The following is a 57,671-nucleotide window of genomic DNA, read 5'->3' as shown; positions in this document are numbered from 1 at the left end:
TTACAACTCATGTAGATTATTAGTAATAATTCACTTTTATTTAATCCCTAAATTATAGAATATCACTACAATATCGTCAATAACAACAATTCCCTGTTTAGGGCCCCAAAAGATAATTCATGGTTATCTAAATCTTGGTTTTTGATACAAACATTAAATAAATCGGAAAATTTTTGTCTGATAATGGTTCTCATTCTCGCAAAAAATCACACGAGAGAATCAGTGCTTGACAGGGATAGATGTTAATGATAGAGTGGAATCTATAGGTTATGCTCCTATTGGTGTGGGTTATATCAGCTACGAGAGAGATTATAAGAACCCAAAGCCAGTAAAGCCGTACTGACACTGACCAATTTCGGGCATAGAGACTCTGGAAGATTTCGCCGCGATGCACGAGTATTTTTTGGGCCAAAATTAGGGGGGTTGACAAAATTCCACATTTATGCTACTCCCCGTCAGGATTGAAGTTGTTAGTAAGTAGATGTTTTGTAATTAATTCCGCCGCCAATGCGTTTCCAGCGATATTCCAATGGCTGTCATTAGGTCGGTAGAGTCGGGTGGTTTGGGAAACCTGCCTAAAATCATCTAATAAGTCGATATATTGGATATTGTATTGAGAAAGGCGATCGCGTAGGAGGCGATTAGGGTAATCAAAATCCAAGCCTTGGGGGTCATCAGGCTTGAGGATATCAATAACTTGGGATTGTAATTGTTGATTGACTTGTACCTCGGTAGGAATAATCACAATGGTTAGGTCAATATTTCGAGAATCACAAATCTCCTTAATGCGGCGAATATCAGCCATAGCGTCTTCAAAAAACCCTAAAAAAATGCCATCGTTTGTCCTGATATTAAACATACGACTTAGGTTAGAAACATGGTCAAGATAGGACTCATCAGTTAAGGTAGGGTGATCGTCTTGATATTCGAGGTTATTGGGGTTATAGACAGTCCCTTCAAACTGGGTCTGGAGTTTAATCAAAGATTGTAAAAAGGCGACGGTATAGAAGGTTTGCTTTTTTCTGTCTAGGGAAGTTAGGTAATTATCGATAAAATCATTCCCAATATAAAAGGATAGGAGGACTTTATCAGGATTAAGGACTAAACCTTCATTAATCAATAAGGCTAAATAGGCGGCTGGTCCTAAGCCAGGAATTCCCATATTGATCACTTCGATATTTTGACCTTGGCTGTTTAGCTGTTTCTCAATCAAGGTTAAATAATTATAGTGATAGGGAACTATTCCAAAGGCGAAGGAATCACCAATTCCCAACATTCGATAAATCCCTTCTGGTTTGGCTTGGGTAAATTCCACATCTTTAAAGCCATGGGAGTTGAGTTGAAAGTCAAAATCTTGGGCGTGGGGTCTTCCTCGCCAACGATTATATGAACGGTTATAAAAAACAAATGTTGGATTGATTCTGTGGTAAATTCTGAAGGTAGCCTCGGTTAACAAAAAGGTAATTACGGCGATGATTAAGGCTTGGCTAAAACATTTAAAAGCTGGGTTATTAACAATGGCTTTTATGGGTAATTTCCGGGAATTTTTTAACTTGTCTTGGTTCATTGATCCGGGGTGGTGAATACGGAGTCGGTAATTTTAACTAAATGTTCAAACAAGATATCTTTAGCTAGTTGGTTTCCGTGGGAGTTCCAATGGGGTTCTTGGAAGAGATAGAGATGGCGGTTTTGTTGTTCTACTCTAAATCTAGGAGTGAGGTCAATATAGGGAATGTTGTTTGACTCCAAATATTCGATGAGGATATTTTGCTGACAGGTAATGTCATAATCATCTAAATTTAGGTAAAAGGTGGACTGGAGTTGATGTAACAAGTCATCGTTAACCTGGTACTCATCGGGGTAGATAGCCACGATAAACTTAATGTTCCGGGCTTTTAAAATGGCATTCATTTCTGAGATGCTATCCAAGATATAGTTAATGTTAGCATCACGATCGCCATTTTGTAGCTTCTCGATATTGCAGAAACTCATCCGACCACGTTCTACATCCAGAAATTTCTCAAGGGACAGAATACCTGGGGATTTTTCGGGTTCATCTAATGCGATCGCCTCAGTAGTCGCGACTAACTGATTCTGGGGGAGTTGATAGGACTGTTGAAACTTCCTGGCTTCTCGAAAGATTTTATATTTTTGTTGAATAAACAGTAAAAGTCGTGATTTGGGAATAATCGGATAACCAAATATGATTAGCTCTTGACGGGGGTCAATATCAATGTAAAGGTCATTGACAATAATTCGTTTTCGATAGGGGTCAGCATCAACAAAATCATTCCCGACAAAAAAACCTAAGACGACTAAATGGGGATTATACTGCAATCCATATTTTTTCAATAATGCTAGTTGTTCGGCGGTATGGGTTCCTGGATATCCTGCATTAATGACATCGACTTGATGCTGTCCGTAATGTTCCCGAAATTGGTTTTCTAATAAGGCGGTATAGTTGCCTTGTTGACCGCCAGCCCAATTAAAAGAGTCGCTGATAATGAGCATCCTAAAAATATCGGGATCTGGTTGGAGGGGATAATCTCGGTCATTGAAGCCAAATTGATTATTACCATTAGCATGACCTCGAATTTTAAACCCCATATCAGGATCGTATTGATAGAGTCCGCGAAATAAGTAGGGTTCCCAGACAATCATGATTACTTCTACTAAGAAGAAGGGTAGAATTGTCCAGCAACAGAGTAGGAGTAAAATTTGCCGCCAGGGGGGTAATTTTACAGATGGTAATAATTTTTTCATGAAGTATTATCGATTTACTTCCTCGGATGATTGATTAGGATAGCAGTCCCCAGAGATATTGTCCATACCTGGAGAGTTGCTGAAACGGTGATCAGGGTAAGCTAGGGGAAATCAGAGAAGTTGCCGTCAAAATAGCCCAAAGGTTATAGAATATAAAAATATTTCGTTGTCAGCCGACTAATTATGACCTTTTCTGCTGTAGTTCGGGCCTTGGGGCGATCGCCTCTAATGGCTGAACTGATCACCAAACTGAACCAACAGCAAGCCCTTCACCTTAACGGTCTTCCCCGTGTCCCCAAGGGACTGGTGGCTTCAGCTTTAGCCCAGGAAGCGGGGTTAAATCTATTGGTGGTGACAGCTACCTTGGAAGAGGCTGGTAGGTGGTCAGCCCAGCTAGAAGTGATGGGGTGGCAGACAGTACACTTTTACCCCACCTCGGAAGCATCCCCCTATGAACCCAGCTATAGCGAAGAGATGGTCTGGGGACAGATGCAGGTATTAGCGGACTTAGTGACAAGAAACGGAGGGAAAGCCGACCGGGTGGCGGTGGTAGCCACAGAGAGGTCTTTACAACCCCATCTACCCCCGGTGAGTGACTTCCAGAGTTATTGTCTCCCCCTGAAGTTGGGGATGACCTGCGCCGGAAAAACTATAGACCAAAAACTAGCCCAGTTGGGATATCAACGGGTGACAGTGGTGGAAACAGAGGGGCAGTGGAGTCGCCGGGGGGATATTGTAGATGTGTTTCCGGTGGCTTCAGAACTTCCGGTGCGTCTGGAATGGTTTGGGGATGAATTAGAAAGGATGCGGGAACTTGACCCGGTGACACAGCGATCGCTTGATCGGGTTGATCAGCTAATTCTCACGCCGACCCATTTTAGTCCGATTATCGAAGGGAATTTGTCCCTATCTACGGAGACCCTGGAAACTCTCAAATCTGAGGATATATCCGACAGCAAAACCGGACTATCTCACCTATTAGGATTAGCCTATCAAAAACCGGCTTCTTTAATTGATTACCTACCGGAATTAACTTTAGCGGTAATTGATGAACCTGACCAATGTGCAGGTCATGGCGATCGCTGGTTTGAACATATTGATGAACAGTGGCAAAATGAACAAGGTAAGCTAGTAACAGCAGAAGGGATATCCCTAGAAATTCCGGCAATTCATCAATGCTTCCAGGAGTCCCTAGCGGCGGTTGAACATCGTTTTGATAGGCTGTATCTGAGTGAACTGAGTGATTATAAATCGTCTCTGATTTCCCCTTCCACAGCATCGATAAACTTAGCGAGTCGTCCCGTCCCAGTGACTCCCCACCAATTCGGAAAAATTGCCGAGGTGATTCGCGAACAACGCGATCGCCAATTTAACGTATTTCTAATTTCCGCCCAACCTAGCCGGTCAGTGGCTTTGTTATCGGAACATGATTGCCCATCTAAATTTATACCCAACCCCCGCGACTATCCAGCCATAGACTCATTAATCCGTAATACCCCCATTGCTTTAAAATATACCGGACTAGCCGAATTAGAAGGGTTTATTCTCCCCACCTTCCGTTTAGTAATTGTCACCGACCGAGAATTTTATGGTCAACACGCTTTAGCGACTTCTGGTTATATCCGCAAACGCCGCCGCGCCGCCTCGAAACAGGTAGACCCGAATCGACTGCAACCAGGAGATTATGTGGTTCACCGCCAACATGGAATCGGTAAATTTGTGAAGTTGGAAAGCCTGACCATTAGTCAAGAAATCCGGGATTATTTAGTGTTACAATATGCGGATGGAACCCTAAGAGTGGCGGCGGATCAGGTGGGGACTTTATCCCGTCTAAGGCGGTCAGAGTCGAAGGTTCCCCAACTCAATAAGTTGACGGGTAAAACCTGGGAAAAAAATCGGGAAAAAGTCCGTAAGTCTGTTAAAAAATTGGCGGTTGATTTGCTGAAACTTTACGCCGAACGTTCCCAAAAAACGGGGTTTAGCTATCCCCATGATACACCTTGGCAGCAGGAAATGGAAGATTCTTTCCCCTATAAACCGACTCCCGACCAACTGAAATGTAGCCAAGATGTGAAACGGGATATGGAAAGCGATCGCCCTATGGATCGCCTGGTTTGTGGAGATGTCGGTTTTGGTAAAACGGAAGTGGCAATTAGGGCGATTTTTAAAGCAGTGACGGGGGGTAAACAGGTGGCATTTCTCGCACCGACAACGATTCTCACCCAACAACATTATCATACCCTAAAGGAACGTTTTGCGCCTTATCCTATTGAAATTGGATTACTTAATCGCTTCCGTAGCGCTAGTGAAAAAAAGTTAATTCAACAGAAGTTGATAACCGGAGAAATTGATATTATTGTGGGTACGCATTCGGTGTTATCGAAACATATTAAATTTCGGGATTTTGGTCTGTTGGTAGTGGATGAAGAACAGCGTTTTGGGGTGAATCAAAAGGAGAAAATTAAAGCCCTAAAAACTCATGTGGATGTTTTGACTCTGACGGCTACTCCGATTCCGAGGACGCTGTATATGGCGTTGTCAGGTATTCGAGAAATGAGTTTAATTACGACTCCACCTCCCTCTCGTCGCCCAATTAAAACCCATTTAGGACCCTTAAACCAGGAAACTATTAGGGCGGCGATTTGTCAGGAATTAGACCGGGGAGGACAGGTGTTTTATGTGGTTCCCCGCATTGAGGGTATTGAGGAGAAGTCGGCGGCGATTCGAGAAATGGTCCCCAGTGCTAGATTGGCGATCGCTCATGGTCAAATGGAAGCTGGGGAGTTGGAGTCGATCATGCTCACTTTTAGCGCCGGAGAGGCTGATATTCTCGTCTGTACGACGATTATTGAGTCGGGCTTAGATATCCCCCGTGTTAATACTATTCTGGTCGAGGATGCCCATAAATTCGGGCTAGGACAATTGTATCAGTTGCGCGGTCGTGTGGGGAGGGCGGGAGTTCAAGCCCACGCTTGGCTATTTTATCCGATTAAAGGTGACGGACAGGCGGCTTTAACAGAAGATGCGGTTAAGCGACTGAGGGCGATTAAGGAGTTCACCCAGTTGGGGTCTGGCTATCAATTGGCGATGCGAGATTTGGAAATTCGCGGCGCTGGGGATATTTTGGGGGCGCAACAGTCGGGTCAAATGAATGCGATCGGTTTTGATTTATATACCGAAATGCTACAGGAAGCTATCCAAGAGGTGCGCGGACAGGAAATTCCCCAGGTTGATGATACTCAGGTGGATCTGATTTTGACGGCATTCATCCCGTCGGATTATATCACAGATTTAGACCAGAAAATGAGTGCTTATCGGGCGGTGGCATCTTGTCACGATTCGGAAGAATTAAGTAGAATTGAGGAAGATTGGAGCGATCGCTATGGTACAATTCCCGCACCAGCCCAACAGTTACTCCGGGTAATGGAGTTAAAACAAATTGCTAAAAAGTTGGGTTTTGCTCGCATTAAACCCGATAATTCTAAGCAGAATATTATTTTAGAAACACCGATGGAAGAACCCGCATGGAATTTATTAAAGCAGAATTTACCTGAACATTTACAACCTCGCTTTATCTACGGTCGCAAACAGGTAAAAATTCGTGGTTTGGGGGCCTTACATCCTAGTAAGCAGCTTGATTGTCTGATTCAATGGTTGCAAATTATGCAGGAGGGGCTTCAATCATAATTAATAATTAGGTAGGGGCGGGTTCGGCTGTGAATTATGAATGTCTGACGACCATCTTAATAAACCCGCCCCACCGACTATAATTGATAACCGACTATAATTGATAACCGACTATAATTAATAATTAGGTAGGGGCGGGTTCGGCTGTGAATTATGAATGTCTGACGACCATCTTAATAAACCCGCCCCACCGACTATAATTGATAACCGACTATAATTGATAACCGACTATAATTGATAACCGACTATAATTGATAACCGACTATAATTGATAACCGACTTATAATTAATAATTAGGTAGGGGCGGGTTCGGCTGTGAATTATGAATTTCTGACGACCATCTTAATAAACCCGCCCCACCGACTATAATTGATAACCGACTATAATTGATAACCGACTATAATTGATAACCGACTATAATTAATAATTAGGTAGGGGCGGGTTCGGCTGTGAATTATGAATGTCTGACGACCATCTTAATAAACCCGCCCCACCGAMTATAATTGATAACCGACTATAATTGATAACCGACTATAATTGATAACCGACTATAATTGATAACCGACTATAATTGATAACCGACTATAATTGATAGTTGATAATTGATAATTGATAATTGATAATTGATGACTATTGACCAATTGGAAGATAGACGGCGTTTTGATGAAGCGATCGCATGAGTGAATCTAATTGCAGTATAAGAGTTGAGAACCTGACGTTTAGTTATTCTGGGGAAAAACCAATTTGGCGAGAAATTTCCTTTAGTGTGAACCCAGGAGAACGTCTAGGGCTTTTGGGACCAACGGGGACGGGTAAAAGTACACTCATGGAAACCCTAATTGGCTTAAAAACCCCCGACAGTGGCAAGATTTGGATTCAGGGAACCCTGGTAGAACCGTCAACCCTGCGACAGATACGCCGCCAGATAGGTTTTGGTTTCCAAGACCCTAACGACCAGCTATTTATGCCGACCATTTTTGAGGATGTCATCTTCGGCCCGTGTAATTATGGGGTTAGTAATGACCAAGCCTCAGAAATCGCCCATCAATTACTAGCCCAATTTGGTTTAGCTAAATTGGCTCATCGGTCTGTCCATGAACTATCAGGGGGTCAGAAACGTTTAGCCACCTTAGCGGCCATTCTAGCCCTAAATCCTAGCATTTTGATTTTAGATGAGCCGACCAATGGACTGGACCCTTGGTGGCGGCGTAATTTAGCGGAAATTTTAGTTAATTTACCTATCGAAGTCCTATTGATTGCTTCCCACGATCTACAATGGGTAAGCCGAGTAACAGAGCGATCGCTAATTTTGGGATTGGGCAAAATTAAAGTAGATCGACCCACTCAAGAACTATTACAGGATAGAGACACCCTGGAAAAATGCGGTTTACCGGATAATTGGGCTTAATGCCTAGCCCGGCGCAAAGCTGATCTAAAAGTGATTCAATTGTAGGAATACATCCGCAATACCAGGCGGAATTTCTTCTGGAAACTAGCTGACCGTCTCTGTGATAGGGTAGGGGTGATATTCGTGCCAAAACTCAACTTCAAGGCGTGGACTTGCAGCCGTGGGGCACACGGTGAAGATGCTTGGCGAGGGGTTAAGTGCCGACTCCCCGATGACCCAAGAATCCCCGTCCTTTTAGGGCTGGGAGTGTCAATAGCGATAATTGTGTATTAAGTCGAAGGAGATTTAACATGGTAGAACCTACCAAAAGTGCCAACCCTACCACCACTTCCCTACCAGGAGGAAGTATGACACCCACCACAGACGAGGGACCCAGTAAAGAACAATTTGAAGAAATCAAAGAGAAAGTCGTTGTCTTTTTGTCGGAATTACCGGGTTATGTTTCCAAGTTTTTCGGGGAGTATCAAAAACCTATTGTTACTATCCTGTTAATTGTGGTGGCATTGGTGACAATTAAGGTGTTATTTGCGGTAGTTGATGCCCTCAATGATATTCCCTTTGTGGCTCCCACTTTTGAGTTAATTGGCATGGGATATGCGGCTTGGTTTGTTTACCGTTACCTGCTGAAAGCATCCACCCGCCAGGAATTAGTACAGGAAGTTAACTCCTTCCGCCAACAGATTTTTGGCAATAAATCCTAACTAGAAAACCGCAGATTTGCATTGGGCGCAATAGCGCCCTATTTTTTAACTCAAGGTTTGATGGCAATAATAGTTCGATGACGGGGGTCAGTTTCCACAGTGGTTTGATAGTCAAAGCCGGATTCTGATAAGGTGGTTTCTACGTCAAAGGTATAGTAATCATCCGTCCAGGGTTCTGTACTTTTCATTAAAGTAAATAGCACCGGCGGCAGATTTTGAATGACGGCAGATTTGGGGTTATTATCAACTATGGCTAAAACACCATGCGATCGCAAAATTCGTAAGGCTTCTTTAAATATGTTCCGCGTCGCTGTTCGTGGTAATTCATGAATCAAAAATTGTAAAGTTACCACATCAAAAGAATCATCAGCAAAACCCGTATTCTCAGCGTTAGCGTGTTTCCACTCACTAATTTTTCCTTCAGTATCCCGCATTTTCGCCACCGATAACATATAGGGAGATAAATCTAAGCCTACTGTTCGGATTGAGGTTTCTTGTCTGTGTTGATAATAGTTATGTAAGGCTTGGGTAGAGATTCCCACCGAACAACCTATATCTAAAATATCACGAACTGGGTTAGGGCTATAATTTTCTAAAACCTGATGAAAACTGTGGCGCAACCTTTCCTGGGCTGTTAGCCATGATAAATCCTCTTTTGGCCATACTCGCAAAGCCATGGAATAGGTAGCAGACTCCGCCTCAAAAGCAGCTTTCCAGCAAAGATTTCCGTCATCATAAGCATGAAAGGGAACTTGATAATAGTCGGGGTAAACTACTGTGGTATCAGTGATTTCTGGGAGTAAGGCTTTCACGTCAGACCCTTCGAGTTGCTGATAAGTTTCTCGCCAGGGAATACCTTTCTTTTCGGCGGTTTTAATTAACACCCGTCTAGCCTGATATTTCATGACGCTGAAAATCGGCTTAGTTTGGATAAGAAGATTGACAAATTGGGAGAGGAAATCACCACCAGCCCAGTCGGGTTTGATTTTATCACTTGTATTCATCAGACGGACATTATAATCATCAACAGTTGATTATCTCATAGTCTCAGCCTCTGTGTTACAGTTAAGCCATAAGTATATCCCAGGGGAAAAAATCATGAGTCTTTGTTTTAATCCCGTCTGTCGCCACGAAAACCCCAAGGATATTGTATCCTGTGAACGCTGCGGTCAGTCATTAAAGTTAGGCGATCGCTATCGAGCATTGAGAGAAATTGGGTCTGGGGGGTTTGGAAGAACCTATTTAGGGATAATAGATGAAAGCGAAACTAATCACCCCCCCTGTGCGATTAAACAATTTTCCCCCCTTCTGACTAATGATGCTCAGGCCTCCTCTCGCCTCTTCCGTCGAGAAGCTCAAAGTTTGCAGGTAGTTAATCATCCCCAAATCCCCAAATTTTTGGCATATTTTGCTATAGATGAACAACAGTATATTATCCAGGAATTTATCCCCGGAGAGACCTGAGCACAAGAACTCGCAGAAACGGGGATATTTGGGGAAAGCCAAATCCGAGATATCCTCAATCAAATTTTACCGATTTTACAATATCTACACGCCAGAAACCTAATTCATCGGGATGTTAAACCCGCTAATATTATCCGTAGACAAAGCGATAAACGTCTCTTTTTAGTAGACTTTGGGGCGAGTAAACTCCACACGGGAACTAACCTGGCTAAAACGGGAACTAGCATCGGAACTGCTGAATTTGTAGCCCCGGAACAATTGCGAGGAAAAGCCGTTTTTGCTAGTGACCTGTATAGTTTAGGTGTTACCTGTATTCATTTATTAACGAATACATCACCGTTTAATTTAGTTGATGGTGATAATAATTGGGTATGGCGATACTGGCTTGGCAAAAATCCTGTTAGTCCTCAATTAGCGGAAGTTTTATATGGTCTAATTTCGCCACGTCTAAGTAACCGTTATACATCAGCTTCAGCCGCCTTAACAGACCTAAATCAGCCCCGGAAAGCGAAAAATATATATCGCAATTATTTGTGGTTTGGGAGTGCGATCGCCGCTTCTATTGCCTTTTTCTCTGTGTTGAAAACCACCCAACAATCAGCAAAGATTGAAGAAACCCCCACCTCACGAGATGAGCCGATTATTCGCCCCAGCAATTTAGAGGTAATTAAATCCATATCTACTTATATTAATATCCAAAATAAAGCCTATTTAGATACTGGGAAATTTCGTCAACAACTATCACAATTAATTGCTCTACCCACCCATTATTTTGAGGTGCAAGTTATTAATAATCATGGAGTCCAAATAGCCGCCATTCCTCGCCAAAGTGATAGTTATGGTTATGTGGCGGTTTTATGGGGGGGTAAAATGTCAGATGCCGATACCAAACGCCAACAAAATTGGCAACCCAAAGACCCCACAGACTGGGGAACTTTTAGCCTGCCTAGTTTTCGGAAAACCCCCTCTGATTATATCACCAGAGTTAACTATTGTGAAAGCATCCAAACTACCACAGAGCCCCCATTATTATCAACGGTAGGGGAATCACTACCTCTTTCCACAGATGAATTACCCTGTCCCCCAGGTTATGCTTTTTCCCTGGGAATAATTGATGCGATGGGTCGATTATCCGCCGAAAGTTCACCAACCCATCTTCCGTAGAAATTAGCGCCAAAATTATGATCAAATCTCTTGGCGCTATAACCTGGTAAATATAGCCGTGATTTCAACTATTGACTAATCAGGTAGTAAAACAATCCGATAGCGGGCTTGATTAGCGGCTACCTTATCCATGGCTTCATTGATTTGACTTAATGGCATAGTTTCAATCATCGGTTTAATCTGATTCACCGCCGCAAACTCCAGCATTTCCGCCATAAACCGCCGACCGCCGACAACGCTACCCACCACAGCTTTTTGACCAAAAATCAAAGGAATTAGGGGTATATTTAAAGTCGAAACTGGGATACCCACAAAACACAAAACCCCGTTATTAGCTAACAAGCTAAAAGCCGCATCCCAATCAGTTTCTGAAGAGATAGTAGAAAGCACTAGATCAAAACTTCCGGCGATCGCCTTCATTTGTTCAGCCGTCCCCCATTGTTGGAAGTGATGAGCGCCAAATTCTGTAGCTTGTTCTTGTTTATTTAGGGAAGTAGAAAACGCCGTAACTTCAGCCCCCATAGCCCTAGCAAACTTAATCGCTAAGTGTCCGAGTCCGCCAATTCCCATCACCCCAACTTTCATCCCAGSAYGTTTTATATAKGTCCGCAAGGGCGTATAAACAGTAATTCCGGCACATAATAGGGGGGCGGCGCTGGCGGAGTCTAAAGCATCGGGTATTTTATAGGTAAAATCTGCGGGAACCCGTAGGCGGTCAGCAAACCCCCCATAATGACCGACAATCAGACCTGTGTAGCCCTCACGACAGATATTTTCTTCTCCTTGTAAGCAATGGTCACAAGACCTACAGGAATTTCTAATCCAGCCAACTCCTACGCGATCGCCTTTATGCAGAAAAGTCACTTTTTCCCCAACTTCCGTAACTTCTCCAACCACTTCATGACCGGGAACCAGGGGATATTGACTGACATTCCAATCATTATCTCTCATGTGAAGATCCGTATGACACAAGCCATTGTGAGTGACTCTAATTTCTACTTCATCAACCTGTAGAGGTTCTGGTTCATATTCCCAAGGTTGCAATTTTTCACCAGGATTTAAAGCCGCATAAGCCTTAACTTTAGTGGCTGTAGTCATATTAATATTTTCCTGATTATTAGCATTGCCTTGTATTGTACAATCCCCTTTAATAACCCCAGTCAAAATTAACATTTTTTTAACTTTTGGGCGGGTGGCATTTTCAGCAATAGCCAGATAGTTGGGGAGAATTTGGTCAAGTGATGATTACTCAAAACAGGTCAACCAAATGGCGATCGCTATGGCGATCGCCAAAAACCCAAAGTTAAGTAAGTTTGATGGAAATATCTGCCATTAAATCGGATTACATAACCCCAGTTTTCCACCAAGCATCATTTAACCCGATTAACGTATCCTTATCCAGGTCGCCAACAGCCATAGCCGAGTCACCACCTTGACAATACTTTTCAATCATGTTTAGATATTCTGTTTGTTGAGTTTTCCGGCTTTCTTCTGGCTGACATTCTGGGTGAATTGGTGCTTTTTTAACAGCCGGTTCATGATAAGCAGTAGCGTACAAATTCTGCAAATCACCAATTAACGGATAACGGGGGTTAGCAGCAGTACATTGGTCATCAAAAGCCTGGTTAGCCAAATTAGGTAAGTTACTCATAAATTCCTTTTCTTCGATGTCTATTGATTGTTTAATCGTCGGTGGAATCTCAATTTGTTGCTTGAGGTATTCCACAGCTTCTATCAATTTTTCTACCTTCTCATCAAGGGTATTTCCGCCTAATTTTAGGTAGTCAGATATTTCTGCATAACGCTGTTTAGCTTGGGGGTATTCATACTGCGGAAAAATCGCCTGTTTAAAAGGAGCATCCGTAGAATTATACCGAATCACATGGGAAATCATTAAAGCATTTGCCAAGCCGTGAGGTAAATGGAAAGTCGAACCTAATTTGTGTGCTAGGGAATGACAAATACCTAAAAAAGCATTCGCAAAAGCCATGCCAGCAATAGTGGCAGCATAATGCACCTGTTCACGCGCCTTCGGGTCTTTTGCGCCATTTTGATAAGCAGAAGGCAAGTATTTAAACAGTAACCCTAATGCCTCTAATGCCAGTCCATTAGTAAACTGTGACCCACAAATTGAGACATAGGCTTCTAAGGCGTGAGTCACCGCATCAATACCACCATAAGCCGTTAGTTTTTTCGGCATATTTAAGGTTAATTCCGGATCAACGATCGCCATATTTGGGGTCAGGGCATAATCAGCGAGAGGATATTTAATCCCCGTGCGATCGTCCGTAACCACAGCAAAAGGTGTCACCTCAGAACCCGTCCCAGAAGTAGTAGGAATTGCCACCATAATAGCTTTATTTCCTAGTTCTGGTAAAGCATAAACCCGCTTCCGAATATCCATAAATCGCGTCGCCAAACCGTCAAACTCAATTTCCGGATGTTCGTACATCAGCCACATAATTTTAGCCGCATCCATGGGGGAACCGCCACCAAAAGCGATGATAATATCGGGCTGATAACTATTCATAAGTTCCACCCCTTTATTAATATTAGAAAGTTTCGGGTCTGGTTCCACATCATAGAACACATAATGGGGTACTCCTATCCGGTCTAACACCTCCGTAACTTGCGTAACTAATCCCATATCAAACAGAGGTTTATCCGTCACAATAAAAGCCCGTTTTTTACCCTGTAACTCTCCCAGGGCTACTGGTAAACATCCCCCCTTAAAGTAAATTTTGGGCGGCACTCGGAACCACAACATATTTTCCCGACGTTGCGCGACATTTTTAATGTTTAATAAATGGTGAGGTTCCACATTTTCGCTAATCGAATTACCCCCCCAACTACCGCATCCTAAAGTCAGAGAAGGAGACAGTCGGAAATTGTAAACGTCGCCAATAGCCCCCTGAGAAGAAGGAGTATTAATTAAGACCCGCCCAGTTTGCAAGCGACTTTCAAAATATTTGATATGTTCGCTATTCCCAGGATGAGTATACAAAACAGATGTATGTCCTTTACCACCAAAAATAATTAACTTTTGGGCGGTCTCAACTGCTGCGGGGAAACTACTAGCCCGATACATTGCCAAAATTGGCGATAGCTTTTCATAAGATAGAGGTTCATTAACCCCAACTTTCGTCACCTCCCCTATCAGAACTTTAGTATTTTCTTGTACTTGAATACCTGCCATTTCTGCCAATTTTTGCACCGACTGACCCACAATTTCTGGATTTAATCGCCCATCTTTGAGAATCAGTTGTCGGATGGCTTCTTTTTCCTGCTGTTTCAGAAAATAACCGCCCCTAGCTATCAACTCCTGCTTAACACTGGTATACACCTCATCTTGAACAATTACTGCTTGTTCAGAAGCGCAAATCATACCATTGTCAAAAGTTTTGCTAATTAAGATAGAAGAAACAGCCATTTTTAGGTCTGCAGTTGCATCAATAATCGCCGGAGTATTCCCAGAACCTACCCCCATGCTAGGATGTCCAGATGAATAAGCAGCCTGCACCATTCCCGGTCCGCCTGTTGCTAAAATTAGGCTGATATCAGGATGCTGCATCAACTCTTGAGACCATTGGAGAGTTGGGTTATCTATCCATCCAATAATTCCCTTTGGTGCGCCAGCAGCTACCGCAGCATCTAGGATAATTTTGGCAGCTTTAATCGTGCATTCTGTGGCTCTGGGGTGAGGAGAAAAGATAATACCATTGCGGGTTTTGAGGGCTAATAAGGCTTTAAAAATAGCCGTAGATGTCGGATTAGTTGTCGGGATAATTCCCGCCACAATTCCTAGGGGTTCAGCGATTTTTTGCCAGCCATAATGGGGGTCAGATTCGATAACATCACAGGTTTTTTCGCCTTTGTATTTGTTGTAAATGTATTCAGAAGCAAAGTGATTTTTGATTACCTTGTCTTCTACTACTCCCATTCCCGTTTCTTCTACGGCCATTTGAGCCAGATTAATCCGGGATGCGTTGGCGGCTAAAGCAGCGACTTGGAAAATTTTGTCTACCTGTTTTTGGCTGTAAGTGGCGTATTGGGCTTGAGCATCTTTGACTTGTTGGATTAAATCATTTAGGTGAGTTTCTTGGCTAATTCTCATGGTTTAAACTATCCATAGTTTATACGATTTGCTAGGCTACATTTTGCCAAGAATATGCTATCAAATATGGTAATTGCCATACTCAGCCCCGACGATGATATTTAATCATTGCCAGCAATTATAGCCTATTCAGGCGATGTGAAAATAGATGCCATTTAGTTCAAAAAGGTAGGTATGGTTAGCTGTTACACATTGGTTTTAACACATACCTACATATAGACGAACTCTGATTACAAAAGGATTTCAGTATGTAATCTGGACTGATTAGTTATTGGTAGCTAACCTTTAACTCTGCCCACCTTCATTTATAACAAACTAAATTCTCTCTGTCAGCAGCAAAAAGTAGGATTGTGTATCTACTTTTTTCGGAAAATCTCGGCTTGCGGGCCGCGAAATGGTAGGCAAAAGTTTCCCAAGTCGGATAAAGTTAAATAAAGTTCGATTAAGTAGCATGGAGTAATAGCAAGTGGGATAACGTAGTTTAAAGTAGTATTCAGTTGTCAAAAGTTGTCAAAAGTTGTCAAAAGTGGTATAAAATTCTCATAGGTAAGGGACCACTACTAGACATTTTCCAAATATATAACATATATATAGGACAGCCTCAAGGATTCTATGCCGTCTGTTACCTGTCCCTGGTCTCCTCCTCAACTCAGATAGTTGTTTTCAGTCACAGGTTGGGAGTTATGAGATCACAGATATATGGGCTCTTTTTATCTGTGATGCGGTGTTATTAGTCAAGAGTCCCTTATCCCCCGATCACGGATCGCTACTGGTGAAGATGAGACAATTTGAATAAGTAATAACACTTATTAGTATTATGGAAGTTCAACAAATTATCGAATGGGCTGACGGTCTAGTGTTGATCCAAACTGGAAAACACCTAGATGACCTGGAAGCGGCTATTTTGCTGGGGACTTACCAAAATCAAAAATACTCGGAAATTGCTGCTGGCTACAACTGTAGCGAACCCCATGTCAAAAAGGTGGCTTATCTGCTATGGAAAACCCTTTCCCAAGCGTCGGGAGAGGACATCAATAAATCTAATCTGCGATCGACTTGTCAGAGGCTACAACTTCCGACTTTGTCCAATAGTGAGGAATTTGTGGCCATTGATGCTGTCACTCAAACCAATTCCCCACCTCCCCAGGGTGACACTACCCCCAAACTATATAGCACTGAGTCTTTCAGGCGCATCGATCGCACTGATATACCTGATGGGGATTATTTTTGCGATCGCCAAGAAGAAGTGGCTACTCTCAAAAATTGGATACTAGAAGATCGCAGTAATTTAGTCTCAATTTTGGGCATTAGTGGTATAGGTAAAACCGCACTCGCCCTGCGTCTTTTGCCAGAAATTCAAGATAATTTTGATTGTGTGATTTGGCGGAGTTTACGCACCCTACCTTCCCTATCTTCAATCCTAACTTATTTAACCCAATTTTTGCCTCCCCCAAACCCAGATATCCGACCCCTTACCATCACTTACTATTCCACAGTTGCAGAAGCTCAAAACCCATCCCACCAATTAGCAGAACAATTATCATTAGTCATGGAATGTTTCCGACAACATCGCTGCTTGCTAATATTAGACGATGTGCAGGCGATTTTAAATCCTCATAACCTAGTGGGAGGCTATAAACCCGGTTACGAAAGTTATCGATTACTCTTTAAAACAATTGGCGAACTATCCCATAATAGTTGTTTGATTATGAATAGTTCAATTATGCCTCAAGAATTAATCGAATTAACTAATAATAATCATCGGGTTAAATGCTTAACATTACCTGGTTTGATTTCTGAATCCGCCCAGGATATTTTGAGTTCTGCGAGTTTATTAGACGCTGATAATTGGCAAGAATTGATGGAAATATATGGTGGTAATCCGGGATTTTTAAAAATTGTATCCCGGACAATAAAGGATTTTTTTGGTGGTAGCGTCCAGCAATATTTAGCCAATAAATCAATCTTGGTATTGCCAGAAATTAAGCATATATTAGATAATTTTTGGCAGCAATTATCGGATTTAGAAAAACAGGTAATGGGTCGGTTGTCGGAATCAGAATCTGGTTTGTCTATGACGGATTTGCTAGAGAATATAAACCATAACAGTTCGGAGTTATTGTTAGCGGTTCAATGCTTACAAAAGCGGTTTTTAGTGGATAATATCCAACAGGAACAGCAAACATTATTTACCCTGATTCCGGTAATTAGAGAGTATACCAGACAATGTAGATGATTGGTAAACCCGTGCTGATAGACAGTTGCAGCTAGTCAATAATATTGGATATTCTCGCCTATATAATAAGGTTTAATCTCCCCTAATTCCTGTTAAGAATTAAGGAAGATTTAGGGATTATCAAGATGCAAGTTTATCGTTGGGGGAATAGTTGATAATGACTAACTATCACTAATCAATAATGAATCATCAATTAGTCCCCCCGTCACCATTCCCCTAGAGGAGTAGCGATTAGTTACCAATCCCAAATACACGGATATAGAATTGAAACTCATCTTCTAAGGCTTTCTGAATATTCTCAGCTTTACGGAAGCCATGTTGTTCATCAGCAAAGGTGACATATTCGACGGTTAAGCCTTTAGCTTGGAGGACTTGCACCATTTTCTCAGCTTGGTTAGGGGGAACGACTTTATCCTCAAGTCCTTGGAAAAAGATGATTGGACAGTTGAGGCGATCGCTATGATGAATGGGCGACCTGGCTATATACAAATCGCGACCTTCTGGGTAAGGTGCAATCAAGCCATCAAGATAGCGAGACTCAAATTTATGGGTATCGGTAGCTAAAGCCTCCAAATCACTAACGCCATAGTAACTAGCGCCAGCTTTAAACACATCATGAAAAGTCAAGGCGCACAGAGTAGTATAACCCCCAGCACTACCGCCCGCGATCGCCATGCGATCGCCATCAACCAACCCTTGGGCGGCGAGAAACTTAGCACCATTAACACAGTCAGCCACATCAACAATTCCCCAGTTACCCTGAAGACGTTGGCGATAGTCTCGACCATAGCCAGTGCTACCACCATAGTTAACATCCAATACGGCAAAACCGCGACTGGTCCAATACTGAATTTTCAAATTGAGACTGCTAGAAGTGGCCGCCGTGGGTCCGCCGTGGCTTTTCACTAGCAGAGGCGGTTTTTCGGTCTCAGAAGCCACATAGTCTTTATTTTGGGGGGGATAAAAGAAGCCGTAGGCGGTTTGGTCATTTTCGGTAGGAAACTCAATAGGTTCTGGGACTGATAAATAACCAGGGTCTAGGTCGATTTCCGTCGAAGATCGCAGAACATTCATTTCCCCAGCATTAAGATCCAATTCCACCAAGGCGGTGGGTTCAGTAGCGGAAGATGCCAACATCAAAATACTATTGTTTTGAACTGTGACGGAGGAAATGTAGGTATAGGAAACATCAAAGGAACGTAATTGTTGAGTTTCTGGGTCTAAAGTGGCTAAGGACCAAATACCATTTTGAGTATAGGCACAACAAAGCCGCCGTTGGGAGATGAAACCGAATGTAGACATCCCAAAGACCCATTGAGGTAGTCCAAATTCGGCCGGGAGGGGAAATAATGGCTCAATTTTCTGATCACGAACCCGGTAGAGGTTCCACCAGTTAGCGCGATCGCTTACAAAATAAAGAGTTCCATCAGGAGACCATTGAGGCTGAAAAATTGACTCTTCGACTCCCCCCGCGACCCGTTTTTGTTGGTCTAAGGTTCCATCTTCGGTAACTTCAGCCACCCATAATTCTGTGCCATCCCAAGGCATATTGGGATGATACCAGCAAATCCAACAGAGACGGGAGCCATCTTTACTGAGGTTAGGGGAGGCGTAAAAATCGGCCCCTGTGGCTAATATTTGGATATCTTCAGGGTTGTTGAGGTTAAGGCTAATGAGGGTATTAACGGGTTCTCCTGACTGGCTGTGGTCTTCGCGCACACAAATCAAGCGTCMCCGGCGGGTATCTATGAGCAAATCAGCATAGCGGAAATTTCCTWCCGGGGTGATAGGTTCGGGTAAAATTTCGGTGGGTTGAGCAACTGAGGCGATCGCCTGACGGTAAATGCGTCCATCAGCAAAATTAGAAAAATATACCGTCCCCTCACTGACGGTATAAGCTCCCCCCCCATACTCATGTACACGGGTACGAGTATTAAAAGCGGCAGGAGTGCAATCAATGCGATCGCCTTTGGGGGTTAGGCGCACAATCACATTGCGTCCCCCTTCAGAGGGTCGTCCCTCAATCCAATATATATCATCTCCATCCCAGGCAGGACTTGCCAACCCGACTGCCCCTTTAATAATTAAGTCGGTAGTGATGGCCGATTGCCAGGAGCCATAGGGCGCAACGCTTAAACTCATAGTTTCTATCTCTATAACTCCAGTGGATTCCCGTACAGGGAGATTCTAGCTAAAATATCAATAAAATACCTCTATTATCCACTGGGATGCAATAGATAGGGCAACTCATACTCTGGTCGCCCTGAAAATTAACAACCGACTTCAATCCCTGACCAAGGTGGGAGAACATTGCATAAAAGCAGATTGAAAATCCCGATTTGCCATAATTTCCTGTTGAGTTGTCAGATTACTTAGCGCCAAGAATTTGTCATCTGGCAGTTTACTTAAACGCTCTAAGGTACAATTACAAAAGGCTTCTCCTCTTTGGGGGGAAATCTTCTCAGCCGCCATTCCGGCTCGGCATCCTTGCAGATAATTGGTCTGAAATTCCTGGCGCTGTTGTGGGGTCAACGCTTGCGCCGGAAACATGGCAGTTATGGTGCCGCTAATTAGTGGGAACACCACCAGAAATTTAGACACAGTTTTGGGGGGGGAAATTCTCATAATATTGTAACTTGCTAACCAGATGATTACTTCCCAATCATACGACTAATTCAACTGCGATCAGCAAAATTTGAGCCAAAGATGATGAGCGCCATTATACGTCAAGAGTTATCAATTATGAATTAGATGGTAATTGATTTCTCATGGTCAGGACTGGTCAGGTGGGCAATAAGTTCCACAAATTTGGATCCGGGTACTGATTGGGGTAAAATATATTGGAAGTCATTGGGCGATCCAGGTCATCTTAGAAAATTGATGTTTTAGACGAGAGGCTATTATTGTATGGCATACGATTATGATTTGTTTGTGATTGGTGCAGGTTCAGGGGGGTTGGCTTCGTCGAAACGGGCGGCTTCATTAGGGGCGAAAGTAGCGATCGCAGAAAATTCCGTGGTTGGGGGAACCTGTGTGATCAGGGGTTGTGTCCCCAAAAAACTGATGGTCTATGCTTCCCAGTTTTCCCACCTATACAAGGACGCGGTAGGCTATGGCTGGAGTGAGGTGGAGAGTAGCTTTGATTGGCAAAAACTCACCCAAGCGGTTGATACGGAAGTTAAACGGTTAAGCCAACTGCATATCAGCTTTTTGGAAAAAGCCGGAGTGGAACTTATTGATGGATACGCTAAATTTATTGATGCCCATACACTAGAAGTAGGCGATCGCAAAATTACGGCCGATAAAATTCTGGTGTCAGTGGGAGCGAAAGCGGTGCGCCCAGAGATTCCCGGCATTGAACATAGTATAGTTTCTGATGATATGTTTTTGCTGCCGGAACAGCCCAAACGGTTCGCAGTTTGGGGTGGTGGCTATATTGCGGTAGAATTCGCGGGTATCCTCAATGGTTTAGGTTCCCAAGTGACAGAAATTATCCGGCGCGACCTGATCCTGCGGGGATTTGATCAAGACCTGCGGAATCATATTCAAGAGGGTATGACTAAACATGGGGTGAATTTCCGCACTAATACCACCATTGAAAAAATCGAAAAAGTGGAGGAAGGTCTGAAACTAACCCTAACAGGTGATGATACAGAACCGTTGATTGTAGATGCTCTGTTGTGTGCGACAGGTCGCCAGCCTAAACTGGATGGATTAAACCTGGAAAACGCGGGGGTAGAAACGATTAAAGGGGCGATCGCCGTAACTCAAGACAGCCGGACGACTCAATCTAATATTTTTGCGGTGGGAGACTGCACAGACCGGGTCAACCTCACCCCAGTAGCGATCGCGGAAGGTCGGGCTTTTGCAGATACGGAATTTGGTCATCTACCCCGCTCCATCAGCCATGATAACATCGCTACAGCGGTGTTCTCCCAACCGGAGGCGGCGACAGTAGGCATGACAGAAGCCCAAGCCCAAGAAAAATTCGGTGATTCGATTAAATGCTATCGGGCTGTGTTCCGACCCATGTTCCACAGTCTGACGGGGGCTGATGAAAAGGTATTAATGAAGTTAATTGTTGAAACCAATACCGATCGCGTTTTGGGGGCTCACATGGTGGGTAAAGACTCAGCCGAACTGATCCAAGGAATTGCGATCGCTGTTAACATGGGAGCTACCAAAAAAGATTTCGACAACACAATGGGTATTCATCCCAGCAGCGGTGAAGAATTTGTTACCATGCGCTAGTTTCTGATTCCTGATTGATACCTAGAAGGGTAGGTAGGGGCGGGTTGATTAAAATTGTCGTCGGGGACTTTAATTAATTGGGGAACCCGCCCCCACGAATTGATTACCCTCTCTTTCGGCTTTACCTATATCTTGGCATCAAAATATGAAACGGAATTATATAACCCGTAAAATTAAACTCTGGAAGCCTCTAACTCGTTGGCTTTCCCTCGTGATAGCGATCGCCTTGTCAGTGGTTGCTGTTTCTATCATCTTCACCCCCATTGATACCAATGCCACATCCCTGAGCGAAGCCATTTTAGGCATGGATCATCGTTTTCAAGCAGTATTTGAGGATCATTTTGGTCGAGAACTACCCGGCACCAGTGACCCCCCAGAAGTGATGGCAGAAACCCTGTCCTTGCTGGCTGAAAAAACCGGAACCAAACCCGCAATTTTATGGGTGAGTCCCCGCATTGACCATTTACACCTAGTCCTAATTAATCCCGGAGGAGAACCCGTAGTTGAGGATCTCTATGAAGTTCCCCAAGAATTACTGAATCAAACCGCTCGCGAGTTCCGCCAAAATATTACCCGTCTGCGTCCTCCCTTACAACTAGGAGCCGCCCAACAGTTATATGAGTGGATTATTAAGCCATTAGAGCCACAATTACAAGCTGATGATATTGATACCCTGCTTTTTTGCGTAGGAGAAGGACTCCGAGGCATCCCTTTCGGTGCTTTATACGACGGCGAACAGTTTTTAATCGAAAAATATAGTTTGTCTCATATTCCCGCCTTTAATCTGATTGACAGAGACTATAAGCCTATTCAAGCTGATCGGATTTTAGCCATGGGAGCCTCAGAATTCCAAACACTGGAACCTCTCCCGGCTGTACCTGTGGAATTATCGGCTATCACTTATAAAATTCCCAACCTGTTAATTCCCCAATCGGCTATCGAGGGACAATTTTTGCTCAATCAGGATTTTACCACGGAAAATCTACTAGCCAAACTAGCTAATCAAGATTTTGATATTATCCATTGGGCTACCCATGCTGAGTTCAATCCCGGAAATCCAGATAATTCCTATATTCAGTTTTGGGATAGTCAACTTACCCTCAGCCAGTTATCACAAATTCCCTGGAATTCACCGCCGGAATTATTAGTCCTCAGTGCTTGTCAGACGGCTTTGGGAAACGAAGAAGCAGAGTTAGGATTTGCGGGTTTAGCACTACAGGCTGGAGTCAAATCGGCTGTGGCTAGTCTTGGGAATATTAGCGATTTGGGGACTTTAGCCCTAATGTCGGAGTTTTATCTGCAACTAGCCAAAAACCCCACGAAAGCAGAGGCACTCCAACAGGCTCAAATTAATCTGTTGCGTGGTGATGTATACTTTGATGGCGATCGCCTGTTCTTATCTAACGGTGTGATGCCTTTACCGCAAGGTTTAAACGATTTAGGCGGTTCTGGTCTCCGCCATCCATTTTACTGGGCTGGTTTTACTATGATTAGTAGTCCCTGGTAAACAGCTCACACCAATAGGCGATCGTCTGCCAGAAGTGTAATTAATAATTAATAATTGATAATTAATAATTGTACGGGCGAGTTCGGTTGTCAACTCAACTCCCGACGACTATATTATAAACCCGCCCCAGTCCACAAGGTAATTAGTAAACAGGGAGGAGAGGCACTTTTAAAGCCTGTTGTATGATTACTGAAATGACTGTATCAATATTAACTGAAAATTGACCAATGATTAAACAATTAGCTATTTCTCGCCGAAGTGTCAGAATTAAATGGCTTTCGGTATTATTGGCAATAGCAGGAGCATTGCTATTTGTTGGGGTGAGCATAATTCCGGCGATCGCGATAACTCAAGGGGATTTGACCATTGATTTTGCCACCTCTCAACCTGGTGTTAAATCTATGAGTGGTTTTCTCTATGGAGTGGAGGAAGATGAACCGCCAGACCATCTAATTCAACCCCTGCAACCGAGACTGTGGCGGACATCTCGCCTAAACCTTTATCCTCGCTTAACTGGATTTGGGGCAACATTTCAGTTGTTACTGAGTGATACTTGGGGATATGGAAGACCACGGGGGTGGCCCTATGATGACTATACCCGCTGGGAAAACCATGTTCGGAATTTGGCTAGAGAACATAAGGGAAAAAAGATGCTCTGGGATATCTGGAATGAACCAGATTTGCGCGATCCGTTTTGGCATGGCACTAGAGAACAGTTTTTTGAAACCTATAAAAGGGCTTATCGGGTTTTACGGGAAGAGTTAGGCCCTGATGTGATCATTGGTGGGCCGAGTATTACTAAGTATGATAAGGGTTTCTTGACGGCTTTTTTAAACTATTGCCGAGACAATAATCTTGAGGTGAACTCGTTATCTTGGCATGAACTTAATGATCAGACTATTAATGCGATCGCATCCCATATCCGAGATGCTAACCAGAGTTTTCGACAGAACCCAGCTTATCGCAGTCTGAAAATTCAGCGATTGGATGTTAACGAAATCATTGGACCCACTGCCCAATATCGACCTGCTGAAAATTTAGCCTATTTGTATTATACAGAACAGGGAGGCGTTTCCGCCGCCGCCAAAGCCTGTTGGGAACCAAAAGCGGGCGGTAGAAATAACTGTTTTAACAAAAGTCTTGATGGTTTGGTACAGCCGGGACCTTTTGCACCTAGGGCGGTTTGGTGGGTTTATAAAGCCTATGCCGATGGCTTTGAAACTAGGGTGAGGACTCAGGGAAATAACCCCAGAGTGATTGGTTTGGCGAGTCGGTCTAATGGTGGAAATCAAGCCCAAGTCCTGTTTGGTTATTTTGAGCAAGGTCGAGCGCCCCGTCAAGCTACTGTTACCCTGACTCTCAGAAATCTTCAGCTGCTTGACTTGGTAAGGCCTGGACAGCCTTTAAATTTGACTATCTCCCGAATTCCAGACACTGGCGAAGCGGTGGTTAAGGATTTAGCGATCGTCAAACGGGAGCAAATTACGGTCACTAATCAAATAGTCCGATTGACTGTTCCCAATATTCGCATCCATGAGGCTTATATTTTGACTATCGGCTAGGTAGCGCACCTTGATATCTTGGTGAGGTTAAGGGCGATCGCCTTGGTAAATTTACTCTAGGGGGGTACCGTCTAAACAAGCGCCATCAAGACAAGCGCCGCCCCATTGTGTATTTTCCACAATGGCACAAAGTAGGTTAGCCTGTTGCAAATTCGCCCCTCGCAAGACTGCGCCACTCAGGTTAGCCTCTTCCAAATCAGCTTGGAAAAAGTCCACTCCCGAGAGGTTAGCATTTCTCAGGTCGCAGCCCTGCAAAATTGCCTGAGATAGACTCACACCCCGCAAATCAGCCGAATGTAGACTAACACCACTCAAATCCAGATTACCAAATACCGCCCCAGTGAGAAAAGCCCCTGCAAAAGTAGCCTCTCGCGGGTCTGTATCTAATAAGATAGCACCCCGCAGGTCAGCATTCCGAAAATCTGCCTGTATGAGGTTAGCCCCGGTCAGATTAGCGCCTCGGAGGTTAGCCCTAACGATCGCCCTAGCCAAATTCGCCCCCGACAAATTCGCCCCCATTAGCTTGGCTTGGGACAGGTCTGCGTCAGCCAGATCAGCCCCCGACAGGTCAAGACCCGATAAATCAGCATTAACTAGGTCTTTGATTTTACCATTTCTAATGTCTTCGATATTTAGGGATGCAGTTTGATTATTCATAATAGTTTATTAATGTGTAATTTATGGAGATTATTGATTAGCGGGATTAGTGCTTTCTTCTAGCCAAATATTCGGCAGTTGGGTGGGCTGAGTTGGTAACTGCATTAAACCCACTTCAGTTAACCTAATTACTGTGGCTAAGGAGTTGACTAAATCCGGATCAAATCTAGTGCCGCTGTATTTTTGACATTCATTTAGGGCATCTGTTAAAGTCAAAGCTGGGCGACTTACCCGGGGCTGAGTTAGTTCTTGAAAATAGCTAACTAGCCCTAATATTCTGGCTTTGATGTTGATTTGTTCTCCTTTTTGACCATCAGGGACTCCGCTACCATCCCAATTTTCCAAGTGGTGATTAACGACTTTTTGCACTACGGTTAATTCTGGCATAGATTCCAATAATCTACCACTAATAGAAGCGCGATCGCGCCAAAATTTTTGGGTGGCTTCATCCATTTCTTCAGGAGTTTTTAAAAACACTTCTGGGGGTGCAGATGCGAGACCGATACGATGCAGTAAACCCGCTAATTTCAGCCGTCGCAGTTTCAGGGTGGGTAGGTCTAAAATCTGACCTATGGTTTCGCATAAGGCGGCGACTTGTAGGGAAGCGCAAGGGTTAAAGGGGTCACGTTTATCTACTTGTTGCGCCATGCGTAATAAGGCTTGCAGTTTGTTAGCGCTCAAATTGCGGCTAACTCGTTTGGCTTGTCCTTCCCATTGCCAGAGTTGTCTATTTTGGCGATTAACGGAGATTAATTCTTGTTGTGATGATTGTAAATATGTAACAATCCGAGAAACTACCGTGCTGAGGTCGGGAAATGTGGGGTTAGGGGTAGCAGTAATATTTTGATAATATTCCCAGAGGCGATCGCCTAATTCCAGGTTATACTTACGGAAGCGATTAATTAATATTTCGGCAGTTTGGTCTACTATAGTTTGCTCAAAAGTCCAGAGTCCATAAAATTTGCGTTCGGTGTCAATGGTAGGTTTCGCATTAACCAAGTATTCAGACTCTGATAATTCCTGACAGAGCACCATCGCCCTATATCCAGGTGCTATAATTAAGAGGTTCCACTCTTCCACTAGGCCATCAGATGGTTCCAGATTAATTAAGGAAACATTATCTAATTGACCTGTGGGATGTTCGGAAAAGCCACTATCAGGCACAGCGCTAATGGCAATATGGTGGCAAAGTTTGGCGATTTCAAAATAGCGATCGGCTTCTTGAAGATACCATTTTCCTTCTTGAAAAGTCACTAAAACCAGAGGTTTTTCTCCGGTAAGTTCACCTATTTGTAAAAGATGGTCTTCTAAAGCGTGACAAAGTGCGACTAGGGTATTTTTAAAGTAAACGCCAAAACTAGAGGGCAGTTTGCCATCAGGTAAAGATGCTTTAAGTAAGTTTAGTGTCGATTCAGGATTCATATTATTTATAGGAATTTTAACAGGGGACAGACCAAGGTAGCCTCGACAATTAATTAATAATGATTAATTATGAGCTATTTACTGCCCCCTGTCTAGTATCTACTGTTAATTTTGGGCAAGTTGGTTGGGTGGGTCAATGCGGTTAGCGATCGCCGCCACGATAATCATAGGTAAACCTACCAGGAAACAGGTTAACCATTGTTGCAGGTCTAGGGGCGCGGTGCTGAATAAGGTATTCATGAAGCCTACCTGACTAAAGAGTACCTGTAAAACCATGGTAACAGCAATACCAATCCAAATTACTGGTACTTCCGCGATTTCGGTATCTTTCCCCCGTAGTTTGGAGGAGAGAGTTTCGCCAATTTGACTGAGACTAATTAGGTAGAATACGCGCCCAAATACGAGGGCTTGAATTGCCATGGTCCGGGCGATCGCATCTTCTTCGGTAGTCATCCTCGCCCATTCAAACATTCCAAAAATCAGCACCCAGTTAAAGACAGAAATCAACAGAATTCGCAGGAGTAGTGACTTATTTAACAGGGGTCGATTAGGGGAGAGGGGGGGTTGTTCCATCACCTGTTTAGACTTAGGTTCAAAAGCCAGAGGAACCGTCATAGCGATGGAGTTAATCATATTTAACCACAAAACTTGTAGGGAGAGAATAGGTAATAATCGGTTGAGGAGGACACTAATAACGATGGTCATGGACTCGCCGCCATTGACAGGTAAGATAAAGGCGATCGCCTTAATCAAATTACGGTAAACCGTGCGCCCTTCTTCCACCGCCGCCTCAATAGAAGCGAAATTATCATCGGTCAAAACCATATCGGAGGCTTCTTTAGCCACCTCGGTCCCCGTTTGTCCCATAGCCACACCAATATCAGCCTGTTTAAGGGCGGGTGCATCATTGACCCCATCCCCCGTCATGGCGACAATATCTCCCCGAGACTGTAAGGCTTCCACCAGGCGCAATTTTTGTTCCGGGGCGACCCGCGCAAATACCACGCCATCTTCAGCGGCCTGAATAAACTCTTGCTGATCCATCTGGCTAAGGTCTTCTCCGGTGAAAGCAATAACTCTCCCCGACCGTTTAAGGCGCATTTGGGAGGCGATCGCACTAGCGGTGATGATATGGTCTCCAGTAATCATTTTGACCCGAATACCGGCGTTTTTACAGGCGGCTACAGCCCTAATTGCTTCTTGGCGTGGGGGGTCAATCATTCCTTGTAAGCCGAGAAACTCTAACCCCTGTGCAATATCTTCATGGTCTAGGGTGGTTTGCTGGGTGGTTTTTTTGGCGATCGCTAATACCCGTAACCCAGAAGCTGCCATAGTTTCAGCCTGTTGATGAATTTCCGCAGCATCTACCGGAATAACTTGCCCGTCAGAGTCTAACATTTCATCGCAGCGGGAAACAATAGCTTCAACGGAACCCTTCACATAAATTACCAACTGTTGGCGATCGCTAGATTCATGCAAAGTCGCCATATATTGATATTCTGACTCAAAGGGAATCACATCTTGACGCGGCATTTCTGCCTCTAATTCAGCCAGAGTAAATCCGGCTTTGCGGGCGCTAACAATTAAAGCCCCTTCCGTCGGGTCTCCCACAATTTTCCAGATGTTTTCTTCCTGAATTAAATGGGAGTCATTACACAACATCCCCCCTTGCAAACATTCTATAAGCATCGGGTGATCGGCTAGGTTAATAGCTTGATCTGCTGAGGATATCTCCCCCTCTGGTGTATAACCACTACCGGAAACCTGGTAATTTTCACCCCCAACATAAATCTGCTGGACGGTCATTTGATTTTCAGTTAAAGTTCCCGTTTTATCAGAACAAATAACCGTCGCACTTCCCAGAGTTTCCACAGCCGGGAGTTTCCGAATAATAGCATGGCGGTTAGCCATCCGAGAAACCCCAATAGCTAGGGCGACTGTTACCACTGCTGGTAAACCTTCGGGAATGGCACTAACTGCTAGGGCGATCGTCGCCTCAAAGACTTCGTTTAAACTCTGACCATATCCTAACCCTACCGCCAACGTCAAGGCTGCCACTCCCAGGATAATATAAAGCAGTTGGCGACTGAATTTACTAAATTTCCGAGTTAGGGGAGTAATCAGATTATTTTGGTTTTCCATTAACTGGGAAATGCGCCCAGTTTCCGTGTTTTTTGCCGTAGCGATAACTATGCCTCGCCCTTGTCCTGCAGTCACAAAACTGCCAGCATAACCCATGCTTTTACGGTCTCCCAGAGAGGCATTTTCCTCTACCGAATCTGGTCGTTTCTCCACGGCCGTTGATTCTCCCGTTAGGGCGGATTCATTAACTTGTAAATTCTTGGTTTCTACTAGGCGTAAATCAGCAGGAATTTTATCACCAGAAGCTATAAAGACGATATCCCCAGGCACTATTTCCGATGAGGGAACCTTGTTTTTTTCTCCGTTTCTATATACGGTGGCTTCGGTTTCTATGGACGATGACAGGGCGGCGATCGCATTTTCCGCTTTAGTCTCTTGGATAAAGCTAACTATAGCATTAATCAGAACTACCGCCCAAATTACCCAACCATTAGCACTTTGCCATCCTTCTAAGATAAACTTAATCCCCCCAGCAATAATTAGAATATAAAGTAGGGGTTGATTAAACTGTTCTAAAAATCGGATAATCGGATGTGTTCCCCCTTTACTTTCCAGGCGATTTAAGCCAAATTGTTCCTGTCTTTTCGCCACTTCTTCCGAGTTTAAGCCTGCTTCTAGGTTAGCCCCAACTTCAGCAGCAGTGTCGGCGATCGCTAAACAATGCCAGGGTTTGGGTGGTAGAGATTTAGGGTCATTCATAATGTCAATTTTGTGATGGTCAAAGGGTTAACCATAGCCCCAGAAAATATAGCTATAGGGGAGGGGGTAGCCATGGTTAAGGTTATCGAAACATTAAGATGTCGGCACAGAGAAAGTTAGTCATCCTCACCAACCAGGATAAGTGCTTACATCCCCATTAGGATAATATGTATCATATCTAACAATCGTGTATTTTCCAAGTGTTTAGCTGGTGGATGTAGTTAAATGTCAATTCTACTTACTTCGCGAGACTGTAGGGATAGGTGATGATTGATGAGAAAATTGCGGGGATTGTGTGTAAAAATTGCCAATATATGATATAATACACCCTGCAAATATCGCTAATCCGATAGCAGGGAGATGGGATTTTAATGGTTAATACTCAACCGATTGTTTCCCCCGAATGGTTACGCGAAAATCTGAATAATCCCCAGGTGAAAATTGTGGACTGTCGTTTTGCCTTGGCTGATCCAGCTTGGGGACAACAACAGTATCAACAGAGCCACATTTTGGGGGCTTTTCATCTCGATCTAAACCGGGATCTGTCTTCACCAGTGACTAAACATGGTGGCCGTCATCCCTTGCCGAATATTGATGAACTAGCTGATAAATTAGGCACAATGGGGATTGAATTTGGGGAAACCCATGTGGTAGCCTATGACCATGCCCGGTTTGGCTTTGCGGGGAGGCTGTGGTGGCTGTTACGATATATGGGTCACGATCGCATTAGTTTACTCGATGGTGGCTTTAACAGTTGGCAGGCGGCGGGTTATCCCGTCTCTGAAGAGTTGCCAAGTTCACAACCGGCTAAATTTACCCCGAAATTGCGATCGGATTGGGTGGTAAATTATGAACAGGTGAAAACCCGCAAGGATCAGCCCGGCGTGGTTTTAGTTGATTCTCGTGACTATGACCGCTATCTAGGCAAACATGAACCCATAGACCCCATAGCCGGACATATTCCCGGCGCGGTAAATTTACCCTGGCAACAAGTCACCGATGATCAAGGTTTTGTTAAATCTACACAACAACAGCGGTGGGCGGACTATCAGGACGCTGAAGAAATTATCGTTTACTGTGGGTCAGGAGTCACAGCCTGTACTAATTTGCTATCCCTGGAATTGGCAGGCTTATCCCAGGGAAAATTGTATGCCGGAAGTTGGAGTGATTGGTGTTCCTATCAACTAGACCCGGAAGCCTGAAGCCTAACGACACCCCAGGGAGTAGCGGGTATCAACTCCCGTCGTCGAGTTGACTCCTTCTGCCCTCAGACAGAGTTGGCGCAACTGTTCCCGATCAAAAATAGCATCGGTAAAGTCTGCGCCAGTGATTTTGGTATCAGCAAAGGTAGAACCTAAAAACAGGGCTTCCGTAAAAATCGAATCGCTCAGGTCTGCTTGGGAAAAGTCCACCTGATCGAGCATAGCATAGGTGAGGTCGGCTTTTCTCATGGTCACCCCCAGCATAATTGCCCGACTGAACACAGAACCCCGCAATTCGGCTTCGTCAAAGTTAGCATATTCCAGATTGGAGTTGGCAAATTCGGCGGCGGGTAGTTTTTGGTTGGAAAAATCCCGGTTTTGCAGCAAGCTGTGGTTAAAAAACAGGTGGGAGGGGTTCTCAGCTAGGGCTAACCCAGGCCCAATAATTAATATTAGTCCTACCCATAAGGCGATCGCTAATGATTTAATCATCCTCTTCATTGCTAAAAGTCCCATACAAATATCTCTAATAACCACAATCTATCTCCAGGATAGCGAACTACAGCAGCCTTTTCACTACAATAGGAAACCAAAGACCACGTTAAACTGTATTGATGATTAATTTTTTCTTGACTTGGCTGTTAGCAGCCATTGCGCTGTCCATTACCGCTTATTTAGTGCCTGGTTTAATTCTGGAGAGTTGGCAGGCTGCCGCTGTAGGGGCGATCGTTATGGGGTTGGTAAATGCCATCATTAAACCAATTTTAACTATCCTCACCCTACCCTTAACCCTATTAACCCTAGGTTTGTTCCTGTTTGTCGTTAACGCCATTTCCCTATCCCTCGTCGCCAAATTTACCCCCGGTTTTACCATTAATGGATTTTGGTCAGCCCTATGGGGTTCTATTGTCCTTTCCTTAGTTTCCTGGGGTATGAGTCAAATTGCCAACAAAACTGATGTAGATGTTTAGATTGTTCAGATTTTCCCGACTCTAGGTTAAGGCGGTGGGTTATTCCTGGCAATATCAACCCCCGCCTTTTTTATCCCAAACTTCCATTACAGCCTGTTCAGAAATCATCTGATCACCTCTCAAAGTCCCTCTCCCTCTCTGGGATCCAGATTTAGGGTGAGGGCAATGTATTAAGCGACTGGTGAACAAGCTGTATAAACCATTGACCTACATTCAACATCAAAAAGTCATCATTCTTAACTATTAATAGATATCGTGAATCTTCAGATCCGTCATCTCTAAATGTTTGGAGGACATCCACCCTATTTGTGCATCATTAAACCAATTTTGTTTGTCTGCAGTACATAAAGCGCGACCACACCACCATATCCCTAGATTTTGATTAACATAAGTCCCATCAAATATCTCAACAAAGGCTCCTAATGGTAGCTTGTCGAGAATGTTGTTACTATCGTTAGGGTTAGGGGATCTTCTCAAATTTAACCCCTCAGTTTTCACCTTAGCAATACATTCAAATACATCAACATGAACCCTGGGAATATACCAGGAAGTAGAACGATTTTGTTCTCCTGAACCCAAATCGGAATCTATAATCATCTGATAATGTCCGTCTTCCAAATAACGACTATTATTCCAAGCGATAAAACTAGCGCCCGCCGGAACTTCGATTTTTTCATGACTAGGTAATTGATTAGCCGGGAGAGGTTTCGCTTTAAAAATAGTGGGGGTATGCACAAAAACTTTCATGATTAGTTCCCTCAGTAATAGAGATAGTTGATTTGAGACATATTAGGCACTAAAATACTTAGCCGCCGGGTGATAAGTGATAATCGCAGTAGTAGACTGTTCTGGGTAAAGCTGTTCACTTTCATCCATATATAAACCAATTACCTCTGCTTTCAACAGATCTAACTGTTTATATTGGTCTTGCATATTCGGACAAGCCGGATAGCCGAAACTGTAACGGGAACCTCGATAACGCTGCTTCAGGATATCGCGAATATTATCAGCATCCTCCCCACCAAAACCTAACTCGCGGCGAATGCGGGCGTGTAACCATTCTGCCATGGCTTCAGCCGTTTGTACTGCCATACCATGGAAATACAAGTAATTCGTATAATCATCAGCAGCAAATAGCTTCTGGGCGTAATCTGTCGCGATTTGTCCCACGGTGACGGCGTGCATCGGAAAAACGTCGATTTTACCGCTATCTGTAGGGGCGAAAAAGTCAGCAATACAGAGGCGACGACCAGACCGCTGGCGGGGAAATTCAAAACTGGTAATTGGTTCGGAAATTTCTCCGGCCTTAATTTTTTCGGGGTCATAAATTAACAGCGTGTTCCCTTCCGACTGACAGGGAAAATAGCCATAGACGGCGCGGGGTTGGAGTAAGTTTTCGGCAATAATTCGCTGTTTCCACTCTGCCAAAATTGGATAAACTTTAGCTTCTAAAAACTGGTTATATTCCTCCCTGGGTTGTCCTTGGGGTTTACGGAACTGCCATTGTCCGGCGGTTAAGGCTTGTAAATCTAAATACCAGAATAACTCATCAAAGGGCATATCCACAGGTTCGAGAACCTTCACCCCCCAGAATGGCGGCGTAGGACGTTCTATATCTACTGCTACGGCTTCGGAACGTCGGGTATCTACTACTTTTGGGGTGTCAGTTTCTGGCTGGTCTGTTTGGGGTGGTGACTGTTGACTCTGACCATTAGCGGTGATGGTTTCATCTTGGACAAATTCATCTAAAAAGCCTTTGAAATCTTCCCATTTTCCGGCTTTCTTGGCGGGCATTAATTTATCCATAAAGGTGAGGTCAGAAAAGGCATCTTTCCCATAAATTACCCGACCTTTATAGGTGTTCTGACAGTCTTCATAGACAAACTTGGAGGTTAAAGCAGCACCGCCTAAAATGACGGGAACGGTAATTCCCTCTTGATTGAATACCTCTAAGTTATCTTTCATAAAGGCGGTGGATTTAACCAGTAAACCACTCATGGCGATGCAGTCGGCGTTATGTTCTCGGTAGGCGGAAATAATATTATCAACGGGTTGTTTAATGCCTAAATTAACGACTTTATAACCGTTATTAGATAGGATGATATCAACTAGGTTTTTACCGATATCGTGAACATCTCCTTTGACTGTGGCAATTACAAAGGTTCCTTTGGCATTATTTCCCGATTCGGATTTTTCCATAAACGGCTCTAGGTAAGCAACCGCCGCCTTCATGGTTTGGGCGGACTGGAGAACAAAGGGTAGTTGCATTTGACCAGACCCAAATAGTTCGCCGACAACTTTCATCCCGTCTAATAGGAAAATGTTAATAATATCTAGGGGGGGATATTTTTTGATGGCTTCGGCGAGAGCATCTTCTAAGCCTATGCGTTCCCCATCAATGATATGCTGTTTGAGGCGTTCTTCAATTGGTAAATTAGCATCACCACTGCGATCGCGTTTAGTAGTTTTCCCTTCAAATAGGGTAGTTAATTTAGTTAAGGGGTCGTAGGTACAAACATCCCCATCAAACTGTCGTTGGTCATAAATCAAATGGTGGCAGACTTCTTGATGTTCGGGTTCAATTTTAGCCAGAGGTAGGATTTTATTAGCAGTCACAATAGCGGCATCCAAACCCACGGCCATGGTTTCGTGCAAAAACACTGAATTTAACACCTGTCGCGCCGCCGGGTTCAAACCAAAGGAAATATTAGATATCCCTAATAAAATATGGCATCCGGGGAGTTGTTGGCGCATTTGATGAATGGCTTCAATAGTGGCTTTCCCATTTTCGCGGTCTTCTTCAATTCCGGTAGAAATAGGTAAAGCTAGGGGGTCAAAAAATATTTCTGTGGCGGGGATACCAAAGGCGATCGCATCATTATAAGCCCTTTGAGCGATCGCAAACTTTTTGGCGGCTGTCCGCGCCATTCCCTCCTCGTCAATAGTTCCCACCACCACACCAGCGCCGTATTTTTTCGCCAATTCCAACACCTTATAAAACCGAGGTTCCCCGTCTTCATAGTTAGTAGAATTAAGTAAACATTTCCCCCCAGCGACCTTTAAGCCCGCCTCCATTTTTTCCCATTCCGTAGAATCCAACATCAAAGGAAGATTAACATTAGTCACCAGCCGAGATACCAACTCGTGCATATCTCGGACTCCGTTACGCCCCACATAATCAACGTTCACATCAAGAATTTGCGCCCCTTCTTTCACCTGTGCTTTAGCGAGGGCGACCAAACCATCCCAGTCTTCTGCATTGAGTAAATCCCGGCATTTTTTCGACCCGCTGGCGTTGAGTCTTTCACCCACAATTAAAAACGAGTTTTCCTGTTCATAACTGATGGTGCTGTAGATAGAAGCCGCCGAGGGTGTAATCTGAGGATGGCGAGGTTTTGGGGTCAAGGTTTGGGCAATTTCTGCCAAGGCTTTAATATGGTCAGGACGGGTTCCACAACAGCCGCCAATCACCTGTACTCCCAAATCTTCTATAAAGTGCATTAAAGCCATTTTTAACTCTAGGGGGGTGAGTTTATAATGAGCTTGACCGCCGACATTTTCCGGTAAACCAGCGTTAGGAATACAGGAGACCACAAAGGGGGAATGTTCTGATAAATAGGCGATGTGTTCCTTCATTAAATCGGGACCTGTGGCGCAGTTAAGTCCCAAAATATCGATTTGATAGGGTTCGAGAATAGTTAGGGCGGCGTTAATTTCGGAACCGACTAACATAGTTCCAAAAGCCTCCATAGTTACGGATACCATAATTGGTCGCCGTTCCCCTTTCATTTTAAATACTTCTTCGATACCATTAAGGGCGGCTTTAATTTGCAGGACATCCTGACAGGTTTCGACAATAAACAGGTCTACCCCGCCATCAAATAAGCCTTCTGCTTGTTGACAAAAAGCACGTTCTAGGGTATCAAAATCGATATGTCCGAGGGTGGGGAGTTTAGTTCCCGGTCCCATTGAACCTGCCACAAAGCGAGGTTTTTCGGGGGTAGAAAATTCAGCAGCGACGCTTTTAGCAAGTGTGGCGGCGGTTTGATTGAGTTGATAGGCTTGGTCGGCGAGGTCGTATTCTGCTAATACGATGGAAGTACCCCCAAAGGTATCGGTTTCAATAACATCAGCGCCAGCTTGCAAAAATTGGCGGTGGACGGTGGCGACGGCTTCGGGTTTGGTATGGACGAGGTATTCGTTACAGCCTTCGTATTCTTTCCCCCCAAAGTCTTCGGCGGTGAGGTTTTGGACTTGTAGGTTAGTTCCCATTGCGCCATCAAAGATGATCACGGGGCGTTGGGGACTGTGAAGGCGTTGTAAAAATAGGCTTTCCATAGGGGATTTAAAGATAGATTTTTTTTTAGATCGATTGGATATTATGGTTAAGATGCGATCGCAGCTATCTACTATTTTTACACAATTTTCGCCCAGATTCACCCCCAATTATTTACCGAGTGATTTTGAGGGGGGTTGGCTAGGGTGTACACTTCGGTTTCAGATGCGATCGCATTTCGTAGGTAGGTAGGGATCTGAAATAATCCTAACAGCGTTTTTCCGTCTAACATCCTTAACCCTCCCTTCGTCTGGGTAGCTAATAACTGATTAACTGATTCCGGGTCAGGTCGGGAGGAAATTGGTTGTTTAGATGCTAACACAAACCCCCAAGGTTCTCCAAAACTGGGAACATCACTGCTATAGCTTTGGATATGGGGAAATACTTGATTGATAGTATGGGCGACTTTCGTATGAAACCCCAATCCAGCTAAGGCGGTTGAGCCAGCTTGTACTACTAGGAAACCATCGGGTTTCAGGACTCGCGCCATTTTGCTAAAATATTCTTGGGTAAACAGTTGAAAAGATGGTCCTGACTCTACCGGGTCGGACAGGTCAGAGATAATCACATCCCACTTTTGAGATGTGCTATCTAGAAAGTTAATGGCATTGTCAATATTAACTGTGGTGCGGGGGTCATCAAAGGCGCGATCGCTCATTTCTGGCAAATATTTTTTAGAGGCTTCTACCACTTCTTGATCTAGGTCTACCATCACTACTTCTTCCACGGTATGCCAGCGCAAGACTTCCCGCACAGTCGCACCTTCTCCACCTCCTAATATCAGAACTTTTTGGGGGTTTCCATGATAAATTAAGACGGGTTGCACTAAGGGTTCATGATATAAAAATTCATCAACCATACATGATTGCAGTTTCCCGTCCAAAACCAAAACCCGACCATAAGATACTGTTTCTAAAATCTCCATTTTCTGATAGGCAGTCTGCTGAGAAAGTAGAACCCTGATCACACCATGAGCATAAATATCCCAAGATGTTATATAATCATTAAGCCACAAGTCGGCTGCTATCTGACTACCCACCATGAGTTATCCTCCTTGTCTATGGGTAAAATCCTACAGTAATTATAAATCATCTGGTTTCGGTCTTGTGGTTTAATGGTCCAATCATAGGGCTAGATCAGCCTGGGTATTTTCTGTTATGAATAGTGATTGCTCAGATGGCACTATCTATCCCCCCAGTCCCTAGGTGACGGTGAACCCCAGCGGATATGACCATAGATAGATTTGATTATATCAGGTTTTATTGACACCCAAAAAAACCGGCTACAGAATGACTAAATTATCTCGATGTATGACAGTTTCCGCCCCCTCATAACCGAGTATTTCGGGGATTTGTTCAGAGTGACAACCTTTAATTCTCAGCATTTGGGAACTACTATAGTTAACTAAACCCCTGGCTATTTCTTGATGGTTATTATCACATAATTGCACAGAATCATGGCGGTTAAATTCTCCCTCAACCTTGATAACTCCTGCTGCTAGGAGAGACTTTCCCCCCTCTTTAATAGCTTTAATTGCGCCGGAGTCAAGGTAAAGTTTACCCATGGGAACTAAGACATTAGCGATCCAGTGGCGACGGGAATTTACGGGGCGAGATTGAGGTTCAAACTGAGTCCCGATCGCCTCTCCGGTGAGAATTTTTTGAAGATTAGCAGGATGTTTACCATCAGTAATGACAGTACGCACCCCGGAAGCGGTAGCGATACGGGCCGCCTCAATTTTAGTAATCATCCCCCCAGTCCCCCAACTGCTGCGGGAAGAACCCACGTCAACTTGAAATTCTTGTAACTGTTGAATATTAGTAACTAGATGAATAGGTTTAGCATGAGGATTACTGCGAGGGTCGGCGGAATAAAGGCTTTCGACATCAGTTAACATAAATAGCCAATCTGCCTCTACTAAACTAGCGACTAAAGCTGATAAAGTATCATTATCCCCAAACCGTAATTCATCGACAGCGACGGTATCATTTTCATTAACAATAGGAATGACACCCAATTTCAGCAGTTGTTGAAAGGTATTATAAGCGTTGACATAGCCGCTGCGTTGTACTAAATCTCCGCGAGTTAGCAGGACTTGGGCGATGGGTTGTTTGAGGGTAGTAAATAAATCATCATAAACCCTAATCAAGCGCCCCTGTCCGACGGCGGCGACGGCTTGTTTAAGGGCGATCGCCCTAGGTCTTTCGGTTAATCCCAGGCGATCGCGTCCTACACCCACCGCACCAGAGGACACTAAAACGACGCGATTTCCGTTCCTTCGTAGGTCGGTTAAAGTCTCTACCAGAGTCGCCAAGGTTGACAGCGCCAAGTGTCCAGTTTCCGACTGGGTTAAACTGGAGGTACCAATTTTCACAACAATAGTACAGGTCATAATTGGTATTGGGGGGGTCGGAAATGGATTGTTAATTTTTTAAAACAGCGCCGAGGAGTTTAGATATCCAAACTTCGATAGATCGAGTTGAAAAAGATGTACCAGTTTGCATGGGGTCAACCATTGGTTCCACTAGAATTGTAAACATTCCCAAACGGTTTCCCGCCAGAACATCGGTAAATAGGCGATCGCCAACCATCGCAATTTGAGCGGTGGGGATATCCATAGCATCGACGGCTTGACGAAGTTTGCGGCGGGAGGGTTTAGCCGCCGCGTTAATGTATGGTAAACCCAGGGCGTTAGCAATACCACTAATGCGAGTCTGGCTGATATTGTTGCTAACTAACCAGAGGGAAAATAGGGGTCTAACATTTTCTACCCACTCTCGCAACTCATCAGAGACTTCCTGGGTGGTTATAGGGACTAAAGTTTCATCGACATCTAACACCAGTCCTTTGAGATCATACTGATGAAGGATATCAGGTATAAGCTGCATAATCGAGTCGCCCAGAACCAGATCTGGTTCTAAAAGTTTTCCCCAGGACATAGCTGATTGTAGAGTTTAACTCTACTATCCTACATGAAAACAGAGTAATTCATCACATTTTTATTGATTAGCCAGTTGTCGTTCGACTTCTGCGATCGCCGCCTGATGTTCTTCTCCGGTGCGGCTAAAGATATGAGTACCATCATACCGAGCCATAAAATAGAGGTAATCTGTTTCGGCTGGATTTAGGGTAGCCTTTAAACTAGCCACACCTGGGGAGGCGATCGCTGTTGGTGGGAGTCCCACATTCAGATAAGTATTGTAAGGTCCCGGAGTTTCCACCTGTCTAAAAGTGAGGGGTTGGTCAACAGTTTGGCGAATCCCCAAGCCATATTCTACGGTAGGATCTGCTGCTAATGGCATTCCCATTCTGAGGCGATTATGAAACACCCCAGAAATCAAATCCCGTTCATCAGCCACCACCGCCTCTTTTTCCACAATACTAGCCAGTGCTACCCATTCATTAAGATCAAGATTGTGTCTGTCTCGGCTTTGTTGGTAAATTGGTAGCGCCACCCTTTCAAATTGAGTTAGCATCTGGTTAATCACGGTTTTGGGCGTAATCAAATCACTAGCCACCACATAGGTATCAGGATATAAATATCCTTCCAGTAGGGGTAATCCTTGCGGCAACCATGGATATTGATCTAATGGTATTTGTTGAGCTTGTGCGATAAACTCCTCGGCTGAAAAGAACCCTTGTGCTTGGAAATATTCGGCCATTTCCCGAATCGACCACCCCTCTGGAATGGTAAAGCTGGTTTGCATCACTTCCCCAGTCCAAATGCGATCGGCAATGTCACCGAGGGACTCCGTAGGGGATAACTGGTAATTTCCCGCTTTAAATTCTCCATCTGGGTCTCGGAAAACCAACCACCTAGACCATAACCGCCATGCTGTCGATGATCTAATCAAGCCAGCGCTTTCCAAATCGAGGCCAATTTGTTGGCTGGATGTTCCTGGGGGAATTGAAATCTGGATAGCAGTTTCTGCGGCCGCATTTTCCCCGATCGCATCTCCATCTATGTGAGGAGAACTAGCCCAACTCCACCAACTCCATCCTTGCCAACCACAAAATCCCCACACTAATGGTACTATGGCGAAATAAAAAATACCTTTAGAAATCCGTCCCATAACCTATTATATCAATCACTAACAACTACTTCTGCTTAATTAGCAGTTCGGCTTTTAACTAAAATCTCCAAATAGTTTCTCCTCAATCATCGGTAGTAGTGGTTCAATTTTATCTAATTCTTCAGAAGACAGCAATTGTGGCTCACCTTTCGGATTCCTACGAGCCAAAATAAAAAATGGATCGAGGGGGGTATAAATGCCGTATTCTTGTTCTTCATGATAAAAAGTTGTGAGCATCAACAGTTCCTCATAATCTTCCTCATCCCCCCCACCAGAACCATTACCGTCTACATCATTATCAAAAATGTCCTCTGGTAATTCCCCAGCGACAGTCAAGGTGACTGCTGTACGTTTCAGGGTGAGGTTCTGTTCTTCCAGAACTACTTTCGCGGTGGCGAAAATGCTATCGATGACGGCTTCTGACTCTACCGGAACTGCCACCTCTTCATCCTCATCATCAGACCAAGTGAGGATTTCCACGGGGGTATCGAGGGGAAGCAGCAAAATATATTCTTCCCCGTCTAAGCTAAAGGATGACTCAATGGTGCATTCAATGGATCGCCCTTGTTCATCAGTTAGGGTAGTGGCCTCTGGTTCGGGGATATTCTCGTCGGAAAATTGGGATGGCATGATTTTTGAAAGTAGTATGGTTGCTCAAAAAAATAAGGCAATCAGAATTATACCAATGGGTACAATTGATACAGATCCACTTGTACCAGAAAGAATAACATAACAGTGATCCCTTAACCCCTAGGATTTGTGGCGGCGTTGATCGAGCCACTGTTGCAGAATCAAGGCGGCCGCTTTGCGGTCAATCAGGGCTTTATTCTCAGACAGGGGGATTTTTTGGCCTTTTAACATTTCTTCGGCCTCAATGGATGTTAAGCGCTCATCAAAATATTCTACGGGTAGAGCGAGGGATTTTTGCAGTCGTCGGGTATATTTTTGGATCTGACGGGCTTGGGTTCCTAACTCTCCATTGCTCAAATAGGGTAAACCGACGACTAAAATTTGCACCTGGCGCTGTTGGATTATGGCCTGAAACTGGGCTAAGTCCGCCTCAAAGTGGGTGCGGACAATGGTAGTTAATCCGGTGGCAATTAAGCCGGTACCATCACAGCCAGCTACTCCAATGCGACGGCGACCAATATCTAAGCCTAGGGCTGATATATAGCCTTTGGGGGTGATATCATTCATTGCTCGCGCCTGGTTTAATTTGGGTCTGATGCACCACTCTCGGCGATGTTTTGGGGTTGCATTTTGGCGGAGGAATCAGCAGTGCTGGTCTGACCTGGATGGGTCTGATGGCGATCCATTGGTCCTAGCCATGACATTCCCCCCGGAACTGGCTTTCTCGATGGTTGCAAACTTTGGAGAACTTCGGACCATTGGAGAGGTTCGGCGATCGTTTTTGACTCACGCAATTTGTGCCAAACCGATCGCGACATTAGCAGGGTGTGTTCCACGGGCTCGGCTCCGACTTTTTGTAAATAGGCTTCGCGTTCGGGTTGATAATCCACCGAAGCCAGTCGCAGGGACTGAGGCGGAAAATCTTGGACTAATTGAGCCATTTGACATAAAAGTTCGGGGTATAACCAAGTATAGGCGGGATGAACGGTTAACTCGGCTTGATGGGGTTGGCGACCATCTCGACACAGTTGGATTTGAAAATAACCGATCGCCGCCTTGCGTTGAGGTTCAAACACATAACCGCTGACCTGTTCGACTCCATCAAGCCATTGTCGCACTCCATCGGCGATCGCTCTGATCACATTAGTTTGAAAATCGAGAATATGGCGATCGAACACCTGTCGGACTTGAGGTGGCATAGAAACCGTATCTAATTGATACAACAATTGAGCATCAGCATTACTGACCGGAAGTAGATTAGGGACATCCGCCACAGATTGGGCTAAATCAGCCAGCAATTCAGGTTCTACGGACCAGTAAGTGATTTTAGCCAGGGGTTGGAAGCCATTTTGTCGATACAGCGCCAAATCATCTTTATCGTTAACATTGACCTCCAAAACCCAGGTTCTGGCTTCCCAAATAGTTTCAAAGCAGTATCGCAACAGTTGGGAACCAATACTACCGGAATTAGTGGCCGGGTCTACGGACACTCGCTGAACCCGCCAGGTGCTACGGGTACGGTTGAAGGGGGAAACTCTGATCACTCCTTGAACCTGTCCCCCCTGTTCGGCTACATAGGTATTAAATAGGTGCTGACAGGGGTTGGGAAACCAACTCAGAAATCGGAGTAAGCCATACCAGAGTCGGAGTTGTTTGATTTCCGGGTCGATGGCGGGGTCTTCGCGCCATGGCTCATCTACCCGGCGCGTGAGCTGAGACAAACGCTCAAAAGCCTCTAAATCGCGATATTGAAAGGGGCGAATTGTCGCCTGAGTTTGATTGGGAGAAGGAAATAAATTCATGTACCTCCTGGGGTTTGGGGGTGTTGGTAGATCATTATTCAAGGCTTTGATCAGATTCGGGACGGATCAGAACTAATGGGGTGCGCTCATCAGCATTTCCGGCGGGATTGCTTCTGAGCGATCGCTCCACTAAAGCCGTAGATAAACCAGAAGTCGCTGCCAATATTTTAACGGCTTTCAAGTCGTTAACGTCTACAATGGCTGCTTCTAGTCCCGTGGCTTGGCGAATACGGTTAACTACTCCTTCAGGGTCTTCTGGACCCAGGACAATAAATTGATCGTAAGGTGGTAGGGTTCCGGTAACATCATCAATAAGGCGTGCTTGTTCCCCGGCTAATTCGTAAAACCCGCCCCGATGACCTAATACTTTGCCAATCGCACCTCCGACAAAGGCTCCCAAAACCCGCACCGGACCGACTATATCCACTAGGGTTTGCAGTCCGCAGGCGGTGGCTAGGCTGGAGGTGGGCATAAAAAAGTAACAAACTCGGCGGGCTACCCATCCGGGTTTGACTTCGGTTGGGTGGCGGAACTTACCTTGAATTAAGGCTAGGGGAGTTTCTCCCATTGTAACAATATCTCCGGGTTTGGCGTGTGGCATCACATAACGCTGCACTACTTCGACGGGATCATCTAGTTGGGCCAGGAGATGGGTGCGGATCGGGAATACTTGACCGCCGCCTTCTACGGGGCGAGGAGTGGGGGGAATTTGCGGATCTGGGTATTGCATGGGAATCACCAAATGGCGGACTTTGGGTATTCTGCCTTGGGGTCCGTAGGTGACGTAGCGAATTTGTACCCAAGCTGACTGGAGTTCCTTGATGTTTGGGCTTTGAATGTCGATAATTGCTTGGAATCGGGTGATTTTACGCGCTTTGACGATATAGGCTAACCAGTAATCATCGGCTCTCGGTTTGGTGTCTTCATGGGCGGCAATGATGCGGGTGTTTACCCTGGTATGGGCTAAACTGCCATCGGATAGGAGTTTGACTTTGGCTGTGACCTCCGGCACCATTATTTCTAGGGTCTTGGTCCGGTTATATAGTTCAAATTCTCCTTTGAGCAAGAGTCTTTGGGGTTCTGTGAGTGTCTTTTCCCAATTGATGGCTCTTAGTTCTAAGTCATTACCCGGACGGTTACGATGCTGCCATTCTAAGGCAATTAAAATGATGGCGATCGCTACTACCATGGCGATCGCTAACGATAAAATCAGATTTACAATAATCACACCAGCCCCCCAATAAAGCTATCAAACATGAATGAACTAGGGGTCGAGAATAGAGTCGCCTCTATCCCCTCCCATTCAGAACCGGACATGAGACTTTCACCTCATCCGGCTCTAGTGGTGCTTCCACATCCCGATAATTGGCATAGACACGAAAAACTTCATGATGTGACGCACGCGCAGACTGTTCCATTGTTAAGGACACAGCGTTAGCCTCATCCAAGGCTGTCTTATCATCGTGACAATGGCGGTGTAGTAGTTGAAGGTTTTTGTACTCATCCTTTCCGCCTTGACTTCTGGGATGTATGTGGTCAACTTCAACTAAATCTGATGGGGTAAAGTATTGCCCGCACCAGTTACACTTACCTTTTTGCTTTTTGAGTAGTTTTGCTACCCTGTTTGGTGTTCCAATTGCCTGTTCTTTCCTGGTTGCCCAGTAAGTCCAGTTTCCGTCATAAAGTGTTGCTTCCGGGCGGATTAGGGTGTGTCTGACAATCGAGGTGTAGCTATGTTTCCATAGCGTTTTCCCGTCCTTAGTCTGGAATAACCAGGTCTCATGTCTTTCTTTCCCATTACTGAGCGCTACCTTTCCAGGTCTGAAATAATTACTCAGTTTTTCATAACTTGCCTTTCCACATCTTGTAACTGTCCATGCCCTTAACATTTGCCAGATTACACAGTCTAGTTTGTTGAAGGTTTCTAATGAAACTACCCCTGAATAGTAATTATACCATCCTCGGATAATCGGGTTTAGTTTGCTAATCAGGGCTGATTGGGGTGCTGTTTTATGTTGTTTAATCACACCCTTAATCACTTCTGTATGGGCAACTGCTTTCTTACTGGGTTTTATGTGGGTTTTGTATCCCAACACCTTTTTTTGTGCACTTTTCCCAGATTTATGTTTTCCCACAGGATACTGCCTGATGTTGAATCCTAAAAAGTTGAACCCTGGTTCTTCTGTTTTTCCGTCATATTCGTTATGGTCGAAAGGGAAGTCGCCTTCCCCAACTCCACTTCCAAACCGTACTTGAGACTTTCACCTCATACGGCTCCTGATGTCGATACCCCTTTTTTCATTAGGAACAGGGCTACAACCCCCTGCTTTCGTACTTCAACTTTCAAAGCTATATGCCTGCGTTAGTCTTTAAACTCGCTGCCATTAAACTCCTACTAATCGCAGTATCTATATCCACACCGTGACTAGTGGGCATATCCTAACCATTACAGTTAGGCATTAGCTTTCAGTCACATCCTTTCCCCTTCAAGGCATACGCTTACACTTTTCACGCTCTGCCGTGGGGCAGAGCCAATGAGGGGTTTAAACGTTCCATCTATGCGGGCATTCCATCTTTAGATTCGTCCTGTCCACCGGGGTACTTTAAAGGTCTGTGCACAACTCTCGTTGCTTTTGGGTAACTCAGTTAGACTCCCACTTTTCCCCTTGCCCTTTTGAGCGCAGCGTATCAACCTGTTTTCGCTACTCACTCATTACGATGGTTCAAGTCAGACATTCGGTTTCCCTAATCATGGATGATTGGCAGTGGTCGCGTATGGTAGTAGGTTCTACTTCACGCCTTCCGTTCCCCGCTTCAATTTGACGGGTGTGAGCCTTGAAACTGGGGGTGGCTACCGCCGTTACTCTCAACTTCCTGCTGTACATAACACCAGCGTTCAGCCTTGACCTTGAGTCTCTTGGCCTTTATCTGATTCTAAATCCAATTTAGCCCAGATAATTGGAACACATAGATAGTTATGGGATGGTCAGGTACGCTCACCTTATATTCTACCAAGGGGTAGAAGTCCCACTAGGAGATGATTTCAGGCATTGCAGCCCTATTTCACTCCTAAACGTCTCGCACACCGCCGTTACTCTCAACCTTACGTTATACTCAAGGGTTCACAACTTCCCTCTTTCTTTCGCTTAGTCTTGACCTTGAGTCTCTCTGCCTTATCTGGTTGTCGAAGCCAGATGTTGAGACACATAGATAGTTATGGGATGGTCAGGCGAGCACTCCTTATATCCAACCAAGGGGTTGGAGTCCCACTAGGAGGTTATTTCAGGCATTGTAGCCCTATTTGGTCTCCTAAACGTTTCGCACAATTGGATTGAGTGTGTGACAGATTCGAGTTTTTTCAGGTTTGATTTCTAGTCCTACAGGTTTTAGCCATTCGGAAATAGCAGTTTTGCACTGTTCAATGATGTCTAGTGAAGGTGATATCACTACAAAATCATCGGCGTATCTTATGACATTGGCTTGCACCCTGTTCTTTTTCTTGGGATACATTGTTTCTATTAACCTAACCATTCCCAACAGTGCGATGTTGGCGAGTATTGGGCTTATTACCCCTCCTTGGGGTGTCCATGCTTCTGTATCCTCGAATACGCCATTATCTAGCACACCTGCTTTTAGCCATTGTTTCAGGTCTCTTTTCAAGCTGCTTGGACAATGAATTGTGGACAGTAGGTAATCATGGTTAATTCTATCAAAGCATTTCGCTATATCCGCATCAAGAACATAGTATTGTCCCTGATTAATGGCAGTGTAAATCCTGCAAATTGCATCGTGGGTTGACCTACCAGGTCTAAACCCATAGCTTGTGCCTTCAAATCTCGCTTCCCATTCGGGTTCGAGTGCCGATTTAACCAAGGCTTGCCTGGCTCTATCTTGGATTGTAGGAATCCCTAGCGGGCGTTTTTCATCCCTACCAGGTTTTGGTATCCATACTCTCCTAAGTGCTTTTGCTTTGAGGTTTCCTTTGATTTTCTCAGTCAGTTCAAACCTTTGTTTAGGGGAGATTGTGATAGCCCCATCAACTCCAGCCATTCTTTTTCCTTGACCCGCTTGGGGGGCGGGTTTATTAAGCTGACTGTTGGGAAGCATGGCTGACCGTGGAACCCGCCCCTACAGCCGCACTACTAAGAGTCGGGCATAGTATGATTTCACCAATAGACGTTGCAACCTTCTAACCTTTGCATCCTGTCCCGATTTAGCTGCTTGATATGTCCTCTTTTGGAGTTTGAAAACTTTTCGCTGGACTTTCGCCCATGGGATAGCTTTCCATGCGTTTTTCGTAGTCTTGATTGGTCTGGACTTGCCAAAGCCGTTCTTTAAACTCGCTTGCGCCATTTGTGCTCCTACTTGACTCTATTCTTACAATCAAACCGTGACCCGTTAGCATATCCCTGTCATTACAGCCGGGCGTTGGCTTTTGGTCACATCTCACACCCTCTAGGACTTGCGGTTACACTTTTCCCTACTGAGGTATCGACCATACTCTCAGAGTCCAGGAGGGCTTAAAACGTTCCGTTTATATGGGCATTCCATCTTTAGATTTGTCCTTTCCACCGGGGTACTTTTAAAGGTCTGTGCAGGTAGCTCGATAATTATCCTGCTTTTCCCCTTGCCCTTTTGGACGTAGCGTATCACCCCTCTTTCGCTGCTGAATAATTACGGTGGTTCAAGCCAGACATTCGGTTTCCCTAATCATGGATGGTTGGCGCTTAATCTCGATTCTGGTGTTGGGGTACACCTTCGAGTTCTTATTCCCCGCTTCAATCTGACGGGTTGTGAATCCTGAAATTGGGGGAATCGCCGTGACCCTCATCTCTGTTTCGTTACGTTTCCGTTATGTTAAGAATTGTTACGAATTGTTACAGAGTGTATTGACCTTGGGTTTCCTGCCTGAATTGGGTATCGTATGATACAAATTTTTGGTACATATAAACAGTTATGGGGATGGTCAGAAGTGCGCTTCTTATATCCAACCAAGGGGTTAAAGTCCCCATCAGGCGGTTATTTCGGGTGTTTTAACCCTATTTCATGCCTGAACGTTTCGCACTATCGAGATTATTCTAGGTTATCCTTGCCAGTTCCACATAATCAATAGTGTTTCTGATAACTATGGGGTTCAGCAATTCTCATTTTGGCGAAAACCTGTTCAAGTCCCCAGCATCCCTGTATCGTAATGACATCCAAGAAACCCAGGAGCGCCAGAGCCGTTGAAAAAGCCAGGTGGCTTTGAGACTCTAGTCGGTTCTTTCCGCCAGTGCTTGTCATCGCTACCGGACAAGCGCCGGGGTAAAAATCGCCGCTATGGAATGGAGGATGCCGCTTTAAGTGCGTTTAGTGTGTTTTTTACTCAAACTCCGTCGTTTCTGGCTTATCAACGTCTGATGGAGGGGAGTAAAGGCAAGAGCAATGCCCAAAGTCTGTTTGGAGTTCATCGAATTCCCTGTGATAACCAGATTCGGGACTTATTAGATGCCGTGTCCCCAGAGCACCTGTTTCCAGTGTTTGAGGATATCCTACAAGTCTGGGAAGCCCAGGGGCAGTTAGAAGACTTCCGTTGCCTAGGGGACAGTCTATTAGTCGCGTTGGATGGCACCGAATACTTCAGTTCCGACCAAATTCACTGTCCCCACTGTTCAACGCGCACCCAGAAGTCAGGAAAAACCCATTACTTCCATAGTGTTGTCACTCCAGTCATCGTCTGTCCGGGACAGAATCATGTGATTCCCTTAGTCCCCGAATTTATCGTGCCCCAAGATGGTCATGATAAGCAAGACTGTGAGAATGCCGCCGCCAAACGCTGGCTATCGAGGCAAGAACAATGCTTGAGGGCTTTGAATGTCACGGTTTGAGGGGATGACCTCTATTGCCACCAACCGTTGTGTCAGCAGTTTTTAGAGCAGCAACTTAACTTCATCGTCGTCTGTCGCCCCGAGTCTCATACTACCCTCTATGAACACCTAGAGGGCATCGAACTCCCGACCCTCACGACCAAGAAGTGGACTGGTAAAGTCGAGAAAACCTATACCTACCGCTATCTCAACGGAGTCCCCCTCAAAGATAGCGATGAGGCGCTGTTGGTTAACTGGTGCGAACTTACTGTCACCACCGCTGATGGCCAGGTAACCTATCACAACTCCTTGGCCACGAATTATCCTCTCAGCGATGAGAATGTAGCCGAGGTGGTTCGGGCCGGGCGGACTCGTTGGAAAGTTGAGAATGAGAACAACAACACTCTCAAGACCAAGGGCTACCATCTCGAACACAATTTTGGCCATGACAAGCAGCATCTTTCTTCCTTGCTCCGGACCATCAACATCCTCTCGCTGCTCTTCCACACCCTGCAGGAGTTGCTCGATAACAAGTACCAGTTGCTACGAGCGCACTTACCGAAGCGCCAAACCTTCTTTAATGATTTGCGCGCGCTTACCCAGACTGTACTTCGACAGTTGGGACCACCTTCTGACCTTTATGCTTGAGGGTCTCGAGTTAGACATCCCACCCGATAGCAGTTGAATTTCCAAAATGAGAATTGCTGCCTGTGGTAGGTTGAAATAGTTGCTAATTGCGATCGCTGACAACTGAGAGTTTGCCAAGGAGACTACCTGGCACTTGACGACCTTTGAGGGTGTAACTATAATGTAATTACATCCTGCTTTTCAAGCCATCCCAGCATGAGCAAAGTGATTAGAACCCGAATCGTTAAAATTGGCAACTCCCAAGGTGTGCGTATTCCTAAACTGCTTTTAGAGCAAAGTGGTATTCAGACAGACGTTGAAATCGAAGTGGAGGGCGATCATCTCACGATTCGCAACGCACGACGGTTACGCACAGGCTGGGAGCAAGCCTTTGCAGCAATGGCGAAAGAACAAGATGATGTTCTTCTCGATCCAGTCAACAGTACCGATTGGGAGCAAAGCGAATGGGAGTGGTAGCCAAGCGTTTCGATGTTTTTTTGGTTAATCTTGACCCCACAATTGGCAGTGAAATTCAGAAAACACGACGCTGTGTGATTATCTCACCGGATGAAATGAACGGTTATATTGCCACGGTGATTATTGCACCAATGACGACAAAAGGGAAAGCCTACCCGACGCGAATTGCCTGCCAGTTTCAGGGTAAGGAAGGGCAAATTGTTCTGGACCAAATCCGCACCATCGATAAAGCTCGATTGGTCAAAAAACTGGGTAAAATTAGTCCGGATGAGCAAAGAGGCGTTCTCAACACCTTGGCTGAGATGTTTTCCGAATGAGCCAAGGGACGGCGCGCTCGCTCTACCCTGATCTAATCCTAGGTCATCAGTGCGAGAATCCCAGAGAGGCTCTCTGATATGGTGGGCCTTGAGTATCCCGACATCTCGAACCGCTGGATTATAATACCTAATACTTGCTAAAATACAAAACCGAGGTCACACTGATCATTATTCAAAACCTTTGAACCATAATTTGGACAATGACGAGTACCCAACAACGCGCCGCCCTGCAACGCCAAATCTGGCAAATCGCCAATGATGTGCGCGGCTCAGTCGATGGCTGGGATTTTAAGCAATATGTACTCGGCACGCTGTTTTACCGTTTTATCAGTGAAAACTTTACTAGCTACGCGGAGGGCGACGATGACGGCATCGACTATGCCAAGCTGTCCGATAGTGATATTCCTGACGACTTCAAAGATGATGCCATCAAAACCAAAGGCTACTTTATTTATCCCAGCCAGTTGTTTGCTACGATCGCCGCTAGTGCAAACACTAACGAAAGCCTGAACACTGACCTAGCTGCGATTTTTGCGGCGATTGAAAGCTCTGCCAATGGCTACCCCTCCGAGCCAGATATCAAAGGGCTGTTTGCTGACTTTGACACCACCAGCAACCGCCTCGGCAACACGGTTAAAGATAAAAACCTGCGCTTGGCTGCGGTACTAAAAGGGTTGGCAGGGCTGGATTTTGGTGGTTTTGATGCCAGCCACATCGATATGTTTGGCGATGCCTATGAGTTTCTGATCTCCAACTATGCCGCTAATGCGGGTAAATCGGGGGGCGAGTTTTTTACACCGCAGCAGGTTTCCCGGTTGATTGCCCAGCTTGCCATGCATCAGCAAACCAGTGTTAATAAAATTTATGACCCCGCCTGTGGTTCGGGTTCGCTGCTGTTGCAGGCTAAAAAGCATTTTGATGATCACCGGATTGAAGAAGGTTTTTATGGGCAGGAAATTAACCATACTAACTACAACTTGGCGCGGATGAATATGTTTTTGCATAACATCAATTACAACAAGTTTAATATTCAGTTGGGCAATACGTTAACTGACCCGCATTTTGGGGATGAGAAGCCCTTTGATGCGATCGTCTCTAACCCGCCCTATTCGGTGAAGTGGGTTGGGAGTGATCACCCGACCCTGATTAATGACGATCGCTTTGCGCCTGCGGGGGTGCTTGCGCCTAAGTCTAAGGCTGATTTTGCTTTTGTGCTGCATTGCTTGAGTTATTTATCTAGCAGTGGTCGCGCGGCGATCGTGTGCTTCCCTGGTATTTTTTACCGTGGCGGTGCGGAAGCCAAAATCAGAAAGTATCTGGTAGATAACAACTACGTTGAAACGGTGATTGCCCTCGCGCCTAATCTGTTTTTTGGTACTACGATCGCTGTGACGGTTTTGGTGCTATCTAAGGACAAGCCGGACTCTACCACCCAGTTTATTTATGCTAGTGGCTTGTTTAAAAAAGAAACGAATAATAACACCCTGACCGATGACCATATTGCGGAAATTATGGGGGTGTTTGATAGCAAAGAAAACGTTGATCACTTTGCCCGATCAGTGCCTTTTGAAGAGATTGCCGCTAATGATTACAATCTGTCGGTTAGTAGCTATGTGGAAGCCAAGGATACTCGCGAAAAAGTTGATATTACCCAGCTTAATGCTGAGTTAAAAACTACTGTGGCGAAGATTGATCGCTTGCGGGCTGAGATTGATGCGATCGTGGCGGAGATTGAAGGATGAATTTTCTGGAAAAGCTATTGGATGGCGTTGAGGTGGAGTGGAAACTGTTAGGTGACGTGGCGCAATATTCACCAACGCGAGTTGATTCCTCTAAACTCGATGCGACCTCGTTCGTGGGAGTGGACAATCTTGTCGCTGATAAAGGTGGGCGTGTTGATGCAAGCTATTTTCCTAACACTGACCGTTTGACATCATATGAGCCAGGAGACATCCTCCTCGGCAATATTCGCCCATATCTCAAGAAAGTGTGGAAGGCAACCAATTCAGGTGGTTGTAGTGGTGACGTTCTTGCGGTACGAATTTTAGGTCAGTGTAAAAAAAATGTTAGTGCGGATTTTCTCTACTATCTATTGTCATCAGATGAATTTTTTTTGTACAACATGCAGCACGCGAAAGGCGCAAAGATGCCACGCGGAAACAAAGCAGCAATTTTGAATTATCAAATCCCTATCCCGTGCCCGGACAACCCCGAAAAATCGCTGGCTATTCAAGCCTAAATCGTGCGGATCTTGGACACTTTTACAGCACTGACCGCCGAACTGACCGCCGAACTGACCGCCGAACTGACCGTCCGCCAAAAACAATACAACTACTACCGCGATCAGTTGTTGACCTTTGAAGAAGGTGAAGTGGAGTGGAAGCCTTTGGGGGAGATTGGGGAGTTTATTCGCGGAAAACGTTTCACCAAGGCAGATTACGTGGATGACGGCATACCAGCTATTCACTACGGCGAAATTTACACACACTATGGAGTTGCAGCCTCGCATACGCTATCACAGGTTCGCGCTGAAATGGCAGCATCCTTATGCTATGCAGAACCGGGCGATGTTGTAATGACAGGTGTGGGTGAAACTGTTGAAGATGTTGGTAAGGCTGTTGCATGGATAGGAAGTGAAAAAGTAGCTATTCACGATGATAGTTGGGCTTTTCGTCATTCAATTAATCCAAAATTTGTGTCCTATGTGATGCAAACAACTGCATTTATCAATGAGAAGGCAAAACATGTATCTAGTGGAAAAGTTAATCGGTTATTAATTAATGGAATTAAAAAAGTCCCAATCCCAATCCCATACCCAAACGATCCTAAAAAATCGCTCGAAGAACAAGCCCACATTGTCGCCATCCTCGACAAATTCGACACCCTTACCCATTCCATTAGCGAAGGCTTGCCCCATGAAATTGCCTGGCGCCAAAAGCAATACGAATATTACCGCGACTTACTGCTCACCTTTCCCAAAAAGGAGGAGAAACAATGCGCAAGCGACTAACTTCTAAAGTTAAGCACTTGCATAGGCGTTAAACGCCCTTGCTCTGTCTTGTCAAAATCTTTATCAAAACTCACAATAGTAGCCTCCTCAAGCTCGCCAGCAGCATATTGGTAGGCATCATCAAAATCGAGACTAAAGCGATCCATTATTTCTACAACTCTCCTCATTTTGTTGGTAGGAATGCTCGCCAGTAGAACATTAGAGTCAATCAAAACATCATCCACAAATTTTACAAAAACATCTCTTTGCTTTAGCCGATTGCAAATCACTCCAATGGAATGCAAGGTAAAATCAGTCATACATATATCAGACGGCGAGAGCGTATTAAGTAACTCCGCAACAACTTCTGCCTCTTCTTGCCCCAACAAACGTTCTAGCCAAATGTTCGTATCTAGAAGAAACACTAGCCATTTCTCCATTTTCTCCATTCAACGGAAAGATGCTGTAGCTCAACGGATGTGTAACCATCTGCTTTTAGCATTCCTGCCCAATCTTGCCGTAATTTAGTCTTGCCATTTTTAGCAAAAGGAGCACTCGCAAAATCAACACTTGATGATTTAGGTAAAGGTTGAGAGGATATATACTTCTGTTTCAAAAAAATGATGAGGCTGACTACTTGGTTTTGTGCTTCAGCAGGCAAAGACAAAAAATCATCTAGAATTTCTTGATTTGTCATGGTTATACCGTCTAAACAGAACAACACATTTTTCATTGGGTCTGTCTATTATACCAATTTATTTTAGAAGCCGAGTTTGAATTTGTCCCGTAGTCTGTGGAATAGATGCTAAGGATTGTGTTGCCAATGGTGTTACAAGTTAAAGTAAGGGAAAGACTAGCAGAGTAAACGTTTTTGGAGGACAAGAAACAATGACCCACTACAACACCATTGCCGAATCCAATAACTTTATCATTCTGGATCAATACACCAAAATACCGCAGAGCGATAGTTACCAAAGCGAAAGCGATTTACAGCGCGAATTTATTCGGGATTTAGTTAATCAAGGCTATCATTACCTGCCTAAATTAACCAACCCGCAAGCCATGTTACCCAACGTGCGCGAGCAGTTGCAGACCCTCAATAATGTGCAGTTTACCGATAGCGAATGGCAGCGCTTTGTAGAAACCTTTTTAGATAAACCCGGCGACAGCATTATTGATAAAACCCGCAAAATCCATGAAAACTATATCCATGATTTTGTATTTGATGATGGTCGCATTCAAAACATCTACCTGCTGGACAAAAAGAACCTTCCCCGCAACAAAGTACAAGTGATCGAACAATTTGAACAAAAGGGGACCCAAGCCAACCGCTACGATGTCACCATCTTAGTCAACGGCTTGCCCCTCGTGCAAATCGAACTCAAAAAACGCGGCGTGGCAATTCGTGAAGCCTTTAACCAAATCCATCGCTACAGCAAAGAAAGCTTTAACGCCGAACATTCCCTCTATAAATATTTGCAACTGTTTGTTATTTCCAACCGAACCAATACCCGCTACTTTGCCAACACCACCCAGCGCAATAAAAATAGCTTTGACTTCACCATGCACTGGGCGAAAGCGGATAACACCCTGATTAAAGACCTGAAAGACTTTACCGCCACCTTTTTTGAGAAAAACACCCTCCTCAGTGTCCTGTTGAAGTATTCCGTGTTTGATGTAAATAACACCTTGCTGGTGATGCGCCCCTACCAGATTGCGGCCACCGAGCGCATTTTATGGAAAATCAACAGCGCCTACCAAGCCAAACACTGGAGCCGTCTTGAGGGCGGCGGCTGTATCTGGCACACCACAGGCTCCGGCAAAACCCTAACCAGCTTCAAAGCCGCGCGGCTGGCGACGGAGCTAGATTTTATCGACAAAGTGTTTTTTGTGGTTGATCGCAAAGACCTCGACTACCAAACCATGAAAGAATATCAACGCTTTTCGTCCGATAGCGTGAATGGCTCTGACAGCACTGCGGGGCTGAAGCGTAATCTGGAGAAAGATGACAATAAAATCATCGTTACCACGATCGACAAACTCAATAACCTGATGAAAACCGAAAGCGACCTAGCCATCTATAAAAAGCAAGTCGTGTTTATTTTTGATGAATGCCACCGCAGCCAGTTTGGTGAGGCGCAGAAGAACTTACGGAAAAAATTTAAACGGTTTTATCAGTTTGGATTCACTGGCACGCCCATTTTTCCGCAAAACGCCCTGGGCGCAGACACCACCGCCAGCGTCTTTGGTCGTGAATTGCATTCCTATGTAATCACGGACGCGATCCGTGATGAAAAAGTGCTGAAGTTCAAGGTGGACTACAACGATGTTCGTCCCAAGTTCAAAGCGATTGAAACGGAGCAAGATCAGCAAAAACTGAGCGCCGCCGAAAACAAACAAGCCCTGTTACACCCCGATCGCATCCGCGAAATTGCCCAATACATCCTCAGTAACTTTCGCCAAAAAACCCACCGCTTGCAAGCAGGCGGCAAAGGCTTTAATGCCCTCTTTGCTGTCAGCAGTGTGGACGCAGCCAAGCTGTATTATGAAGCCTTTAAAAAATTGTAAAAAGATCATGATCGCCCCCTGAAAATTGCTACCATTTTCTCCTTCGCCGCCAATGAAGAACAAGCAACCGTGGGTGAAATTTCGGATGAAAGCTTCGACGTATCCGCCATGAACAGCAGCGCCAAAGAATTTTTAAGTGCGGCAATTAGCGACTATAACGCCCTGTTCAAAACTAACTTCAGCGTCGATAGCAACGGTTTTCAAAACTACTACCGCGATTTAGCTAAGCAAGTCAAAGCCAAAGAAATCGACCTGCTGATCGTGGTGGGGATGTTCCTAACAGGATTTGATGCGCCGACCCTCAATACCCTATTTGTAGACAAAAACCTGCGCTATCACGGGTTACTACAAGCCTATTCCCGCACCAACCGCATTTATGATGCCACCAAAACCTTTGGCAATATCGTCACCTTCCGCAATTTAGAACAAGCCACCATTGACACCATTACCCTATTTGGCGATAAAAACACCAAAAACGTGGTGCTGGAAAAAAGCTATCAGGAATATATGGGCGGCTTTACCGATGTGGTCACGGGTGAAGCACGGCGTGGCTTTATCGAGGTGGTGGCAGAATTAGAACAGCGTTTTCCCAACCCCGACGAAATTGTCTTAGAAAAAGACAAAAAAGACTTTGCCAAGCTGTTTGGTGAATATTTGCGGGTTGAAAATGTGCTGCAAAACTACGATGAATTTGCCAACCTAAAAGCCTTGCAGCAGGTCGATACAAATGACCCAGCAGCGGTTGAAGCCTTTAAAGCAGACCACTATTTAAGTGATGAAGACCTGACAGCCCTGCAAGCCATCAAGATTCCTACCGAGCGCACCATTCAAGATTACCGTTCCACCTACAACGATATCCGCGACTGGCTACGCCAAGCAAAAGTAAGCCGCGAAAAAGAAACCTCTACCATCGACTGGGATGACGTGGTGTTTGAAGTAGATTTGCTGAAATCCCAAGAGATCAACCTAGATTACATTCTTGAGCTAATTTTTCAGCAGAATAAGAAGAATAAAAGTAAGGATGAATTGATCCAAGAAGTGCGCCGCTTGATTCGGGCTAGCTTGGGCAATCGAGCGAAAGAGAGCCTGATTGTGGATTTTATCAATCAAACTAATCTCGATGAGATGGCCGATAAAGCCAGCATCATTGATACGTTCTTCCAATTTGCCCAAGCCGAGCAAGCCCGCGAAGCAGAGGAATTGATTCGTTCAGAGGGCTTGAATGAGGCAGAAGCCAAGCGCTATATCAGTGCCTCACTAAAACGCGAGTTTGCCAGCGAGAATGGGACTGAGTTAAATTCAACACTGCCTAAAATGAGTCCGCTTAATCCACAATACAAAACCAAAAAGCAGAGCGTTTTCCAGAAAATCTCGGCGTTTGTTGAGAAGTTTAAAGACGTAGGCGGGCAGATTTAGGACTGCCCATGCACGAAAAAACGATGAGGATTGGAGATTTGCAACAAGTTTGGTACACAGTTTTACCCACTTGGACTCTCTATACAGAAGATTTTGGGTATTCAGATATTGATGGGCTAAAAAATTGTCAATCCTTGGCTGAGATGTTTTTCCAATGAGCCAAGGGACGGCGCGATCGCTCTACCCTCATCACCCAAACCCCAACGGCGCGATCGCTCCTTACCCCGACGATAAACGATGCTTTAGGCAGTATGCTAAACTAAAAGTCTATTTATTCGATGTCACTAAAAGATGACGTGCGAGACGTTCAGGCATGAAATAGGGCTGAGATACCCGAAATAGCTGCCTGGTGGAGATTTCAGCCCCTTGGTTGAATACAAGAGGCTTGCCTCTGACCATCTCCATAACTGTTTATATGTCCCAACGTTTGGTATAGAAATATACAAAACAAGGCAGGGAACCCAAGGTCAAAACGAACTAACTCATACAAATTCCTTATAGGAAGCCCAWAAATGGATAAGTAAAGTTAGGAAATTAGGGTAACGGCGATAGCCACCCCCAGTTTTGGGAATCACAACACCAGGATTGAAGCGGGGAACGGAAGGCGTGAAGTAGAACCTACTACCAAAATGCGACAACT

The 57,671-nt window shown here is 44.8% G+C and carries 45 protein-coding genes and 4 pseudogenes (1 of these 49 running past the window's edge); 20 read left to right on the top strand and 29 right to left on the bottom strand.

The genetic code is table 11. The features are described 5' to 3' along the window. The 4 genes from B9T16_RS01745 to B9T16_RS01730 form a co-directional block, all read right to left on the bottom strand. Window positions 1-11 carry the beginning of a FeoB small GTPase domain-containing protein gene (locus B9T16_RS01745; RefSeq protein ID WP_014276399.1) on the bottom strand. The gene continues 658 nt to the left of window position 1, outside the view, so 11 of the gene's 669 nt are visible here — the first part of the coding sequence; the start codon lies at window positions 9-11; its stop codon lies beyond the left edge, outside the window. Between the two features lie 282 nt (window positions 12-293). Further along, window positions 294-440 carry a hypothetical protein gene (locus tag B9T16_RS01740; RefSeq protein WP_190490286.1) on the bottom strand — a complete coding sequence of 49 codons (147 nt, stop codon included), beginning with the start codon at window positions 438-440 and terminating at the stop codon, window positions 294-296. 5 nt (window positions 441-445) lie between these two features. Further along, window positions 446-1,567 (bottom strand): SGNH/GDSL hydrolase family protein, encoded by a 1,122-nt coding sequence (locus B9T16_RS01735; protein ID WP_410243985.1) that lies wholly within the window; start codon window positions 1,565-1,567, stop codon window positions 446-448. After that, window positions 1,564-2,763: an alginate O-acetyltransferase AlgX-related protein gene (locus B9T16_RS01730; protein WP_410243984.1), complete on the bottom strand. Its 1,200-nt coding sequence runs from the start codon at window positions 2,761-2,763 to the stop codon at window positions 1,564-1,566. Before B9T16_RS01730 ends, B9T16_RS01735 begins: the two co-directional genes overlap by 4 nt. A 183-nt stretch (window positions 2,764-2,946) precedes the next feature. On the opposite strand from B9T16_RS01730, the gene mfd reads away from it, so the two are divergent. The 3 genes from mfd (at window position 2,947) to B9T16_RS01715 (ending at window position 8,559) form a co-directional block, all read left to right on the top strand. Further along, the gene (mfd, locus tag B9T16_RS01725; RefSeq protein ID WP_410243983.1) at window positions 2,947-6,450 is read left to right on the top strand and encodes a transcription-repair coupling factor; all 3,504 of its coding nucleotides are present in this window, start codon (window positions 2,947-2,949) and stop codon (window positions 6,448-6,450) included. A 676-nt stretch (window positions 6,451-7,126) separates the two neighbouring features. Further along, window positions 7,127-7,858 (top strand): energy-coupling factor ABC transporter ATP-binding protein, encoded by a 732-nt coding sequence (locus B9T16_RS01720; RefSeq protein ID WP_014276401.1) that lies wholly within the window; start codon window positions 7,127-7,129, stop codon window positions 7,856-7,858. Window positions 7,859-8,148: 290 nt separating this feature from the next. After that, entirely contained in the window at window positions 8,149-8,559 is a 411-nt protein-coding gene (locus B9T16_RS01715; protein WP_006619101.1) for a CAAD domain-containing protein, read from the top strand. Between the two features lie 50 nt (window positions 8,560-8,609). Here B9T16_RS01715 and B9T16_RS01710 read toward each other — a convergent pair whose 3' ends face one another. Beyond that, on the bottom strand, window positions 8,610-9,563 hold the full coding sequence (locus B9T16_RS01710) for a class I SAM-dependent methyltransferase (protein WP_006619102.1): 954 nt from the start codon (window positions 9,561-9,563) through the stop codon (window positions 8,610-8,612). A 94-nt stretch (window positions 9,564-9,657) separates the two neighbouring features. On the opposite strand from B9T16_RS01710, the pseudogene B9T16_RS01705 reads away from it, so the two are divergent. Further along, window positions 9,658-11,187: pseudogene (locus tag B9T16_RS01705) on the top strand (protein kinase domain-containing protein). A gap of 75 nt (window positions 11,188-11,262) precedes the next feature. Here the strand turns inward: B9T16_RS01705 and B9T16_RS01700 are convergent. Together B9T16_RS01700 and adhE are read right to left on the bottom strand one after the other, a co-directional pair. Further along, on the bottom strand, window positions 11,263-12,360 hold the full coding sequence (locus tag B9T16_RS01700; protein ID WP_410243982.1) for an NAD(P)-dependent alcohol dehydrogenase: 1,098 nt from the start codon (window positions 12,358-12,360) through the stop codon (window positions 11,263-11,265). A 169-nt stretch (window positions 12,361-12,529) separates the two neighbouring features. Continuing rightward, window positions 12,530-15,301, bottom strand: coding sequence for a bifunctional acetaldehyde-CoA/alcohol dehydrogenase (gene adhE, locus B9T16_RS01695; RefSeq protein WP_410243981.1), 2,772 nt, complete (start codon window positions 15,299-15,301; stop codon window positions 12,530-12,532). A gap of 817 nt (window positions 15,302-16,118) precedes the next feature. Here adhE and B9T16_RS01690 point away from each other — a divergent pair. Further along, entirely contained in the window at window positions 16,119-17,537 is a 1,419-nt protein-coding gene (locus tag B9T16_RS01690; protein WP_410243980.1) for an NB-ARC domain-containing protein, read from the top strand. A gap of 231 nt (window positions 17,538-17,768) precedes the next feature. On the opposite strand, the gene B9T16_RS01685 is transcribed toward B9T16_RS01690, so the two are convergent. Together B9T16_RS01685 and B9T16_RS01680 are read right to left on the bottom strand one after the other, a co-directional pair. Next, window positions 17,769-19,679, bottom strand: a complete 1,911-nt coding sequence (locus B9T16_RS01685) for a prolyl oligopeptidase family serine peptidase (RefSeq protein WP_410243979.1) — start codon at window positions 19,677-19,679, stop codon at window positions 17,769-17,771. 141 nt (window positions 19,680-19,820) lie between these two features. Then, window positions 19,821-20,162 (bottom strand): hypothetical protein, encoded by a 342-nt coding sequence (locus tag B9T16_RS01680; protein WP_006619108.1) that lies wholly within the window; start codon window positions 20,160-20,162, stop codon window positions 19,821-19,823. Window positions 20,163-20,444: 282 nt separating this feature from the next. Between B9T16_RS01680 and gor the strand changes: the two genes are divergently transcribed. From gor to B9T16_RS01665, 3 genes are all read left to right on the top strand, one after another. After that, window positions 20,445-21,788 carry a glutathione-disulfide reductase gene (gene gor / locus B9T16_RS01675; protein WP_410243978.1) on the top strand — a complete coding sequence of 448 codons (1,344 nt, stop codon included), beginning with the start codon at window positions 20,445-20,447 and terminating at the stop codon, window positions 21,786-21,788. 145 nt (window positions 21,789-21,933) lie between these two features. Continuing rightward, window positions 21,934-23,295 carry a CHAT domain-containing protein gene (locus B9T16_RS01670; RefSeq protein ID WP_410243977.1) on the top strand — a complete coding sequence of 454 codons (1,362 nt, stop codon included), beginning with the start codon at window positions 21,934-21,936 and terminating at the stop codon, window positions 23,293-23,295. 227 nt (window positions 23,296-23,522) lie between these two features. After that, window positions 23,523-24,857 carry a GH39 family glycosyl hydrolase gene (locus B9T16_RS01665; protein ID WP_006619111.1) on the top strand — a complete coding sequence of 445 codons (1,335 nt, stop codon included), beginning with the start codon at window positions 23,523-23,525 and terminating at the stop codon, window positions 24,855-24,857. Window positions 24,858-24,908: 51 nt separating this feature from the next. On the opposite strand, the gene B9T16_RS01660 is transcribed toward B9T16_RS01665, so the two are convergent. From B9T16_RS01660 to B9T16_RS01650, 3 genes are all read right to left on the bottom strand, one after another. After that, a complete protein-coding gene (locus B9T16_RS01660) occupies window positions 24,909-25,514 on the bottom strand; it encodes a pentapeptide repeat-containing protein (RefSeq protein ID WP_006619112.1) in 606 nt (201 codons plus the stop codon). 30 nt (window positions 25,515-25,544) lie between these two features. Then, a complete protein-coding gene (locus B9T16_RS01655; protein WP_410243976.1) occupies window positions 25,545-26,936 on the bottom strand; it encodes an HD domain-containing phosphohydrolase in 1,392 nt (463 codons plus the stop codon). Between the two features lie 105 nt (window positions 26,937-27,041). Continuing rightward, window positions 27,042-29,777 carry an HAD-IC family P-type ATPase gene (locus B9T16_RS01650; protein WP_410243975.1) on the bottom strand — a complete coding sequence of 912 codons (2,736 nt, stop codon included), beginning with the start codon at window positions 29,775-29,777 and terminating at the stop codon, window positions 27,042-27,044. Window positions 29,778-30,148: 371 nt separating this feature from the next. On the opposite strand from B9T16_RS01650, the gene B9T16_RS01645 reads away from it, so the two are divergent. Beyond that, window positions 30,149-30,979, top strand: coding sequence for a sulfurtransferase (locus B9T16_RS01645; RefSeq protein WP_006619115.1), 831 nt, complete (start codon window positions 30,149-30,151; stop codon window positions 30,977-30,979). A gap of 3 nt (window positions 30,980-30,982) precedes the next feature. On the opposite strand, the gene B9T16_RS01640 is transcribed toward B9T16_RS01645, so the two are convergent. After that, window positions 30,983-31,471: a pentapeptide repeat-containing protein gene (locus B9T16_RS01640; protein ID WP_006619116.1), complete on the bottom strand. Its 489-nt coding sequence runs from the start codon at window positions 31,469-31,471 to the stop codon at window positions 30,983-30,985. 122 nt (window positions 31,472-31,593) lie between these two features. On the opposite strand from B9T16_RS01640, the gene B9T16_RS01635 reads away from it, so the two are divergent. Then, window positions 31,594-31,950, top strand: a complete 357-nt coding sequence (locus B9T16_RS01635) for a phage holin family protein (RefSeq protein ID WP_410243974.1) — start codon at window positions 31,594-31,596, stop codon at window positions 31,948-31,950. A gap of 243 nt (window positions 31,951-32,193) precedes the next feature. Here B9T16_RS01635 and B9T16_RS01630 read toward each other — a convergent pair whose 3' ends face one another. The 14 genes and pseudogenes from B9T16_RS01630 to B9T16_RS01565 form a co-directional block, all read right to left on the bottom strand. Next, window positions 32,194-32,697, bottom strand: a complete 504-nt coding sequence (locus B9T16_RS01630) for a hypothetical protein (protein ID WP_410243973.1) — start codon at window positions 32,695-32,697, stop codon at window positions 32,194-32,196. Window positions 32,698-32,739: 42 nt separating this feature from the next. Further along, the gene (gene metH / locus B9T16_RS01625; protein WP_410243972.1) at window positions 32,740-36,288 is read right to left on the bottom strand and encodes a methionine synthase; all 3,549 of its coding nucleotides are present in this window, start codon (window positions 36,286-36,288) and stop codon (window positions 32,740-32,742) included. Window positions 36,289-36,386: 98 nt separating this feature from the next. Further along, window positions 36,387-37,328, bottom strand: a complete 942-nt coding sequence (locus B9T16_RS01620; RefSeq protein WP_410243971.1) for a spermidine synthase — start codon at window positions 37,326-37,328, stop codon at window positions 36,387-36,389. A 240-nt stretch (window positions 37,329-37,568) separates the two neighbouring features. After that, window positions 37,569-38,678, bottom strand: a complete 1,110-nt coding sequence (gene proB, locus B9T16_RS01615; protein ID WP_410243970.1) for a glutamate 5-kinase — start codon at window positions 38,676-38,678, stop codon at window positions 37,569-37,571. A 31-nt stretch (window positions 38,679-38,709) separates the two neighbouring features. Beyond that, window positions 38,710-39,225, bottom strand: coding sequence for a YqeG family HAD IIIA-type phosphatase (locus B9T16_RS01610; protein WP_006617817.1), 516 nt, complete (start codon window positions 39,223-39,225; stop codon window positions 38,710-38,712). Between the two features lie 60 nt (window positions 39,226-39,285). Next, entirely contained in the window at window positions 39,286-40,359 is a 1,074-nt protein-coding gene (gene mltG / locus B9T16_RS01605) for an endolytic transglycosylase MltG (RefSeq protein WP_006617818.1), read from the bottom strand. Window positions 40,360-40,413: 54 nt separating this feature from the next. Next, the gene (locus B9T16_RS01600) at window positions 40,414-40,989 is read right to left on the bottom strand and encodes a DUF3727 domain-containing protein (RefSeq protein ID WP_006617819.1); all 576 of its coding nucleotides are present in this window, start codon (window positions 40,987-40,989) and stop codon (window positions 40,414-40,416) included. A gap of 120 nt (window positions 40,990-41,109) precedes the next feature. Then, window positions 41,110-41,556, bottom strand: coding sequence for a Holliday junction resolvase RuvX (gene ruvX / locus B9T16_RS01595; RefSeq protein ID WP_006617820.1), 447 nt, complete (start codon window positions 41,554-41,556; stop codon window positions 41,110-41,112). Window positions 41,557-41,570: 14 nt separating this feature from the next. Next, window positions 41,571-42,791 (bottom strand): GNAT family N-acetyltransferase, encoded by a 1,221-nt coding sequence (locus B9T16_RS01590; RefSeq protein WP_410243969.1) that lies wholly within the window; start codon window positions 42,789-42,791, stop codon window positions 41,571-41,573. Between the two features lie 34 nt (window positions 42,792-42,825). Beyond that, complete coding sequence (locus B9T16_RS01585; RefSeq protein ID WP_006617822.1) at window positions 42,826-44,019, bottom strand: hypothetical protein; 1,194 nt, start codon at window positions 44,017-44,019, stop codon at window positions 42,826-42,828. Window positions 44,020-44,080: 61 nt separating this feature from the next. Next, window positions 44,081-44,992 (bottom strand): annotated as a pseudogene (locus B9T16_RS01580) (group II intron reverse transcriptase); the annotation flags it as partial. A 522-nt stretch (window positions 44,993-45,514) separates the two neighbouring features. Continuing rightward, the gene (locus B9T16_RS01575; RefSeq protein WP_157888727.1) at window positions 45,515-45,676 is read right to left on the bottom strand and encodes a hypothetical protein; all 162 of its coding nucleotides are present in this window, start codon (window positions 45,674-45,676) and stop codon (window positions 45,515-45,517) included. 430 nt (window positions 45,677-46,106) lie between these two features. Beyond that, window positions 46,107-46,898, bottom strand: a pseudogene (locus B9T16_RS01570) (reverse transcriptase domain-containing protein); the annotation flags it as partial. Window positions 46,899-46,919: 21 nt separating this feature from the next. Next, window positions 46,920-47,144 (bottom strand): reverse transcriptase N-terminal domain-containing protein, encoded by a 225-nt coding sequence (locus tag B9T16_RS01565; protein WP_014276415.1) that lies wholly within the window; start codon window positions 47,142-47,144, stop codon window positions 46,920-46,922. A gap of 872 nt (window positions 47,145-48,016) precedes the next feature. On the opposite strand from B9T16_RS01565, the pseudogene B9T16_RS01560 reads away from it, so the two are divergent. From B9T16_RS01560 to B9T16_RS01535, 6 genes and pseudogenes are all read left to right on the top strand, one after another. Continuing rightward, window positions 48,017-49,285, top strand: a pseudogene (locus tag B9T16_RS01560) (ISNCY family transposase). 195 nt (window positions 49,286-49,480) lie between these two features. Next, the gene (locus B9T16_RS01555) at window positions 49,481-49,741 is read left to right on the top strand and encodes an AbrB/MazE/SpoVT family DNA-binding domain-containing protein (RefSeq protein ID WP_006616960.1); all 261 of its coding nucleotides are present in this window, start codon (window positions 49,481-49,483) and stop codon (window positions 49,739-49,741) included. Further along, complete coding sequence (locus tag B9T16_RS01550) at window positions 49,729-50,058, top strand: type II toxin-antitoxin system PemK/MazF family toxin (protein WP_014276147.1); 330 nt, start codon at window positions 49,729-49,731, stop codon at window positions 50,056-50,058. The genes B9T16_RS01555 and B9T16_RS01550 overlap by 13 nt, the downstream gene beginning before the upstream one ends. Window positions 50,059-50,258: 200 nt before the next feature. Then, on the top strand, window positions 50,259-51,800 hold the full coding sequence (locus B9T16_RS01545) for a type I restriction-modification system subunit M (RefSeq protein ID WP_410243968.1): 1,542 nt from the start codon (window positions 50,259-50,261) through the stop codon (window positions 51,798-51,800). Then, complete coding sequence (locus B9T16_RS01540) at window positions 51,797-52,297, top strand: restriction endonuclease subunit S (protein WP_006616963.1); 501 nt, start codon at window positions 51,797-51,799, stop codon at window positions 52,295-52,297. The genes B9T16_RS01545 and B9T16_RS01540 overlap by 4 nt, the downstream gene beginning before the upstream one ends. Window positions 52,298-52,300: 3 nt before the next feature. After that, window positions 52,301-53,068 (top strand): restriction endonuclease subunit S, encoded by a 768-nt coding sequence (locus B9T16_RS01535; RefSeq protein WP_014276146.1) that lies wholly within the window; start codon window positions 52,301-52,303, stop codon window positions 53,066-53,068. On the opposite strand, the gene B9T16_RS01530 is transcribed toward B9T16_RS01535, so the two are convergent. Beyond that, complete coding sequence (locus tag B9T16_RS01530) at window positions 53,065-53,487, bottom strand: PIN domain-containing protein (RefSeq protein WP_006616965.1); 423 nt, start codon at window positions 53,485-53,487, stop codon at window positions 53,065-53,067. The two genes, B9T16_RS01535 and B9T16_RS01530, sit on opposite strands and share 4 nt — an antisense overlap. Then, a complete protein-coding gene (locus B9T16_RS01525) occupies window positions 53,472-53,744 on the bottom strand; it encodes a hypothetical protein (protein ID WP_410243967.1) in 273 nt (90 codons plus the stop codon). The genes B9T16_RS01530 and B9T16_RS01525 overlap by 16 nt, the downstream gene beginning before the upstream one ends. Window positions 53,745-53,935: 191 nt before the next feature. Between B9T16_RS01525 and B9T16_RS01520 the strand changes: the two genes are divergently transcribed. The 4 genes from B9T16_RS01520 to B9T16_RS01505 are packed head-to-tail and all read left to right on the top strand — an operon-like array spanning window position 53,936 to window position 57,326. Next, a complete protein-coding gene (locus B9T16_RS01520) occupies window positions 53,936-55,615 on the top strand; it encodes a type I restriction endonuclease subunit R (protein ID WP_410243966.1) in 1,680 nt (559 codons plus the stop codon). 18 nt (window positions 55,616-55,633) lie between these two features. Then, the gene (locus B9T16_RS01515; protein WP_410243990.1) at window positions 55,634-57,031 is read left to right on the top strand and encodes a type I restriction endonuclease subunit R, EcoR124 family; all 1,398 of its coding nucleotides are present in this window, start codon (window positions 55,634-55,636) and stop codon (window positions 57,029-57,031) included. Between the two features lie 8 nt (window positions 57,032-57,039). Further along, the gene (locus tag B9T16_RS01510) at window positions 57,040-57,189 is read left to right on the top strand and encodes a hypothetical protein (protein WP_014276144.1); all 150 of its coding nucleotides are present in this window, start codon (window positions 57,040-57,042) and stop codon (window positions 57,187-57,189) included. Beyond that, window positions 57,186-57,326 carry a hypothetical protein gene (locus tag B9T16_RS01505; RefSeq protein WP_161783028.1) on the top strand — a complete coding sequence of 47 codons (141 nt, stop codon included), beginning with the start codon at window positions 57,186-57,188 and terminating at the stop codon, window positions 57,324-57,326. Before B9T16_RS01510 ends, B9T16_RS01505 begins: the two co-directional genes overlap by 4 nt. Window positions 57,327-57,671 lie beyond the last annotated feature (345 nt).

The organism is Arthrospira sp. PCC 8006, assembly GCF_046480465.1.
In the GTDB taxonomy this organism is placed as follows: domain Bacteria; phylum Cyanobacteriota; class Cyanobacteriia; order Cyanobacteriales; family Microcoleaceae; genus Limnospira; species Limnospira platensis.
Note: the sequence above shows the minus strand (reverse complement) of the source record. Positions and strands in the feature narration are given on the sequence as shown.

What these genes read in the sequence shown, in the direction of transcription:
- gor (WP_410243978.1), top strand. Translation starts at nt 20,445, where the DNA reads ATGGCATACGATTATGATTTGTTTGTGATTGGTGCAGGTTCAGGGGGG.
- B9T16_RS01555 (WP_006616960.1), top strand. Translation starts at nt 49,481, where the DNA reads ATGAGCAAAGTGATTAGAACCCGAATCGTTAAAATTGGCAACTCCCAA.
- mfd (WP_410243983.1), top strand. Translation starts at nt 2,947, where the DNA reads ATGACCTTTTCTGCTGTAGTTCGGGCCTTGGGGCGATCGCCTCTAATG.
- B9T16_RS01565 (WP_014276415.1), bottom strand. Translation starts at nt 47,144, where the DNA reads ATGGCGCAAGCGAGTTTAAAGAACGGCTTTGGCAAGTCCAGACCAATC.
- B9T16_RS01530 (WP_006616965.1), bottom strand. Translation starts at nt 53,487, where the DNA reads ATGGAGAAATGGCTAGTGTTTCTTCTAGATACGAACATTTGGCTAGAA.
- B9T16_RS01690 (WP_410243980.1), top strand. Translation starts at nt 16,119, where the DNA reads ATGGAAGTTCAACAAATTATCGAATGGGCTGACGGTCTAGTGTTGATC.
- B9T16_RS01620 (WP_410243971.1), bottom strand. Translation starts at nt 37,328, where the DNA reads ATGGTGGGTAGTCAGATAGCAGCCGACTTGTGGCTTAATGATTATATA.
- B9T16_RS01665 (WP_006619111.1), top strand. Translation starts at nt 23,523, where the DNA reads ATGATTAAACAATTAGCTATTTCTCGCCGAAGTGTCAGAATTAAATGG.
- B9T16_RS01600 (WP_006617819.1), bottom strand. Translation starts at nt 40,989, where the DNA reads ATGCCATCCCAATTTTCCGACGAGAATATCCCCGAACCAGAGGCCACT.
- B9T16_RS01610 (WP_006617817.1), bottom strand. Translation starts at nt 39,225, where the DNA reads ATGTCCTGGGGAAAACTTTTAGAACCAGATCTGGTTCTGGGCGACTCG.
- B9T16_RS01710 (WP_006619102.1), bottom strand. Translation starts at nt 9,563, where the DNA reads ATGAATACAAGTGATAAAATCAAACCCGACTGGGCTGGTGGTGATTTC.
- B9T16_RS01730 (WP_410243984.1), bottom strand. Translation starts at nt 2,763, where the DNA reads ATGAAAAAATTATTACCATCTGTAAAATTACCCCCCTGGCGGCAAATT.
- B9T16_RS01720 (WP_014276401.1), top strand. Translation starts at nt 7,127, where the DNA reads ATGAGTGAATCTAATTGCAGTATAAGAGTTGAGAACCTGACGTTTAGT.
- B9T16_RS01735 (WP_410243985.1), bottom strand. Translation starts at nt 1,567, where the DNA reads ATGAACCAAGACAAGTTAAAAAATTCCCGGAAATTACCCATAAAAGCC.
- B9T16_RS01520 (WP_410243966.1), top strand. Translation starts at nt 53,936, where the DNA reads ATGACCCACTACAACACCATTGCCGAATCCAATAACTTTATCATTCTG.
- B9T16_RS01640 (WP_006619116.1), bottom strand. Translation starts at nt 31,471, where the DNA reads ATGATTAAATCATTAGCGATCGCCTTATGGGTAGGACTAATATTAATT.
- B9T16_RS01655 (WP_410243976.1), bottom strand. Translation starts at nt 26,936, where the DNA reads ATGAATCCTGAATCGACACTAAACTTACTTAAAGCATCTTTACCTGAT.
- B9T16_RS01680 (WP_006619108.1), bottom strand. Translation starts at nt 20,162, where the DNA reads ATGAGAATTTCCCCCCCCAAAACTGTGTCTAAATTTCTGGTGGTGTTC.
- B9T16_RS01545 (WP_410243968.1), top strand. Translation starts at nt 50,259, where the DNA reads ATGACGAGTACCCAACAACGCGCCGCCCTGCAACGCCAAATCTGGCAA.
- B9T16_RS01660 (WP_006619112.1), bottom strand. Translation starts at nt 25,514, where the DNA reads ATGAATAATCAAACTGCATCCCTAAATATCGAAGACATTAGAAATGGT.
- adhE (WP_410243981.1), bottom strand. Translation starts at nt 15,301, where the DNA reads ATGAGAATTAGCCAAGAAACTCACCTAAATGATTTAATCCAACAAGTC.
- B9T16_RS01540 (WP_006616963.1), top strand. Translation starts at nt 51,797, where the DNA reads ATGAATTTTCTGGAAAAGCTATTGGATGGCGTTGAGGTGGAGTGGAAA.
- B9T16_RS01650 (WP_410243975.1), bottom strand. Translation starts at nt 29,777, where the DNA reads ATGAATGACCCTAAATCTCTACCACCCAAACCCTGGCATTGTTTAGCG.
- B9T16_RS01525 (WP_410243967.1), bottom strand. Translation starts at nt 53,744, where the DNA reads ATGACAAATCAAGAAATTCTAGATGATTTTTTGTCTTTGCCTGCTGAA.
- B9T16_RS01645 (WP_006619115.1), top strand. Translation starts at nt 30,149, where the DNA reads ATGGTTAATACTCAACCGATTGTTTCCCCCGAATGGTTACGCGAAAAT.
- B9T16_RS01670 (WP_410243977.1), top strand. Translation starts at nt 21,934, where the DNA reads ATGAAACGGAATTATATAACCCGTAAAATTAAACTCTGGAAGCCTCTA.
- B9T16_RS01575 (WP_157888727.1), bottom strand. Translation starts at nt 45,676, where the DNA reads ATGTACAGCAGGAAGTTGAGAGTAACGGCGGTAGCCACCCCCAGTTTC.
- mltG (WP_006617818.1), bottom strand. Translation starts at nt 40,359, where the DNA reads ATGGGACGGATTTCTAAAGGTATTTTTTATTTCGCCATAGTACCATTA.
- B9T16_RS01510 (WP_014276144.1), top strand. Translation starts at nt 57,040, where the DNA reads ATGCACGAAAAAACGATGAGGATTGGAGATTTGCAACAAGTTTGGTAC.
- B9T16_RS01590 (WP_410243969.1), bottom strand. Translation starts at nt 42,791, where the DNA reads ATGAATTTATTTCCTTCTCCCAATCAAACTCAGGCGACAATTCGCCCC.
- metH (WP_410243972.1), bottom strand. Translation starts at nt 36,288, where the DNA reads ATGGAAAGCCTATTTTTACAACGCCTTCACAGTCCCCAACGCCCCGTG.
- B9T16_RS01635 (WP_410243974.1), top strand. Translation starts at nt 31,594, where the DNA reads ATGATTAATTTTTTCTTGACTTGGCTGTTAGCAGCCATTGCGCTGTCC.
- ruvX (WP_006617820.1), bottom strand. Translation starts at nt 41,556, where the DNA reads ATGAATGATATCACCCCCAAAGGCTATATATCAGCCCTAGGCTTAGAT.
- proB (WP_410243970.1), bottom strand. Translation starts at nt 38,678, where the DNA reads ATGACCTGTACTATTGTTGTGAAAATTGGTACCTCCAGTTTAACCCAG.
- B9T16_RS01550 (WP_014276147.1), top strand. Translation starts at nt 49,729, where the DNA reads ATGGGAGTGGTAGCCAAGCGTTTCGATGTTTTTTTGGTTAATCTTGAC.
- B9T16_RS01630 (WP_410243973.1), bottom strand. Translation starts at nt 32,697, where the DNA reads ATGAAAGTTTTTGTGCATACCCCCACTATTTTTAAAGCGAAACCTCTC.
- B9T16_RS01715 (WP_006619101.1), top strand. Translation starts at nt 8,149, where the DNA reads ATGGTAGAACCTACCAAAAGTGCCAACCCTACCACCACTTCCCTACCA.
- B9T16_RS01740 (WP_190490286.1), bottom strand. Translation starts at nt 440, where the DNA reads ATGTGGAATTTTGTCAACCCCCCTAATTTTGGCCCAAAAAATACTCGT.
- B9T16_RS01505 (WP_161783028.1), top strand. Translation starts at nt 57,186, where the DNA reads ATGAGCCAAGGGACGGCGCGATCGCTCTACCCTCATCACCCAAACCCC.